This window comes from Bacillus sp. AK124, assembly GCF_053903085.1.
On record NZ_CP096378.1, the window covers coordinates 3,525,215 to 3,582,885 of the forward strand.

A 57,671-nucleotide genomic window follows, 5' to 3' on the forward strand; every position below is an offset into this window, starting at 1 on the left:
ATGGCTCGGATCAGGGATCAGCTTTTTAGGCGTCATGCTTATATCACTCGGCGTCGGAAACTTTGAAAACACGGCGGCTGGGGTGTTGTCCATTTTACTGGCCGCCATATGTGAAAGCATCTATTTCGTTTTTCAAGAGCGCTACATTCAAAAATACGGTTTTATCCCATTTGTTTCATATGCGATTTGGGGAGGAACGATCCCCATGCTGTTCTTTTTGCCCGGGCTATTAGAAGAGCTTTCTCATGCTTCCATTCAATCTACTGCAAGTGTTGTTTATTTAGGATTGCTCCCTACAGTTGTCCCATATTTTGCGCTTGCTTATATCACCTCGTACAGAGGATCTTCAGAGGCCGCGATTTCGCTTTATTTAACGCCAGCCGCAACACTTTTCATATCATGGGTATGGATAGGCGAAATTCCCGCTTTCCTATCACTTGCCGGGGGAATCATAACGATAGGCGGTGTACTGTTTACATACAGAGGAACGAAAAATAGCATTTACAAACTCGAATAATTTAATTCTGCTTATCTCCAAGAAAACTAGAAAGGATGTCCGGACCCGGGGGCATCCTTTTTCAATGGAATGGGCGCCGCTTGCGAAAACGAAAATTTCCCAATGGATGCTGCAATCTCGTTTTATTTTTTAATCGATCAGTTGTCAGGCAAAGAATGGTTTCACATTAGAAAAAAGCCTTTTTATATGGAAAAGGCTCTTAAACTTTATTTTTCTCATAAACTTGTTTAACCAAATCAACAATATATTCGATATGTTTTTCATCATCGATTTGAATTTCATAATCACCGTTCCCCCAGTGGCCGGTGTTTGCGACATCCCTAAATAAATCCATGGGATCATCTAACTCGCCTCTTTTGGCATTTATCCAAATTTTTAAGCCCTTTTTTAAGAGAAGAACGTCTACCATGTTACGCTTATGAACAGTAAATGCGATATATAGCTTTGTTGCTTTGACAGATATGTTGTCACCCACATTTAAAATCTCTTCTTTTAACTGCTGGTATAGATCAATCACCTCACCAGGCTTACGGACTAGATGATCTTCTTCTGTGAAAACTTTGATTTCCCTGCTCACTTGTTCAATTGCTTCACTTTGATTCGAAATTGTGTTTATCGACCCTGATGCCCCATTTGGTCTGATAGGATTCATTTGTAGCAGGTCATTTTCATACCTTTTGATTTCCCACAATTCCATCGGCAAATCTCTAAAATTAATGGATTCCTTTTGGTGTGTAGTAAACTCAGGCGAAATAAAGATGACCCTTGATTGCGACCAATCGACACTGTTCCTTTTTAAAAGCTTCTCTTGATTTTCATTATATTCAAGAATAAAGTCAGCTTTATTATTAAGCATGATGGACAGATAAGCATAGCCTTGATCTATTACACTTGAATATTTCTTGTTTTTATATTCAATAATAACAAACGATTGTGTCTGGTCATCAAATGCTAGCGTATCAATCCGAAATCCGGCGACTCGAAACTCAGAGGCAATGAACTTGAGGCCTAATAATTGCTTTAAATTTTTTTCACATAGGTGCTGTATGTCTTTTTCTTTCTCAAACGGTATTTCCCGGATTTCTTTCATATCTTGATGGTGTAATTGAAAGAGATTCATGGCTGCGCTCCTTACCTTCATTAAGAATGAACAACGTCATTTTCTAAAAGCATCCTCTTCAACAATCCACTCGGTTTATTCGCGCTGTCTGATAAACAATTCATATCACCCATGACAAGGAAGCTGTCCTTTGCCCTTGAAACCGCGACGTTTAGAAGGCTTTTATTGGCGTCTATAAAAAAGCAGCCGTCATTTTTCCCGTACACCGTCGACATGATGATGACCTTTCTTTCGCCGCCTTGAAAGGTATGGACCGTTCCTACGTCGATAAACGGTTTAACATCGGGTGATAGCGCACGCTTGATTATGCCGACTTGCATTTTAAAAGGGGTGATAATGCCAATGAGACTTTTTGGATCATCTTCATGATATGCATTTCGGATGTTGTAGAAATGCTCATTGATCCATGTGGCGATGGCCCTTGCCTCTATTTCATTATATCGGCTGCCCGCTTTTTTGCTTGACTGGTATGAGTCAACCTGCATATGACCAAGAGGTGGAATCGATAATTGAACAAGCGGATTTTTCTTATCCTCTGCCGCTTTGCCTCTCATTGGCTCAAGTTTTCCTCTATACACCAGATTGTTGCAGTATTCAATAATTTCATCATAACAGCGCCTATGTTCGCTCAAAAACAAACCGCGTTGCTGATGTTTTTCGTATTTACAGCTTTTGCACGCTACCCTCATCACACTAGATTCTGACGTATTCAAGCCGAGTTCGCGAAGCTTCTCAAACTGTTCGATCGAAGTAATAACATCATTTGAAAGAGCTAATGAAATATCCAATGTTTCGTTGATATTCCACACCGGTTCAATCTGATAAACATCTCCGACAACAACTGCCCGTTTCGCAAGCGAAAATGAACATGCCGCAATCTCAGGAGTCACCTGTCCTGCTTCATCTACGATTAGTAAATCAATATAATTGTAGAGAAAATGCTCCTTCCCATTGTTATAGGCCAGCAGCATTCGCGGAAGCTGATAAAAAGTCATCACAAAACAAGGGGTCAACATACTTAAATTTGTATAAAACTGATTTAACACATTATCGAAATTTGTGCCTCTTTGTTTTTCCGACAGTCTTTTCTCTAAAAGCCATCTGCACTCATAGTAATGAACTGCTAGCCAAAAAGAGGCGTATTTTATGGTTGTATCTAAAAATTCATTCGCCTTATCTAAAGAAGAAAATGAACCAGGATATTTCTCAAGAATGTTCAGTGATATAAGTTCCACCATTAATTGTTTATATTTTGTGTTCAATTTGCTGACTTGTTGGTATGTCGCATCGATCTGCTTTATTTTTTCTCTCGTCTCTTTTGCTTTTTCGCTATACAGAGAGAGAATTTTATCGAGATTCATTGACTCATCAATAAATTCTTCATCCGGCTGAATAAAATATCTGACACGACTGACTAATTTGCTCTTGAAGAACGGCAGAAACTTGAATAAGCGAACAAAGAACGGCAAGTTTGAAAAGTGCGTCTGCCACTCTTTTATTCTTTGTTGTATCGATTGAAACGTGCTTTCCCACTCGGTTTTTTCCTCGGTCAATTGCGTCATGTATGTATCTAAAGAAACGCCTTTGGGAGCTATTTGATCATATTCGGAGAATAAGGATAAAACTTTTTGTCTGATTTCTTCAAGCGCTGTTAACCGATTTGAAATCGTATGCTCACATTGCTTAATATCAGTATGGTTTGTTTCAAAATATCGACTGCATTCTTTGAGCATCTTTTCGGTTGATCGCTCAATGTTCTCGTTGCTTTCAACTTCGTCAAAAAAGTTTTCTCCCCGAGGGTTCGTATATTGAAATCCTTTTTCTTGCGCCTCTTTCTCCTTGCTGCCGGACGGAAAATAAACAGCAAAGCTGTCGACTCCTTCGATCCATCGCTGCTCTAAATGATTGTTTTCCCATTTTGGTTTAATCTTTCCGAATGATTCAATAATATTGGTTACTGCCTGATTGTTTGTTGATGAAGCGACAATGACAGGAGGATCTTCCTTTTTTAATGCTCGTTCGACATAAAGATTGGCAACGAGCGACTGCAATAACGTCGTTTTCCCCGTACCCGGCGGACCGTTGACTGCAAGAATTTCTCCATCTTCCATATTGTTGAAATGGTTCAGGCACTCCCTTTGCGATGGCGACAAAGGATATTCCCCGCCCATTTGTCCGACATGCTTCTGCATTTCTGACATCCGGTTTGGAATAAGCGGCGATAAAGAAGTGAATTTTTGGTTGATAAAATTTTGATAAAGCTGCAGATGATTCGGCTGGCTGGATAAAAGGTGATCATATAACTTTAATATATTTCTGGTTGCATTGATGGAATCATCCTTAAAGATATAAACATTTTTCTCTAATTCTATTTCTTTAACTGTATTTGAAGTTATTTCGGTTTCTGTAACTGACTCATACATATCTTTTGCAAACTCAAAATAGCTTTTCCAAGTGAGGTTGCTTTCCAACCTCTGATAATTGTTGCTCATATATTCATCAAAGTCATTGACATAGCCGATCGCAAGCTCTTCGTCAATGATTGGATGAAGATGCTCTCTCGGAATCCATGGATATTTGTCTTCTGAAGGCAACAACATACCATTGGCAGTCAAAACTGCCGGGATATAAAGAATGCCGGTCATATCTTCAATATTTGTCTCAACCCTTTGCTGCACGTCGAATTTCGTCTTGATCGTCTTTGCCACAACGATAACATCGAGTTTACCGGAGACATTTTTGTGGTCTGAAAGAACCGCGTAGTACTTACTGTCTATCTTTCCTTGTATAAGGCTATTCAAATCTGAAATCATAAAACGACTGTTTTTAAAGTTGATTTTTAGTTTCGCAGCGACACTATCGCGAAAATACTTGGTTACAGTTTGGGATGCCATCGCTTTTCCTCCTGATGTATGAAAAAAACATAATACTGGTAATAACATTAAGTAGTAACAATTATATCCTAAATGAATATATGGATAAATAACTGGCTTTACAAAAATATAGGAAAATAAAAAAGGATGTCACCATATAATATGAGACACCCTTCATAGGCAAATCTTTGATCAAACTCTAAATCGCTTCCGCTAAAATCATAAACCGGTACTGTGTGACATCAAAATAACCCTTTTCTTCAATCATTTTATGAATCGCGTACAATTCATCCGTGTATTGATCCACTTCAAAACCGGGCGCCTGCCAGGGAATGGCTTTTAAGTAATAGACCAGAGCTCCAATATCATAAAACCTTTGAGTCGGACACTCTTCCCTGCTTTTTAAAACCTTAAAATCATGTTTTTCTATTTCTTTTAACGCTTTTTCCAAGTTCCAGTCCTTAAATTCTTCATTTAGCGGTACACCAAGTTTTTCATTGATTTCTTCGCAATCATGCCCGCCGACTTGCTGAGTGAGAAACAGTCCTCCTTTTGAAAGGATTCTCCTCACCTCTTGTGCTGAATATGACTCGTGTTTATTGATGACCAGGTCAAATTGGCCGGATTCAAATGGAAGATCTTCATCATCATCAATTTGGACGACCTGAACCCCTAAAGGCGTCAATCGTTCCTTTGCAACTGGCACATTGGGCAAATAGCATTCAGTAGCGTATGCTGACGAAGGAAACGGCCCCAATTTCGATAAAAATTCTCCGCCGCCTGTCCCCATATCGAGCATGGATTTGGAATCTTGAATAAGAGACAGAGCCATGCTTCCGTATGACCATGAAAGCAGGTCGCTTTTCATTCTTCCCGTATCGTCAATGAAAGAAAAATCCCAGCCGCTGAAAGGCTTATCTGCGTGTTTTAAATATGAAAGAAATGTTTTGTCATTCATAGTATCCCCCTCCAATTTTAATGTTTAAATATGTTTTAAACGATTGGAGGGCCTCTCGCGAATTTGGAAGGTTTTTATATTTCATGCTCTTGTAGATTCACTGTAATCGCACCCCATTTCATGGCTTTAAAAAAGAAGCCTGTAAAAGGACTTCAGCAAATATTAACCTCCAACCGGCAGCTCAGCTGTTTGAACGCCGCCTGACGCCTGATTGTGGCTTTGGGATAAAGCAGCTCCGCCTAAGACCATAGCAGTTAACGATAAGCAAAGAATCAATTTTTTCATGACAATACCTCACTCCCTAATGATCTCATTTTGTTTTCGGCTTTCATGAATATTTTAACAAATTCCAGCGCTTCCTTGAAATCTCCTTTTTTCTCAAAATAGCTTGAGATGAGCAATGAAAGGTCACAGACACCGTCTAAATCATTCATCTCGTCCAAGGAATCGATGTCGTCTTTGATGCTTTTAACGTTTTCATGGCAATAAAGCTCATACATAATATTTATTTTCTTTTCATAATGCTTATTCCCGTTTTTCTTTAATTCCTCCTGTCCTTTTTTATAATAGAACAGGGCCGCTTCTGTTTCGCCGATTTTGAAAAACTCTCTGATCAGCATGTAAAGCGAGTTGATATAGTAGCTTGACTTGCACCATTCGGGGTTGCTCAACGCATGCTGGACGGCGAGAATGCATTCCTGAGACCGGCCGGAATTGGAATACAGAATGCTGATATTGTGGTGAAGCATCGCTTCTAAAAACGAATCGTCAATCTTTTTGGAAATTTCGATCGATTCTTCGAAATACTTCTCCGCATCTTTAAAGCGCTGCATCTGCATGTAATTTGTCCCCATCACAACCTGGGAAATCGCCAGCTTTTTTTCGTACCCGTCATGCATTTTGTAAATATTCATCGCGTCTCTCGCATAATTGAGAGAAATCGCATTTTGCCGGAGAGACATATACAGCCAGGACACTTTAAAATAAAACTCGGCCGCTTCGATCTGATCGGGCACCTTCGCCAGTTTTTTCTCGGCAACCTTGTACAGGCTGATCGCCCGCTCAACATTCTTGTTGTACGCTTCATGCATCGCCTCAAAAAAGTAGAAATAGTAATCGATCATATGATCTGTCTGCTCAATGCACTCGATTTGCGAATCATTAAAGTAAGACTCCCGCGGCAGCCGCTCTCCCCTCGTATCATAAAGCATCATCCGATACCGCTCCTCAAGAAGCGAAAAATAAGCCAGCACATTCTGATCCTCTTCCATCCCGGAAAACATCGACTTCGCCTCATCAAAAAGATGCTTTGCCTGCTCAATATCATGCTTTTTAATGGCCAAATGGAATTCGTTCAACACCCCCGCAACCACCTCTGAAGCGACCTTGCTCATGCCGAACCCCCTCTTTCTCTTTAAGATTGTTCTCTATCTGTAAAATGATCTTATCACATGTGTAAATTTTTGTAATGACCTTTTGTCAATTAATGATATGTTTTTGTCAACAATTGAAAAAGCCTTTTGTTGTCAATTTTAACTGTTGGTATAGATCAATCAACTCATCTTGCCTATAAACAGAAATGCTCCTTCTTTTTCAAAAACAAGAAACCACTCGCCTTCCACAAAGGCAAGTGGTTCTTCATTTATTTTAATTGCTGATAAGAAATCAATCGATGAATATGGACTCCCAAGTATGTTAGTTCATCGTTCGGAATGACGATTCCGTGTACCTGTTTGATATAATCTTTGATTTTGAAAGCTACATCCATTGCTTGCGGATATAAATTAGCAATTTGCTCAAACAATTCATTCTCCTGATCTGCCAGCAATTTATCAGCGTAAAATCTTTCAACAAAAAATTTAACGTGTGTGATAAATCGGCTGTAATGGATATTTTCTTGATCCCATTTCATATTTAATGTGTACCGGACAAGATTGACAATGCTCCCGATCATTTTTGCATACTTCATTCCATTTTTTGATTCTGTTTCTTCACCTAATGCATTAATTAAGTGGAACGCAATATTTGCCGCTTCCTCTTTCGGTAATTGGATCCCTAGTTTTTCATTGATGAGCTGCAGTGCATAATTCCCTGCCTCAAACTCTTCTGTATAGTAGTTTTTAATTTCCCAGTAGACGCGATTCGTAATATTGATGTTCTTTTTATAACGCTCTACTGCAAAATTTAAGTGATCCATTAATGTGAAGTAGACGCCGGAATTTAGCTTTGTTTTTAATTTTTCTTCTGCATAATGAACAATTTGCTGTGTCAATTCAATAAATTCTTGCGGTATTGAATCCAACAGTTGAAGAAATTCTTTTGCCTTCATATTGTCTACTGGCATAAACACTTGATCAGCTTGTTTTTCTTCAATCATATGCCCAGGTTTTCGTCCGTAACCGATGCCTCTGCCGCATAAAACCATCTCCTGTCGGTTCTGATCTTCAGCCAGTACCACACTCGAGTTTAAAACCTTTTTTATTTTAAACATCGCCATCACCTTTTCATGAATGCGGTTTTTTAGTCTAATACTTCTCCATTTGACTCGATCACTTTCTTATACCAGTAGAATGAATCTTTACGTGAGCGCTTCAATGTCCCGTTGCCATCGTCATCTTGATCAACATGGATAAATCCATATCGTTTGGACATTTGAGATGTTCCGGCACTAATAATGTCAATGGATCCCCAGCTGGTATATCCGAAGAGATCTACACCTTCTTCAATGGCTTCTTTCATCTGACGGAAATGTTCTCTGAAATAGTTAATACGATAATCATCATGGATCGATCCATCGCTTTCAACAACATCTTTCGCACCCATGCCGTTCTCCACAATAATGAGAGGTTTTTGATAGCGATCATACAATTCAATGAGCGAAATTTTTAAACCGACCGGATCGATTTGCCAACCCCAATCTGTTGAAGGCAAATAAGGGTTTTTCACACCGCGAATCGTATTGCCATCTGTTTTTTCCAGCCCTTCTTGTGCAGATTCTGTCAGGGACATATAGTAGCTAAATGAAACGAAGTCTACCGTATGTTCTTTCAAAATGGCAAGATCGTCCGCTTCCATCTTAATATTGATATTTTTTCGTTCCAGCATGCGTTTGATCAATGGCGGATATTCGCCAAACACTTGAACATCTGCATAGAAATAGTTATCAAGGTTTTGCTTCAGTGCGCGTTCGACATCATTCGGATGACAAGTGTGCGGGTAAGTCGTAAGTTTCGTTAGCATACATCCCACTTGACTTCCGGGAATGATGCGATGACAATCTGCAGTCACAAGAGCAGAAGCTACAAATTGATGGTGCAATGCTTGATAAACGGTTTCTTCTACCTTCCCCTCTGGACAGCGGTCAGGAATGATTCCCGCTGTAATGAAAGAATGGCGATGTATACTGTCAATTTCATTAAAGGTAAGCCAATATTTCACAACATCTTTATAGCGTTCAAAACACACATTGGCGAACTTCACAAAGAGGTCGATCACTTTTCTTTCAACCCATCCGTTGTATTTCACACTAAGTGCTAATGGCATTTCATAATGTGACAGCGTCACGATCGGTTCAATGTTATGTTTTTTCATTTCTTGGAACAGACGGTCATAAAACTGAAGGCCTTTCTCGTTCGGCTCAGCTTCTTCCCCTGTCGGGAAAATTCGGCTCCATGCAATCGATATACGCAATGTTTTAAAACCCATTTCTGCAAAGAGAGCCAAATCTTCTTTATAGTGATGATAGAAATCAATCCCTCTGCGCTTCGGATATTTTTTTACGTCCGGGTCTTTCATTGCGCGTTCAATGTTTTCAGAAGTAACAGCAAGGTGTCCTTCGTAATCTTCTACACTCAAATTCGAACGGTACATGGCAATATCTGCAACAGACGGTCCTTTTCCATCAACATTCCAAGCTCCTTCTGCTTGGTTTGCGGCAATCGCACCGCCCCATAAAAAATCTTTCGGAAATCCTTTTGTCGTTGTCATCATGATTACCCTCCTAATTGTGTGACAACCATCAATGTATCTTGACGATTGACCTGTTTTAAATGCGTTACTTTTATATCATATTGATCCGTATTCGTAATAACTGCTAGTGTAACTGGATCATAACCTGCTTCCTTAATTTTTTCCAGGTCAAATTGAATGAGCAAATCACCCGCTTTGACTTGATCCCCTGCTTGCACCCATGGTTTAAAGAACTTGCCCTCTAGCTGAACGGTGTCAATCCCAATATGGAAAAGAACCTCAACTCCGTTTGCTGTTTTCATGCCGAGCGCATGATTTGTTTCAAAGAGAAGTGAAATCTCGCCATCTACCGGTGCATATAGTTCACCCTTTGAAGGAATAATGGCAATTCCTTCTCCCATTACCTTTGAAGAAAATATGTCATCTTCTACATCAGATAGTGAAATCATTTGACCGATGACTGGACTTTTGAATGTCTCATCTGCGCCAAGTTTTTCAGCGAAAACACCTTGCTCTGCTTCTTTTTCCGTTTCTTCTGTCTTTCGATCTTTTCCTAAAATAAAGGCGGCAGCAAAAGCAACAACAAATGAGATGGCAAAACCGATAACTGCAAACATGAAGTTGCGTGGAAGCTCGTCAGATATGAACATCGACATACTTGCAAGACCAGGTCCAACAAGAACAAACGCTTGAAGTCCGACAAGTCCAATGAAGATGCCGCCGATGAAAGAACCGATCATGACACTGCTAAGCACACGTTTATTTTGCAGTGTCACCCCGTATAATGCCGGTTCGGTAATGCCAAAAAATGCTGAAATCCCTGCAGAAATGGCAGTTGAACGAAGCACTTTATCTTTTGTGCGAAGGGCAACTGCGAAACACGCCCCACTTTCAGCGATATTATGTGCAAGTGAAGCAGGCAAGTAAAGTGCTTCTTTTCCGAGATTGCCCATTGTTTTTACAGCGTACGGCACCATCGCTTTGTGCATCCCTGATGCGACCATAAATGGAAGGACTGCTGCCAGGATCGCAACCGCAACCCAGCCTACTTTATCAAACATAGCAAGGATAATTGCTGTGAAGCCTTGCCCAGCTGTAAAACCGATTGGTCCCAGCAACAGGAGAGTGATCGGAACTGTCATAACCAATGACATCATAGGTACGAAAAAGATACGAATTGGTTTTGGCGAAATACGAGTAAACCATTTTTCCATCTGTGCATACAACAGGACAGATAAAATCGCCGGAAACACTTGATAGGCATACGCAATATTTTTCACATCGAATGAAAATAATTGAGCGCCTTCTGTCAGCATCGCCGTCATGTTTGGCAGAATAAGAGCGCCGACTGCCGATAATGCAACAAGCGGATTCACTTTTAATTTATTGGCTGTCGTCACGGCTACCAGCAATGGCAGGAAGTAAAGCGGCGCATCGCCAACCATATTTAAAATCTGATACGTTTGCCCTTTGGCGTCCATTAATCCGAATAACGAGAAGAGGAGGAGAAACGATTTTAAAATCCCTCCGCCCGCAATGGCGGGAACAAGCGGTTGAAAAACACCAACAATGAAGTCTAATAGTACAGTCCCCGCTTTTCGCTTTTCCTTCGGCTGATGGGAAGACACACTTTGTTCAGAAGGTGATCCTCCGAGAAGGCCGGTCAATTTCTCATAGACTTCAATGACATCGTTTCCAATCACAACCTGGCATTGGCCCGACATACGGACAGCGATGACACCTGGTGTTTTCTCAAGTGCCGGCACATTCGCCTTGTTTTGATCAATCAATGTAAAACGGAGTCGTGTCGAACAATGCTCCAAGTGGGCAATATTCTCTTTACCGCCTACATGCTGCAATACGTCTCTTGCTGTTTGTGTATAATTCATTGTTTCTCCCCCTTTTCTGAAACATGAGACCTATATTTAGGCAATAAAAAAAGGACCTAAACCGACAAATTAAAAAATTTATCGGTTTTAGATCCTGCCTGCATGACCAGTCACATGTCTAATTTATCAATATTGGATTTGATTAAAGTATATATCGGTTTTATGAAAGCGTCAACATTTATTTTGTTTTTTCGAAAAGAGGCCAATATCCTGGCCAAATGGCCTACATTTTATTCTCAATGGCGATCATAAACATCTTCAAGTATCCGCAAATCGTGTGCCCAGGTTACAGGGTTACAAGACACATAAACTGCAAGCCTCGGCTTTATCTCAATCATCGTCCACAGCAAAACATCATCCGACATCACTCCTCAAGCAGCGAGAAGGAGATTCTAATTCTCTTCCATTTCGAAAAACATTGACTTCGCGTGTGCAATATTTATGCTTTTTAATTGCCAAAAGGAGTTCGTTTAACACCCCCGCAACCACTTCTAAACCGACCTTGCTCATGCCGAGCCACTCTTTCTCTTTAAGATTGTTATCTATTTTAAAATGATCTTATTATACGTGTGAATTTTTGTAATGGTCTTTTGTCAATTAGTGAAGTGGCACTATGATAGCGTATATTGGTTAAATAGCAAAAAGCCTTGGTACGCTTGCCCAAAGCTTTTAATCTGAATCTAAATATTCGATATTTCATATATTCGTTTAAGTTCTGAAAAGGTAATTTCAATTCCTATCTTTTTTAAGTGATCCTTCCGCTGATCATACAATTTTTTCAACAGTTTTTCTTTCTCCTCATCTTGACCATAATGAATCAGACGATGACAGTGTGGACATAGGCTTACCAAGTTTGCTAGTTGATCTAAGTCATATTTGAACTCCACTTGCTTAGCGATAGGGACAAGATGATGACATTCAACATAAGGCTTGTTGGTAGATTTAGAGATAAAAGTTTTGTGGGAATGATCAATTTCACAAGTGTAGTTCGAAAGCATCATAGATTTTGAGGCAAGACTTGCATTTCTTGTCCATTGCCTTTGACCACCTTGATTAATGATTGGTTGCGGACGTTCTCTCTTTTGACTGACTTCATATGCCACATTCGAATTCTCGGATATGATGAAGGTTTGAGCCGCTATCTGATACTCCTCTTCGTTAACCCGGTCTTCTAAAAATTGGCCGTCTTCCTGCAACAAAATAAAATCATTAAACTGTTCTATCGATCGATTTCCGATAAGACCTTCTATTTCTTTGTATGTAACTAATAGTGCTTGTAAATCGCTTATAATGTCTTCTGAACTCGGAAAATCGCTTATATCATAAAAACGACCACATACATGTCCTAACTCATATCCCCTCGCAAGATTACCTTCACCCTTTAAATTGATATTTGAAAGACTCATATTTTGAGGTATGGTATTTAGTTTTTCTCTAATAATAGAAGCTGTTTTTTGGATTTTGGCCCTACCTATCTTTGTACCATACTTCTCCTTGAAATATGTCCACCCCTGATACAAACTAACATAAACACCACTTCCATCTGCTCTAAATAAGTAAACAATATAGTAGCCTCTTGTCGCCGAAGTCGTTAAATTCTTTATAAAAATTGAAACCCAAGGAATCTCAGCCCAACGGCCTTTTCCAACTGAACCTGCTACATGATATATATTAGGATCTAAGTCAACAACTTTAAAAAGAGTATCCTTTATTTCATGACAAATAAGGTGTGACAAAAGGTGTCCCTTAAAATTCTCATTTTTTGCTTGTTGATATGTTGATAAAACGCGCTTCATTTGTTCACTAATCGTTAGTTGATTCGAGATTTTGTGTTCTATTTTGTTACACCTCTTTATTAAGTAGGACTTTATGCAAGAAATGGAACCTTCTTATAACATTATAAGCCTCTCCTGGGTTGGAGAGCTTATTTTTTCAAGCTTGTATTTATCTTTTTTAACAAGTACAGCCACAAATTCCACATGTGTTGAATACATTTCACAGTTATAATTTAATTTGGCAACTATACCTACTTCAGACTTAAATACATTATCTGAAAATTATTCCCCATGACATTTTTTGAATTTTTTCCCACTTCCACAAGGACACGGTTTGTTTCGACCAACTTTTTCACCTTGATAACTATCTTTGTATTTAGATAAAACTGCAAAGTCATAAGGATTTTCCTCTAATACATAATCTTTAAATGCTAAGTGGGGGTCGTCCTTATCAATAAGCGGTATCTCTCTTGGCACTTCTTTAAGCTTTTCCAATACTCCACCAACTGCAATAGGAGATTGTAAATACTCTAGAAGACCTTCCAGTGTTGGTTCTCCACTCCACAGTTTAGCCTCACTAATAACACTAGTTGTATTTAATTCTAACTTTATTTCTTCAATTTTAGGGTCTAAAAAGAACTTGATAAAAGAGGATACATCTGTAATATATACATCTTCTTCTATTCTGCCTGTAAACTCAAAGATATTAGTACAAACTATTTTTACTATATCGTCTGCTTTAGGAGGAGTTTTAGGTAAAGGAATATCTATATATTTTTGAACTTCCTCCCACTGACGGATTAATATATTCTCTCTTCTTTTAACCTGACTTACACCGTAAAGTATATCATCGTACCTCTGTTTAACTTCTTTTGGAGAAAAGGGATGATTTAGACATTTAAATTCTATCAATATTATTTTGCCGCCAAATGTAGCAATTAGATCATATTCAACATCCTTACCATCGTATGCTAAAAACTTAACCTGTGATCTATTAATAGAAAAATGGGATGAAAAACTTAATAAAGCTTTTATTTCATCCTCCAGTTCAGTCCCTTTACTTGCAATATCTACACCCCAACAAGATAAATGTTTACCAACAATTCTATTAATGTTCATCTGAATAACAATGTGGGGAGTAAATACTATTCTTTCATCCCCAATATAAACAAGAGGCTGAGAAAAAATATCTAGTAATGGTTTTGGTCTAAAAACAAATAAGTCAATTATATTATTAGCTTTTTCAATATTAATTCCAGATAACTTTGAAAAATGCCTTTTTATATCTTTCAATTCAAATATTGGTGATAAATAAGTAAAGTCCTTATCATCAAATTTTGAATGTGCATTTGTACGATATACATATGCTAAAGATAATAAATATTTTATTCCATCATATAGTTCGTTTAAATTTATATCCTTATCTTTCCCTATCTTTATACGGTCTACTAAAGAACCTAAATCGTCTTCCATTTGATCCCAAGCTACACTTATAGCACTTTCAGCTATTTTTTCCCCTAGAATAAATACATCTTTATCTAACTTAAAAACTGAAGAAGGAGAGGATAAAGAAAAAATTGATGCTCTTTCAAGTTCATTAATTGTTTCAGACATTTTTTTGTAATTTACTAGTTTTGAATAATTGATAAAGTCCCGATATTTATACCTTATGACGGCTACTCTCTCTTTTTTGTAATCGTCATCACTGGGAGGACAATAATAATGCACATGATTACTTTCATCTAATTTAAATCGTTTAAATTCCCAATTTTGATACTTGATCCTTGACCATAGTTCTTCTAAAAAACCTCTATGCAAAGCTAAATGCATTATCTCTTCAATACTAGGTATCCCAAAAGGAGATATGTCATTATAAGACTTAATTTCCTGATTATCAATTTTCCCATTTGCTTTATAGTGAAGTAACCGAACTAACGTGTCAAAAATTTCTAAATTCGCTTCCATTATATCAGCAACTGAAACTTCTTTTTCAGACACTGGCAACTCATGTTCCATTCCGGTTACATACCCTTGAGCTTGGATCCTCTTCCCCATATCTCTATTAGAATAAAAAGATTGACTTTCTATAAACGTACATAACATTTGAATTTGTTTTGTAAATGGATACTTTAAAAAGTCATTCTTAAATAACCTCGCTTCATTACTTTTTGAAGCCTTGTTGATATCCTTTATGGTGCAATATAATTTAGCTACCGTATTTTTAAACCCCTCTACATATTCACCTTCACTATCCTCAAAACATTTAAGCACTAATCCACATACCTTTAAAAAAAAGACTAATTCTTCTTCTTTAAAATTTCTGCTTAAAGGATCAGTTAAACAACCGCTCAACAATAAGTTTTTTCCAAATTTTTCTTCATCAAATATATACAGCCCTAGCATTGTTGTAGCAGCACTCTCTAAATCTGTATTTTTAATATCCTTCTTTAACTTTTCATAAGTTAACTCACTCATTTCCCTCACCTCTTTAAAATTAAATCTATATTAAAAACAGGATTATGATGATTTTATAAGTTTGGTTCAAGAAAAAATACAACAATTTGAGTTAGAACGAGCAGAAATAAAAAAAGAGATGGCAGAGAATGACGCAACAAGTAAAATCTCTACCATCATAGAACAATTAAAGGACTTTCTAAACTTCAACACCTTAACTTCTAAAATGTTATTACGTTTCGTTGATAAGATCGAAGTTAAGATTTGCTATAAGTTTACACAGGTTGAGGGGTTATAACTTTTGCCCTCAATCACCTTTTAAAACCAACTTCGCCACACACTCCACATGGCTAGTATGCGGAAACATATCAACAGGCTGCACTTCAAGCGTCTCATACCCGCCATCCTCAAGCACCCGCAAATCGCGCGCCAAGGTTCCCGGGTTGCAAGACACATAAACCACACGCTTCGGCTTCATCTCCAAAATCGTCCGCAGCAATGCCTCATCGCAGCCTTTGCGCGGCGGGTCAACCACAAGCGTATCAGCCTTGATACCTTCCTTATACCACTTCGGAATCACGACCTCAGCTTCGCCAACTTCAAACTCAGCGTTCTCAATACCGTTCAACTCGGCATTCCGCTTCGCGTCCTCAATCGCTTCCGGTACAATTTCGACGCCGTATACTTTTTTCGCCTGCTTCGCCAGAAACAGCGAGATCGTGCCGATGCCGCAGTAGGCGTCAATGACTGTTTCTTCGCCGTTCAATTCGGCGTATTCAAGCGCTTTGTCGTAGAGCACTTTCGTTTGCTGAGGGTTGACTTGGTAGAACGATCTGGCGGAGATGGCGAATTTGATGCCGCCGATGGTGTCGTAAATGTATTCTTCTCCCCAGATGACGGTTGTTTCGTCGCCGAAGATGACGTTTGTTTTTTTCGGGTTGATGTTTTGGACGATCGATTTGACGTGCGGGAATGCCGCGGTGATCTCCTCGACGATTTTCGCTTTGTGCGGGAAGTCGTTTGTCCTTGTGATGAAGACGACCATCATTTCGCCTGTGACGGCGCCGTATCTGACCATGATGTGTCTGAGCCAGCCTTTGTGGCGTTCTTCGTTGTACGCTTTGATGCCGTATTTGCCGCAGATCTCTTTAATCGCCTGAACGACGCGGTCGTTTTCCGACTGCTGGATCAGGCATTCGTTCATGTCGATGATTTCATGGCTGCGCTGCTGGTAGAAACCTGCGATCAGACCGCCTTCTCTTTCGCCGACAGGGACCTGCGCTTTGTTTCGGTAGTTCCACGGGTCTTCCATGCCGAGGGTCGGGTGGACGGTGATCCGGCTTAAATCGAGCTTGCCGATGCGCTCAAGCACGTCTTTGACTTGCTTCTGCTTGTAGAGAAGCTGGCCTTCATAGTTGATGTGCTGAAGCTGGCAGCCGCCGCACTGCTTGTAGATCGGGCACGGCGCGTCTGTACGAAAGCGGCTTTCTTCTTTCAAGTCGATGAGGCGGCCGAAGGCGAAGCCTTTTTTGACCCGGGTCACTTTGATCTGCGCCTTTTCGTCAGGGAGCGCGTTCGGCACGAAAATCGGGAAGCCGTCGACTTTGGCGACGCCGGCTCCTTCGTGTGTTAAATCTTCAAATACGACATTGTAATATTCATTTTTTTGAACGGGGGCTTTTTGTTTCATCTTTTTCACCTGCTATAAGAAAAACTTGGCCAGCTCTTTAGACCAAGTTCAATCATCCAATTTTCTCGCTTTTTCTTTTGACATGACGACATCGATATGGCGGTAGAGGTTTTCGAATTCGCCCGGCAGTTCGCCGCCGTATTCGCCGTCAAGGTTGAGGAGCATTTTGTCTTTGACCGTTACTTTGACGCGGTTCGCTTTCGTGTAGATGATATGCTCGTCATTGATATGTTCGCCGCGGAGGGCAAGTCCGACAAGTCTGATGAATTCGGCGAGGTTTGCCCGTTTTAAAATAACGAGGTCAAACATGCCATCGTTCAAGCTTGAGTCTGGAGCAAGCTTCTCAAAGCCGCCGACGGAGTTCGTCAGCATGACGAGAAACAGCATCACTTCTCCTTCAAACAGCTTGCCGTCGTATTCGATTTCGACCTCGGTCGGCCTTAGCGAAGGAAGGAGCATTTCCATTCCTTTTAAATAATAGGCAAGATGGCCGAGCATCGTCTTCAATTTGCTTGGTACGTCATATGTCAGTTCGGTGAGGCGTCCGCCGCCGGCAATATTGATGAAATATTGGCCGTTGACGCGGCCGATGTCAATCGGACGGGCTTCTCCCTCTAGTATTGTGTTTACCGCCTTTAAAATATCCTCGCGCGGAATGCCGAGCGCTCTCGCAAAGTCATTCGTCGTTCCGACCGGAATGACTCCGAGCTTGGGACGGTGTTCCAACGGCGCCAGTCCGTTGATGACTTCATTTAATGTGCCGTCTCCTCCGGCCGCAACAATCAAGTCAAATTCCCGCTCAGCGGCGTTTCTGGCGGCCTGTACGGCATCCCCTTCCCCTGTTGTCGCATGGCAAGACGTTTCATAGCCTGCCTGCTCGAACTTCTGCAGAACTTGGGCAAGGTTTTTTTTGAAAATTTCGCGTCCGGAAGTCGGATTGTATATGATTCGTGCACGTTTCATGTTTTCATCATCCTATTAGAGTATCCGTATCATTTCTTTACCAACAACCTTTAATTATACTAGTTGTTGAAAAAATCGCAACAAAATGGGTTTTATTATTTGTTTAATTTTAGATAAAATGCCCTAATTCATGGTAAAAAAGACTTCGGGATCTAATTGATGTAAAATAATTAATATTAAGAAAAAGGAGATGTTGCTGTGAAAAAGCCCGTTTATTTTAACCATGACGGAGGCGTCGATGATCTCGTCTCTTTATTTCTGCTATTGCAGATGGAAGATGTCAAATTGATCGGAGCATCCGTCATACCGGCGGATTGCTATTTGGAGCCGGCTCTCAGTGCCAGCCGAAAAATCATTGACCGCTTCGGTTCGTACCAGGTCGAGACTGCGGCATCCGATTCGAGAGGGGTGCATCCGTTCCCGAAGGAGTGGCGCATGCACGCTTTTTATGTCGACGCCCTGCCGCTTTTAAATGAAAAAGGCGAAGTCCGGACCCCTGTGTCAGACCTGCCCGCTCACCTCCATCTCATTGAATGCGTCAAACAGAGCCCGGAACCGGTGACGCTGCTGTTCACCGGCCCGCTGACAGACTTGGCGAGGGCGCTTGAGGAAGAGCCTGAGATCATCAAGCATATTGCAAAGCTTGTCTGGATGGGCGGCACCTTCCTTGAGAAAGGAAATGTGGAAGAGCCTGAGCACGACGGGACGGCGGAATGGAACGCCTTTTGGGACCCTTACAGCGTCAAGACGGTGTTCGAACGCGATATTCAGATCGAAATGGTCGCGCTTGAAAGCACGAACCAGGTGCCATTGACAAATGATATCCGCTCCCATTGGGCGAGCCTCAGAAAGCATGTCGGGATCGATTTTATCGGCCAGTGCTATGCGATGTGTCCGCCGCTTGTCCATAACGAGACGAATTCGACATACTACCTTTGGGATGTGCTGACGACGCTGACACTCGGCACAGTCGATATGACACGCTCGCGCAGCGTCAAGGCGGTTGTCCATACGGAAAGCCCGCGCCAAGGAACGACAGAAGAGCATCCTCACGGCAGAATGGTCGAAGTCGTCGATCAAGTCGACAGGGATCAATTTTTTGCGTATTTTGAAGAGTTGATGAAAAAAGCCGACCGCATTCCATCTTTATAAAAGGAGACTTTCCATGATCAAAAAAGGGACAAACATTTACATCAGGCCGCTCACGGCTGAAGACGCCGAGGCTTGCCTTGACTTGCAGAACGCAAACCGCCCGTTTTTTGAACAGTTTTCAATGGAGCGGAACGAAGAGTTTTATACAATCGAAGGACAACAGAAGAGGCTTCAAAGTTTATATGAAAATATGCAGAACGATGTAGATTATTATTTTGGCATCTTTGATCCTGCAAACGATACGCTGATCGGAACGATCAACCTTTTCCAGGTACTGCGCGGCTCCTTGCAAAGCGCCTTCATCGGCTATTTTTTGGATCAGAAACACAACGGCAAAGGCTACACGACAGAAGCCGTCAAGCTGATGGTCGAGTTCGCCTTTCAAGATCTCAAGCTCCATCGCATCGAAGCCGGCGTCATGCCCCGTAATCTTGCCTCGATCCGGGTGCTGAAGAAGGCGGGCTTTCACAAAGAAGGCATCGCCCGGAAAAACGTTAAGATCAACGGAAAATGGGAAGACCATCAGCTGCTGGCGGTAATCAATCCGAATGATTAACTGCTTCTTTGCGGGGCTGGAAAACGAAATCAGCAGCATTAAAAAAGCTTGTCGATGAAGATCATTTCAACCTTTATCGACAAGCTCATAACATGCTTTCATCTGCTTTTTGTCTCTTTCATGATGCTGAAAATGACTAAGGCGATAACACCTGCACATACAATATAAAATAAAACATCAGTCACAGGATTTCTTATATTTTTCAAGAGAAAAATGACTCCGATCAACACGATCGGTATGATCCAGGTGAGCCGCTTTACGGCTTTGGGGCTTGGTTCGTTGTTTCCTTTCGATTCCATTCACTGCCTCCTCTGTTGCCTTTTCTAAACAAAGCATAACACAGGATATATTTGTTAAACACCGACGATCGTCTCATCAAAGAAAAAACCCCTTGGAAAGGACCATTCCAAGGGGTTTTTGTTTTATCGACTTACTCTTCTTTCATACCCGGTTTTTTCCGGCGGAATTTCGCCAGTACTTCGTATACGATCGGTACGATCAGAAGGGTAAGGAGCGTCGAACTGATCAAACCGCCGATAACGGTGACGCCGAGTCCTTTTGAAATGACCTGGCTGCCGCCTTCAAATCCGAGCGCCAATGGAATCAGGGCGCCGATTGTGGCGATGGCTGTCATCAGGATCGGACGGAGCCTTGTAGAGCCGGCTTCAAGGAGCGCTTCTCTCGTTGAGAGCCCTTCCGCTTCCTTATGGATGACGCGGTCGATTAAGACAATCGCGTTTGTGACGACGATTCCGATCAGCATCAGCATTCCGATCATTGCGTTCAGGCTGATCGTTTCTCCTGATACGTATAGTCCCACCAAGGCGCCGATAATCGTAAACGGCAGCGAGAACAGGATCGCAAATGGCGCCAGTGCTCCGCCGAATGTAATCACAAGCACAAGGTAGACGATCGCGACCGCCGCAAGCATCGCGAGTCCGAGTTTTGTAAAGGAATCTTCGATATCAGCGGATACGCCGCCTGTATCGATTGTGACGTTGTCAGGCAGCTCGATCTTGTCGATGTTTTTCTGTACGTCGACTGATACGGCTGTGACGTTTTCAGATGTGACTTCCGCCGTGACATCGGCATAGATTTTGCCGTCGCGTTTTGAAATCGTGTCAGATGTCGTGCCTTCTTTCACTTTCGCGACATCGCCGATTTTTACTTCCTGGCCGGTCGGAGTTGTGATTTTCTTGTTTTCTAAATCTTTGACGCTTTTATATGTTTCTTCTTCTGTTTTAATCGTGACATCAAGATCTTTTCCGTCTTTTTTCACGGTTGTAAGCGGCGCCTGCGATGTTTCTTTCATGAGCGCCTGAGAAATCTGTGATGCCGTTAACCCAAGTTTACTTAGCTTCTCCTGGTCAGCGACAAAAGTAAATTCGTCATATGTGCTGGACAGGCCTGAGTTTACGTTCTTCAGGTCTTTTTGGTCTTTCATAATCTTTTCGATCTCTTTTACAGTGCCTTTAATCTCTTTTTCTGAATCTCCGTACACATAATAGGTTAACTGATTGTTATTGCCTGAAGAGCTGAAATCCTGGGTTTTCCATTCTCCGCGTTTGGATTGCTTCTGAATGTCTTTTAGGACGTTGTCTTTTTCCTTATCAAAATCAGGTGTGTCTTCCTCATATTTGATATAGAACAACGCGCCGTTTGAGCTTCCGCCCATCAGCGGATTTCCCGCTCCTAACGTATATTGAACCGTATCGACGTGTTTGCGGTCCAATAGTACTTTTTCAGCTTTTTGCGCTTCTTTTTCCGCTTCTTTTTTCGTTTCTCCCGGTTCAGGAGTGTATGTGATTTGCACCATTTTATCTTTTGTAGCAGGCAAGTAGCTCGCTCCGATTAGCGGCACGAGGAACAAGCTTCCGACCAGCATCAGAACCGCGATGATCGAAGTGATCCATTTATGGCTGAGCGACCAATTCAACACTTTTTTGTAGAAGTTGGCCAGTACCCCAGGCTTGTGTTCTTTCGCCTTCACCGGCGCACCTGTCAACGACTTTTTGAAGAGGGTGTGCGCAAGCATCGGCACGAGCGTGATCGCGATCAGCAGGGATGCGGCAAGCGCGAATACAATCGTTAAGGCAAACGGCAGGAACAATTCGCCGATTTGACCGCCGACGAGTGCGAGCGGCAGGAATACCGCGATCGTCACGATCGTTGATGACATGATCGGCATGAACATTTCCTTCGTCGCTTCGCGCACGAGCGCTTTTCCGCGCAGCGGCTCATCTTTCAGCCTCATGCGGCGGTAAATGTTTTCAATGACGACGATCGAGTCGTCGACAACCCGTCCGATGGCGACCGTCATGGCACCGAGCGTCATGATATTGAGCGTGATATCAAGCTGGTTCAAGACGAGCAGTGCGATTAACAATGACAATGGAATCGAAATGACCGAGATTAATGTTGATTTAATATCCCTTAGGAATAAGAGAATGATCACAACCGCAAAGATCGCTCCGAAAATCGCTTTGCTCAGCATCGTCTCGACCGACTCGGTGATCGGTTCGGCTTGATCGTATGTCGAGCTGTATTTGAAGCCTTTGTGGTCTTTTTTGAATTGTTCGAGTTCAGCTTTTACGTTGTCGGCTACCTCGACGGTATTGGCGTCGTTTGCTTTAATGACGCTGATGCCAATGCTGTCTTTACCATTGGTTCGTGAAATGGATTCGGCTTTTTTGACATCTTTAATCGTTGCGATGTCAGACAGCTTAACCGTCGGGATTCCCGCGCTTTGCTGAGCTTGTCCGGCGCTCTGTGCTCCGGCTTGAGCCTGCGCGCCCTGGGCCGCTTGCGCACTTTGCGCTCCGGCTTGCGCGCTTGCGCCTCCGGCAGACGCCGCTGGAATTCTCATATTTTTCAAGTCTTTAATTGTTTCGATATCGCCGCTCACGACGACCGATTTTTCTTCTTTCCCGAATGTGTACAACCCAAGCGGAGTCGTCACATCAGATCCTTGAATCACTTGCTTGACTGTATCCTCGTCAAGCCCATATTGCTTCAATTTGTCTTTTTTAAATGAAAATTCGACTTCTTCAACCTGCTGTCCGGAAAGCTGAACGGAAGCTACGCCTTCAAGGCCTTCAAGCTTCGTCAGGAGGCTGTCTTCCACTTTTTTCGTCAAGCTTTGAAGATCGTCTTTATCACTGGACACGCTGAGCGCGAGGATCGGGAAGGAATTCATGCTGTAGCGCGAAATGCTCGGCTCTTTCGCATTGTCCGGCAGATCGAGATTCGCCAATGCTTCAGCGGCTTCCGTCTTCGCTTTGTCCATATCCTTTTCATAATCGTATTCAATCATCACCGATGATGCGTTTTCATACGAAGTGGACGTCACAACGCTGACGCCGTCCAGGTTTTGCACGGCTTGTTCAACAGGCTTTGTGACTTCATCAGCTACCTGGCTCGGAGTGGCTCCGGGGTATGTCGTGCTGACGGTCAAATAAGGCATGTTCACATCAGGAATTGATTCCTGCTTCATATTTAAACCCGCATAAATGCCGGCAACCGTAACAATAATCGTCATCAGCCACACAGCGAACTTGTTCTTTAGTACAAAATTAATGATAGAATTCATTACGACCTCCATTGTGTATATCATTTTCAGAATACAGATTGACTGACTGGTCATTCTATACAATAATAAACTTCAAAAGTAAACAGCGTCAACTTATATATGTTAAAATTTATTCAATTTTAAAGAAGTGTTAAAGGGGTACATTCATGACAGAAAAAGAAGAAAAAATCATTAAAGCAGGTCTGCACCTGTTCGCGAAAAACGGGTTTGCTTCCACAACGATTCAGGACATCGCCAATGAATGCAACATCTCAAAAGGAGCTTTCTACCTGCATTTCAAGTCGAAAGAAGCGCTTTTGCTTGCAATCATTAAGTATTATATCGATCGAACGATGGAAAATATGAAGATCATTCAGCAAAAGAATTTTCCTCCGAAGGAAACGTTCAAGGAGCAGATTGCTTATCAATTCAGTGAGAGCAAGGAGCACCGCGACTTTATTCTCGTGATGATCAGCGAACACAGCATCCCGGAAAACAGCAAGATCGAAGAATATTTTAAAAATGTCAGCCAAAAATTCCACGAGACGTATAAAAACGCGCTGTCAGCAGCCTACGGGGACATTGTGAAGCCCTATCTGTCAGACTTGTCCGTGATCGTTCAAGGCATCGTGCAGTCTTATCAAAATTTGTTTATCTTTAATGAACTGGATATCGATTTTTACGAACTTGCGGATTTTATTATGAGAAGAATCGATGACATGATTGATGGCATGGTTCAAAACGGGGAGCAGCCGATCCTGGCCGGACGGACGTACAGCTATTACCGGAACGCCGGCAGTACGGCCGATAAACATACGATTTTGCGGGAGCTTGAAGATGCCAAACGTCAGCCGGCGCTGCCGGAAGACATTCTCATTACACTGGATGTGATCGAGGAAGAGCTGAGAAAAGATTCGCCCCGCATCCCCGTGCTCCAGGGCATGCTGACAAATTTGGAGCATCAGGACAATGTCCAGCATCTCTATGGAATGATCACCCGTTTCCTTCATTCATAAAACAGCCTGATGGCTGTTTTTTTATTTCCCTACAATACGACGATCTGACCATGAATATTTTGGAAACAGCATGTATAATAAGATCGCTTAAGACAATCTAGATTTTTAGGGGGTTTTACCTTAGTGAAAAAAAGCATCGTTTGCTCTATCTTCGCGCTGCTCCTTGCTTTTGCCGTTTCGCAGCCGAGCTACGCACACACCGTTTCTCCGGTGAATCCGAATGCCCAGCCGACGACGAAAGCGGTGATGAACTGGCTTGCCCACCTGCCCAATCGGACGGAAAACCGAGTGATGTCCGGGGCATTCGGAGGATACAGCCTCGACACATTTTCGCTGACTGAAGCCGACCGGATCAAACAGGCAACAGGACAGCTGCCAGCCATATACGGCTGCGATTATGCAAGGGGATGGCTGGAGCCGGAAGAGATCGCCGATACGATTGACTACAGCTGCAACAGCGACTTGATCGCATACTGGAAAAGCGGAGGCATTCCGCAAATCAGCCTGCACCTCGCAAACCCCGCGTTTACTTCGGGTCATTATAAAACTCAGATTTCAAACAGCCAGTATGAGAGAATTTTAGATTCTTCCACGCCCGAAGGAAAACGGCTTGAGGCGATGCTGAGCAAAATCGCCGATGGCCTTCAGGAGCTTGAAAATGAAGGCGTACCCGTTCTATTCAGACCCCTTCATGAAATGAACGGCGAATGGTTCTGGTGGGGGCTGACGCAATATAATCAAAAAGACAGCGCGAGAATCTCCTTATACAAACGGCTCTATGTGAAAATCTATGACTATATGACAAAGACAAGAGGCTTGGATCATCTGTTGTGGGTGTATGCGCCTGACGCCAACAGAGACTTTAAAACAGACTTTTATCCGGGCGCATCATATGTTGACATCGTCGGGCTTGACGCTTATTTTGATGACCCGCACGCCATTGATGGCTACGATCAGCTCACATCTCTGAACAAGCCGTTTGCCTTTACAGAGGTCGGGCCACAGACGACAAACGGCGGGCTGGATTACGCGCGGTTTATCCATGCAATCAAAGAGAAATACCCGAATACGACGTACTTCCTGGCGTGGAACGATGGGTGGAGCCCTGCTGTGAATAAGGGAGCGGGCGCCCTCTATCTTCATCCATGGACGCTGAATAAAGGAGACATCTGGGACGGCGGTTCTTTGACGCCTGTTGTGGAATAACGAAAAAACCTTGGAGAATTATTCTCCAAGGTTTTTTAAGCAGCTTGTTCTGTCCTTTTGAGGCTGGTCCTGTTATTTAATATCCATGGCTTTCATAACTCTCATTTCTCTTTCCTGCTTTTTTTTCAAAGCTTCTCTGCCTTTAATCCATTCCCCCAGCAATAAAGCCAGTCCGCCAATAAGAGGAAGATAAAATGATGCGAAAGATTTTCCTTCATGAATGGATAATGCAACGAGAAAAATGATATAAGCTGTTGGCAGTATAGCTCCCCAAAAAGTACGATTTCTGGTCGATAAAAAATATTGAATTCCCAGTATTGCAAATCCGATCAGTAGTATATATATAGTATTCATTTATGAACACCCCGCTCTTTTTTATATTTCTCAATGATTAACTTTGCATTTTCCAGACTTATCTGATCATCGATAGCTAACTGTTTAATAAAATGAACAAAAGTCTCATTTTCCAATTCATCAATGAGTTGAATTTTTTGTATTAATCGATCCAACCTAACCCTAACTGTTGGATAGGATACTTGATAACTCTTTGCAATTTCTTTTAACGAACCAGATTTCAGCATAAAATTTTTAATAAATTCTACATCCTCTTCTTCTAAAGCCAATATCCATTCGGGTACATCTTTTCTTTCCATAGACAGCCCCTCTTATCAATAAATTTAAAAACAAAACTTAAATTAATGATAATATATATCTAAATAAAGTTCAAATAAATTTTAATTTTATTTATTTACATCTTTACACAAATAAAAAAAGGTCCCCAATATGAGGACCTCCATTTAAGTAGCATAAGTCTGTTTTTTTATCGTTTATTAATCTCTTCAAGAAGAAGCTTGTTGACCATCGGCGGGTTCGCTTGTCCTTTTGAGGCTTTCATGATTTGGCCGACAAGGAAGCCGATCGCACGGTCTTTTCCGTTTTTAAAGTCTTCGATCGATTGCGGATTGTTGTCGAGCGCTTCTGTGACAAGCTTTCTGAGCGTCGCTTCGTCAGAAATTTGCACAAGGCCTTTTTCTTTGACGATTTTTTCTGCGTCTCCGCCTTTTTCGATCAATTCTTTGAAGACTTTTTTCGCGATTTTCGATGAAATCGTGCCTTTTTCGATCAGCTTGACCAATCCGGCAAGGCCTTCAGGCGTGAGCGCAACATCCGCAAGCTCTTGTTGCTGAGCGTTCAAGTAAGCCGACACTTCACCCATCAGCCAGTTCGACGCCAGCTTCGCGTCTGCGCCTTTTTCGACAGCTGCTTCGAAGAAGTCGGACATTTCTTTTGTCAAAGTGAGCACTTTCGCGTCATAGGCAGGCAGGCCAAGCTCTTCGATGTAGCGCTTGCGGCGCTCGTCCGGAAGCTCAGGAATGCTGTCTTTCACGCGCTGTTTCCACTCATCGTCAATGTAAAGCTCGACAAGATCAGGCTCAGGGAAGTAGCGGTAGTCGTCAGATCCCTCTTTGACCCTCATTAAAATCGTCGTTTTGGACGCTTCATCATAGCGGCGCGTCTCCTGCTGAATGACACCGCCTGACAAAAGAACTTGCGCCTGGCGTTTTTCTTCGTGCTCAAGGCCTTTTTGAACAAAGGCGAATGAGTTCAGGTTTTTCAGCTCTGTCTTTGTGCCGAACTCCTCTTGTCCGATCGGACGGAGCGAGATGTTGGCGTCGCAGCGGAGCGAGCCCTCTTCCATCTTACAATCGGAAACGCCTGTATACTGAATGATTGATTTCAGTTTTTCAAGGTAGGCGTAAGCTTCTTCAGGCGTTCTGATATCGGGCTCGGAGACGATTTCAACGAGCGGTGTTCCCTGGCGGTTATAGTCGACAAGGGAGTAGCCGTCGCCTGTATGCGTCAGTTTTCCCGCATCCTCTTCCAAATGAAGGCGGGTGATGCCGATGCGCTTCGTTTTTCCGCCGACTTCGATTTCGATCCAGCCGTTTTCGCCGATCGGTTTATCAAATTGAGAAATTTGATAAGCTTTCGGGTTGTCGGGGTAGAAATAGTTTTTCCGGTCGAATTTCGTTTCTGTCGCAATTTCACAGTTGAGCGCCATCGCGGCTTTCATCGCGAAATTAACGGCTTCTTTGTTCAACACAGGCAGTACACCCGGATAGCCTAAGTCGATAACGCTTGTCTGCGTGTTGGCCGCCGCGCCGAATGGCGTTGGAGAACTGGAGAAAATTTTCGATTTTGTTTTGAGCTCCACGTGGACTTCAAGTCCGATTACCGTTTCAAAGTTCATGTTTTTTCACCCCTTACAGTTCAGGTTTTGCTTTATGGTGGTCTGTCGCCTGTTCGAATGCATGGGCGACGCGGTATACTGTGCTTTCGTCAAAGTGTTTGCCGATGATTTGCAGGCCGAGCGGCAAGCCGTTCGCCAAGCCGCACGGTACGCTGATTCCCGGTACGCCCGCAAGGTTGACAGGAATCGTCAGAATGTCATTGGCGTACATGGTCAGCGGATCGCTCGTTTTTTCGCCGATTTTAAATGCCGGCGTCGGCGTTGTTGGTCCGATGATAACGTCATAGTTTGCAAATACGTCTTCAAAGTCCTTTTTGATCAGCGTTCTGACTTTTTGCGCTTTTTTATAGTACGCATCATAGTAGCCTGAGCTGAGCGCGAACGTGCCGAGCATGATGCGGCGTTTCACTTCGTTTCCGAATCCTTCGGAACGCGTTTGTTTGTACAGGTCGATCAGGTTGTCGGCATTGTCCGTGCGGTAGCCGTAGCGGATGCCGTCGAAGCGCGCCAGGTTTGCCGATGCTTCAGATGAAGAAAGCAGGTAGTAAGTCGCCAGCGCGTATTTGCTGTGCGGAAGCGATACTTCTTCCCATGTCGCGCCAAGGCTTTCGAGCACTTTCAGCGCTTCAAGCACGGAATTTCTCGCTTCTTCTCCCACTCCTTCGCCGAGGTATTCTTTCGGCACGGCGATTTTAAGTCCTTTAATGTCGCCGGTTAACGCTGACAGATAGTCGGGCACGTCCACATTGGCGCTCGTCGAATCCATTTTGTCGACGCCTGAAATCGCCTGAAGAAGGTAGGCGTTGTCTTCGACAGATCTTGTGATCGGGCCGATTTGATCCAATGAAGAAGCAAATGCGACAAGGCCGTATCTGGAAACGCGTCCATATGTAGGCTTTAAGCCGACGACGCCGCAGAAAGATGCCGGCTGGCGAATCGATCCGCCCGTGTCAGATCCAAGTGAAAACGGCACTTCCCCGGCCGCAACCGCAGCCGCAGAGCCTCCGCTTGATCCACCCGGAACAGTTTCGAGATTCCACGGGTTTTTTGTCTTTTTAAAGCCTGAGTTTTCTGTGGAAGAGCCCATCGCGAATTCATCCATGTTCAGCTTTCCGATGGTGACCGCTTCAGCTTCGTGAAGACGCTCAACAACGGTTGCATCATAGATCGGGTCAAAGTTCTCGAGAATTTTGCTTGCGCACGTTGTCCGCAGATCCTTTGTTACGATATTGTCCTTAATACCGATCGGCATCCCGAAAAGAAGGCCGTGCTCATCACGGGTATCAAGCGCTTCGTCCAATTCTTTGGCGTATGCGCGGGCTTTTTCTTCATCAAGCTGCAAAAAGGCTTGTACCTTTCCGTCAACTTCGTGAATCCGTTTGTAAGATTCATCGACTAAATCTGATATGCTGATCTCTTTATTATGTATGAGACGTTTTAATTCAGATATTTTATGGTCAAACAGTGACATGTTTTCTCGCTCCCTCCTTTATTCAGTCCAAGATTGACGGCACGCGGATGTAGCCGTCTTTATGATCAGGCGCGTTTTTGACAACGTCCTCAACCGGAAGTCCTTTATCAGGGACATCTTCCCTCATGATATTCTTCATTTGCAATACGTGCGTTGTTGGTTTAACATTCTCTGTATCGACTTCGTTCAGCTCTTCTGCAAATGAAATAATGCTGTCAAGCTGTTCGGTAAACATCGCCGCTTCTTCGTCCGTAATCGCCAGTCTGGCAAGATGGGCGACATGCTTTACTTCTTCTATAGAAATACGCGACATACTAAAAACACCTCCAAGGTTATTCTCGCTTAGTCATAATACTGATCATATCAAATTTTAGCCTTCTAAATCAACAAAACCACGATCTTCGCCCCATTAGGCGGCTTTTATTTTATCGCACATGAAAAATTCAGTAAAATAGCACGTACTAATATTCAGAATATTTTTACTTTATATAATATTTGTAAGCGTTTTCATTATGATGCTTATCAGAACCATCACGCTCTTTTTCAATAAAATCGGATGTTTTTCACGGTTGATTGATGGGGAATAGTTTGATAGGTTAGGTAACTAAGTACGATCTAACCGGCAGCGCCTTAATTCCAATACTTGATTTTTTAAAGAGGGGGCCCTGCAATTTTCTTCGTACCGCAAGTCAGTATTGTCGAAAATTTTAAAGAGGTGATGCCACATTATTTTTAAAGAGGAGAGATATGAAACGTGAGTGTTGAAATATTTATTTCGTTAGGGATTTATTTTGCCGCGATGCTCTTAATCGGCTGGTATTCCTACAGAAAGACATCCAATTTGAATGACTACATGCTCGGCGGCAGAGGTCTTGGGCCTGCTGTTACGGCTTTATCGGCCGGCGCGTCGGACATGAGCGGATGGATGCTGATGGGACTGCCCGGAGCCATGTATGTGACAGGACTTTCGAGCGCCTGGCTTGCCGTCGGTTTAACAATCGGAGCTTATGTGAACTACTTGGTTGTCGCTCCCCGGCTGCGCACATATACAGAAGTAGCAAACGATGCGATTACAATTCCGGATTTTTTCGAAAATCGGTTTAATGATACGACGAGAATCTTGCGCCTGGCATCAGCCATCGTCATTATGGTGTTTTTCACACTGTACACGTCGGCGGGTATGGTGTCCGGAGGAAGACTGTTTGAAACGGCGTTCGGCCTCGATTATAAAATGGGTCTTTTCTTAACGGCAGCAGTCGTGATTGCTTATACGCTGTTCGGAGGGTTTTTGGCCGTCAGTCTGACTGACTTTGTGCAAGGTTTGATTATGTTTATCGCTTTAGTGCTCGTGCCGATCGTTGCCTTTACTCAATTAGGCGGAATTACGCCGACTTTCAATGTGATCGAAGAAATCAATCCAAGCTTGCTCGATTTCTTCAAAGGAACGACCGTCATTAGCATTATTTCATTTCTCGCCTGGGGACTGGGCTATTTCGGTCAGCCGCATATTATCGTCCGCTTTATGGCGATTTCATCCGTAAAAGAGCTGAAGCCTGCGCGCCGCATCGCAATGGGCTGGATGATCATCTCCGTAATCGGCGCACTGCTTGTCGGACTGATCGGTGTGGCGTATGTCCATGAAACGGGTACAGCGCTTAAAGATCCGGAAACGATTTTTATCGTGTTCTCAAAGGTATTATTCCATCCGCTGATTACCGGATTTTTGCTTTCCGCTTTGCTCGCGGCGATTATGAGTACGGTGTCTTCCCAGCTGCTTGTCACATCAAGCGCCATGACGGAAGATTTTTACCGGACGTTTTTCCGGCGCAAAGCTTCGGATAAGGAACTCGTTCTTGTCGGACGTCTGAGCGTTCTGCTTGTCGCCGTCATCGCGATCCTTCTGTCTCTGACACCGAACAACACGATCCTTGATTTGGTCGGCTATGCGTGGGCCGGGTTTGGTTCCGCATTCGGACCCGCCATCCTTCTCAGCTTGTACTGGAAGCGGATGAACCAGTGGGGCGCATTGGCCGGTATGATCACAGGAGCCGTGACCGTGCTGATTTGCATTCTGACCGGTCTGCAGGAGAAGACGGGAATCTATGAAATGATCCCTGGTTTCTTCCTGAGCTTGATTGTCGTTTACGCTGTCAGCATGATCACGAACAAGCCGGCAAAAGAAGCAAGAGATATGTTTGAAGAAATGGAACAGACGCATGAGGAAGAACATTCTTAAATGATCAGGCAATGAAAGCCGCCGGGCGATATCCGGCGGCTTTTTTGCTCAGACGGAATTCTTTTGATGCCACACCGGCAATATAATGGTAGGAGTATTGGGCTTTCTTGCTGATGAATGGTTCCGCGACATCCCCTTCAAAAACAGTTGTCGATCCATAGCGTCTGTGAGAAAATCATATCAATCATATAAGATATTGTCGGAAAGGAGATCATGGGCATGGATTGGCATATTGAAACAGAAACACTGTTGAAGCTTGGCATCGCAACATTAATCGGAATGGTCATCGGTCTCGAAAGGGAGCTGAAAAACAAGCCGCTCGGCTTAAAAACGTGCATCGTGATTGCGATCAGTTCCTGTGTTCTGACAATGATCAGCATTGATGCGGCATACCATTTTCCAAAGTCGAACAGAATTATGATGGACCCTTTGCGGCTTCCCGCACAAATCATATCGGGGATCGGCTTCATCGGAGCGGGCGTGATCTTACGCAAAAGCAACGACGTCATTTCCGGCCTGACCACTTCAGCGATGATCTGGGGAGCAGCCGGCCTCGGCGTCGCCATCGGAGCGGGCTTTTATAAAGAAGCATTTGTCAGTCTCATTTTCATTTTAATCAGCGTCGAGTTTTTGCCGTGGATCGTCGGCAAAATCGGCCCGAACCGATTGCAGGAAAAAGAAATCCGCGTCCGCATGTCTCTGAATGACAAGGATAAACTGACGGATATCCTCAAGGAAATGAAAGCGAAAAAAATCCGGATTCATTCCGTCCGGATCGATGATATGCGCGATAATGAATTTCCGGTCATGGAAACGAAAATCATGGTTCATAAGAAACGGTATGTCACCGATGTCTATTACGATATCAAAGCGATCGACGGCGTCGTCGGCGTAAAATGCGATACGCTTTAAAAAAAGCAGCCCTTTGGCTGCTTTTTTTGTGGATCATAAATATGGACAGTCGGTTCTATAGGATGATGGCTTTCTCTCGCCTAGAGGAGTTATTCATTTTCCTCCATTCTCCCCTTTTCAACTGTTCGAGTAAACAATATGAGACAAGCAAAACCTGTATATGTAAGTCCTTATCAGCAGGGTGGAAATTTGCTATATTCAGTCGTTTTTTACTGTTTGATCGCTAGGAGATCTCTTGAAATTTTTAAACTTCATCAACCGATGTCTGTTATTGAATTTTATTTAAGGCCGCATCATCTGCCATCACAATCACATCATTATGTTTCCTTAAAATTGAAGCAGGGAACTCTTGGGAGACACGGGTGCTGTTTAGCAGCCGTGCCAATGCTTCAGATTTTTCATTTCCAGACACGAGCAGAAGGATCCGCTTACTTTCCATTATTGTTTCAATTCCCATGGTCAATGCCTTTGTCGGTACTTCTTCCAAGGAACGAAAGAACCGAGAATTTGCCTGCCGGGTTGATTTATCCAAATCAACGATATGGGTTCTGCTTTTAAAGCTTGTCCCCGGTTCATTAAAACCGATATGACCATTCAATCCCATCCCCAATATTTGTATGTCAATTGCTTTTTCGGAAACAAGTCTATCGTAACTGATGCATTCTTGTTCCAAATCTTCCGCCATCCCATTTGGGATATTGATATTCCTTTGCCTAATATCCAGATGTTTGAATAATATTTCATTCATATAATAATGGTAGCTGTTTTTATTTTCTTTAGCCAGTCCAACGTACTCGTCTAAATTAAAAGCAGTAACATTCTTAAATGATATTTCCTTTTGCCGATACTTTTTGATCAGGCATTTATACAAACCTAGCGGTGTCGAACCTGTTGCAAAACCGATAACAGGATTTTTTGAATTGTTAATGAGCTCAGTCATTAAATCAGCTGATTTTTCACTCATTTCTTCATAACCTGATACATGAATAATTTTCACGTCGTTCTCCTTTCCGCAAAATAACATGTCCAAGACGGACTACTGTATTAAACTGCACTTCAAAAAGACAAGGCATCTTCGCTACACCTCAGTAAGACAATCCATTATTCAAGAACTCCGATATTCCGCTGATAACGATCATTTACTCGATTACATTTCCTTTAGAATCAAATACACCGATAAGTTCAGGATCTTCAGAAACGTTTTTTAAGATTGCAATATGCGCATTTGTGACAAAGACTTGTGTACGAAAAGCAAATATTGCCGTATCGCCGACTTTTGCTTCAACTGTGTTTAATGCGCCATAATAATCAATATGATCAGGTGTCATTTCAATAGCTTGAACCTTCTTAAGATGATTTTTATTTGTTCCAACCAGCGCCGCTTTCATATGTGAACGCGGATAGAATCCACCGCCGAAAACATAAGCATGATGATTAGATATGTGGGATACTTCAGTTAGATATACCATTGCAGGTCTTTCCGCGAGTTTTTTCGTTGCATGAATGGGTGTCGTTCCAATTAAAGCATGACCGGGTTCGCCTTGAGTTGCACCATTTTCCTTCAACAATTTGATTGTTCCACAAGATGTTGCACTTGGCATATTCATCTCAAGCCTTTTATACCCTCTCTCCATTAAAAAAGATTTTACGGTTTGCATGGATGTTACATTCGGAGTAACTGTTGGAAGGCCGTCTTTAATCAATATACAAGGAAAGCTTGTTAAACCTGCAATTTCAATTCCTTCTAACTGTTCAATCGATTCGATATCCTTAACGATTTGTTCAAAAGTGAACCCTCCCTCTTGACCTTTATATATATAATCCTCTTTGTTTGCGATACGTAAAAACACTTTTTGTTTTCTTCCCATTTCCTTAGCTGCTCTACTAATGTTTCGAGCATTTGCAAGACTGAAAACCGTAACATAGTCAGGATGAAGCTTTAATATAGCCGGAATCATATGAATAGGTATTTGAACAAGATGTCCGACATGCCCAATCTTGATTCCATTTTGGCTGAGTGTGATTGCCTCCCACGGGTCTACAGCAACCGCTTTGTCAATTCCGCTTTCGGCGATAGCTTGTGCTACCAACGGATTACGGCCAAACTGCTTTGTCATAAAAAACAGTTCAATATCCTGTTTTTTGGCTTTTCTACTTAAAACTTTTGCATTTTTCTTGACAGTGTCCAAATCTAATACATAAGTGTTAGGTGAAATGATTCCCCGCTGATGAAAATCCAATGCAGCTTCTATTAATTTTTTATTATATTTTAATGTAGATTCCAAAAACATCAGTCTGTCTCCTCTTTTCCTTTTTGCATTAAATGAAGGAATGAACTGCCGTTTTCAGTATCGCGAAGCCCTAGATAATCAGCAGAAGTTGCAGCAATGTCGGATAGCGTTTTTCTTTCCCCGATATTTACGGGGGATAACTTTTTGTGATAAGCCAGCAAATACGTTTTTTCCCGTGTGTGTTGGTTATGGCCGATCGTAGGGTCATTCCCGTGATCTGCACTAATCATCAGCAGATCCTGATCTGTCATTTTCCGGAGAATTTCCGGCAAATATTGATCTACCATTTCAATCCGATTCGCATAACGCACAGGATTCTGTGCATGTCCGGCTAAATCGGTTTCTTGTACTGTGGCAGCAATCACGCCTTTTTTGACACGGTCCATCTCCTGTATAATATCCTTCATAACTTGTTCCGTATCTACACCCGGAAACCTATTTGCACCTTTACAATAAATAATGTCCTGCATTTTTCCGATAAGAGAAACTTCCATTCCCCCATTTTTCGCCAATGTTGGCAACTGCTTCTCGGGAGAGATACCAAAACCTAAGTGACGGACTTGATACCCCTGCTTGTATACATTAGATTTAGGCGAATTCACTCCTACTAATCCGTCTTCTCTTCTTTCAACTGACCTCTGCAAGTGTTCGGGTGTTACATTTTCTCCTCCAAGAACAATCACACGATTTACTTTAACATGATGACGGACGCATCTTCCTATTTTCAACACTTCATCAAACGGAATATCATCCAGCGGAGCGCTTACATTATAAATTTGCCCGTAATCTGTTTCGATATTATCGGCCACGACTACTAAATCGTTTACTAATAGATACGGCAAATCTGAATTTGGTATGTTAACTTTATAACCCTGATCTTCCAAAGCGAGTTTAACATGATTGATATGTTCTGCAAAAGGAGCTAAATATGTCTTTTTTGGCTTTGTCCCCATGATTTCATTATGCCCTTCAAAACTGTCTGCTCCTTGATGCATCAGGTTCAAAACACCATAGCTGGCAATATGGTCTACATTTTTCAATTTAGGATGGTGCAAGATTTTGTTTATACCCAATTTTTCGAGATTTGGAATGTTTAAAGAAGGCACCGTATCAAGTATGTGATAGAAAGTATTAGCGCCAACGTCTAAAGGGTGATAATCGCTTGCATCTTCCATATAACCGACACCTAAGCTGTCTAATATTATGATAATGACTCTTTTATTCATTTATATCATCCCCTATTGAAGGATTTACACTAAGATTTTCTGTTGCTCGGTGAACGGATATGTTTAGAATTCTTAAAATGGTCTCAGGACCGCTTCTTAATGGATTAATGCGGATCATTTTTTTGGCCAGTGATGGATCTGCAGATAAAAAAGTGCCAGACACTCTATAAAACATTGGTGCAAACTCGTATTTTGATTCAGCACCTACCGGATGGGGTGCCGCTCCCAATTCATTAGCATGATGGAGCACTTTTTCGGCAATTGGTTTAACAAACTCTACAAGTAAGACTTTTGATTGTGCATTTGCCAAATAAGCCTTTTTAACACCTTTAATGGCTCCATTATTAAGCGAGTGAACTAACTGATCATTGACACTTGCTTGAATTGCCAGCATAACCGGCGCATATATCAGACCCCTTAAAGCTTCTAAAGCTTCATAACCTTGAACTTGGCTTCCACCTGAATAGTTTAAATTTTCTATTCTTTGTATTAAATCATTTTTGCCTAAAATGACTCCAATACCTTCCGGACCTAGTAGCTTGAACAATGAAAAGGTGGACAAATCGGCTTTGACTTGCGCTCCAATCTTTTCTGCTTTCATTGCAGCATAGTTGTCATCCGTAATAATGACTAGACTAGAATGAATGGAACGTATTTTTTTTATTGTTTCAGCCAAATCGTAATGGTCATCTATTTTTTGCCTCGTATGCTGAATCAATACACCTTTTAACTTCGGGTGTTTGAGGATGGCTTCTTTTATTTGTTCAGAATCGTGAAAATCCGCGTATATTGGCAAGACCCCCATCGACTCTAACGTTGTTTTACTTGTTGGATATATAGGTGCGTCATGGACTAGGATCTCGTCACCTGGCTTTAAAAAACTCATAAAACCAAATCTCAATGCCCCTGTTCCTGCACCACGAACTAACATTGCTTTCTCTGTGCCAAAGAAATCGGCTAGTGTCTCTTCTATTTTTTTTGTGAACCGCGGTTTATTCATTCCTTTTACAACGCCTAAATCGCCAAGTGAAAGCAATTCTTCTCCTCGAAAATGTCTTGTGATGACATCCACCAACTTAAATTGTCTATGCATGGCTTCTTCAATAGATAGACTATATAGAGGATAAGTTTCCATGCTCATTCACTCTCCCCTTTCATAAAAGCGCGAGGATTTTTAATCAACATCTTATCAATTGATTCACCAGTTATTCCATAGGTTTGCAAGAGAGGGATAAACGTGTCTATCAAATATGAATAGCCCACCCCGCCTTTATATACCAAATGTGATTTTCTGGTGATGTCCATAGACAGCAAAACCTTGTCTATATACCCTTTAGCCTGTATCTTTTTCAACATTTCTGCCCGAACACGATCAGACATATAATTTTCTTTACCTATTGTATCGAATTCTACATACACACCTTCTCTCAGCATTTTCAATATATAATCGGCATCTCCTGATAAATCAACATGCCCTATCACCACTCGGTTTAAATCAACTTCATGTTTTTTGAAAAATTCTACTTGTTCATGCCCTAATGTTCCTATGGAAGTATGGGTTGATATTGGTTTTTTTGTTTTCTTATGCGCCACAACAACCGCTTCAAATACTTTTTGTTCGGTTTCCGTCCATTTATTGTAACTTGTTCCAATTTCACCGATCAGCTCGGCTTTAGCATCTGTTCCTCTAATTCCTTCAACAATCTCCATTACCATTCTTTCTGCCAACTTTTCTTTTGGTTCGCGAAACACATGGATCGGGTAAAAAGTATCTTGGTAGAAACCAGTTGAAAAGACAATATTAATGCCTGTTTCTTCTGCTACTTTTTGAACGTATGTAATATTTCTCCCCATTCCAATATTCGTGACATCCACAATATTGCGTACGCCCTTTTCGTATAAACTTTTAAATTCTCTAACGGTTTCAGAAAATACATCCAACTTACAATCCTCATTGTTTTTTACTTCGGAAAGGTCTATCGTTGTATGTTCATGCATATAGGTCATTCCGTCTTTCAACATTCGGAAACTTCCCCTCTTTCGATGATTTAGCCAACCTGCCATAAACCGACTGCATAGAGAAGATTGGCAACAATCCCCAACAATATAACTGCAATAGGGCCGACAGCCAATTCAACAAGTGGTTTTGATGCAATTCGGTTTATTAAATAAAATCCAATCACCCAGAAGAAGCCAATACCGGGAGCAATTTTTTCCCCTGCCATCGCACTGCCAATTAATATAGCCATTCCTAGAACATCTGACAGCGAAGTGCGAATATGCTCCCCCATCTCCCTTACACCAGGCAGTTTGTCCATACTTTTTGATACTGCGGATAATGATACGACCTCTAAATACATGACTAAAAAGCCCAACAGAAATGCTAAAATCGGTATATCCCTGAAAATAAGACCGATTGCAAATACCAAAGTGGTACCAGCTAAACCATAAACTCCTGTTACGATCGCAGTTGAAAAAACTAAAGGGATGAAGCCAATTCCACGTGCAAATGTAGCGATTGCCGCCTCTGTGTAAAGCTCTTTATTAATCAATGCTTGAGGCATTGCATCCACTGCTAAAATCAGCATGGATGATGTTAAAGAAACAAGTCCTCCCATAAGAGCTAATAACCAGCGGTTTTTTTTAATTCGATTTACACGCTCATTAAATATATTCACTAAATTTGCATTAGTAGATTCATCTCCGCCTCTAATTCTCGCTGCATAATAAATCATCATTAACATTCCTGCTAATAAAGCCATTCCTTCAGGACTGAGCGAAATTTTATATCCTGCAGCTTGAAATGTTCCAAACTTCTCGAATAAGAGATAAGAAGCCAAAGTGACGATTGCAGTGACGGCGGCTTTTTTTAAACCGTGCTGATATCCAACCGCTACAGCTGGAAATACTGTAAATGCAATAATAATAGGCTGACCAATAAGACTTAAAGAATCTATAAAATTTACGGGAAACATGCCAAATAAATCTACTACAAATTGCAGTCCTAAAACGATTCCAATACTATAAACGGCTCCAATAACCCCTGCAGTTACCATGCCTATTTTGTTTTCCGGAGTCCAAATGCCAATAATGTCACAGGCCAATAAAATGCTGTGTCCAATAATGATTGTTGCTCCTATTGAAAGCGGAATACCAAACCCTATGATTAAGCCAAAACTTAATGCAAAACTTGTTGCAGCAAGCTCCCCTCTTGTCATTCTCCCCTCAAGGTATTCAGGCATAATCGGTCGCAAACCATCATTAAACACTGCTACTCCGCGATTTACTAGTATAGAACCTAATGCACCAACAGCCGCTATGACAAGACATTGAATTAAAGAAAGGTCCATTCATTATTCACCTCTATGATTTTTCTCATCTTCTGTACATCATGTCATCCGTGCTTCTTAAATCATCCAGGAAAGCGCTTTCTTTAACTGAAAAAAATGTATACAGTTGAAGCCGGTGTAACAAAATATAAAGAAAAAAATTCATTTATTTTAATAAATAAGGAATTAAAATGTTTAATATATTTTGTGAAGACGAAGCTGTAAAACCAAAGGCAATTTTGCCGCTTTCTACTTCCTTCTCGATCTCTTCCTTGTTTTTTATGGTACTTGGCGAAGCCAAGGTGACGCATTTATCTTTGCCTAATAATGCAATTGCCATTGCAAGCGCACCACCGGATCCTGTTTCACAGGCGCCAATATAATAATCTACCTTATTGTTTTTCACAGCCATAACAGCGTCCAAATCACCTTTAACCAAAACTTCTACATTGCTTCCCCCAATTTCTTTAACAAGTTTTTCAATCGCTTGTTTTTTCAACTGTCCGCCTATTACGATTCTCACCATAATAAAACCCTCCTATTCATTAGATTCTATGACTTTATGAAGATGAAGATAAAAATAGACACGCTCACCTTCTGGAAGTTCTAAACCTGCCAGTGAATGTATAAAATCTATCACTTCTTCTATAGCATTTTTATATGGTGTTTCGTACACTTCATTGATGATGGCAATTGCAGGACTTTCTTCGCTTTCTCCCCTCTCAATTCTAGTTAAAGCCATCGCCATGTGCGTCCAAAACATTTCAGAGTCTTTGATCACCTCCTTTTTCAGCTTTTTTGATAAGAAAACAAATGTGTTCAAAGTTGTGTTGAAAGCATTTTTTGTAATCACTCGACTCGTTAGTAAAATAGACAACTTTTCTTCCAGCTGTATTTGGTTCACGCCAGTTCCTCCAATATACTGTATTTAGTATTTTAAATTTCAAATGCTGACCCATCGCCTCATGTATTGAATGACAAGTCGGATGGGCCGGCATTTTAGTAGCGCGGTATTTTCTCTCCTTTTTCTACACTTTTTTGAGTGTCTAATATTTGTTTCTCATTAACCAAATGCCACTTTTCTGCTATTTCTTTTTCTCTGTCTCCTTCAATAACAATAACGGCTTCAGTTGTATCCTTGGAAATTTTCTTGGCTTTCGGTGAAAAAAAATCGATTGCTTTAAACGTTTGAATCATTCTTTTGTCATCGGCATTCCAAACTGCTGCATCAATTTGTTTTGAAAGAAGCATATCGAAAAGCTGCATATAATTCACATTGACAAACTCAGCGTTTTTATTTTCAAATTCAGCCAATGTTAATTGTTTCTGATCTAGGGACTCCAAATCAACACCTACTCTTATGACATCCTTACCTATTTCCTCATCTGGATGAGCTAAGAAGATTTTATGGGAAGATACATAACTGCTTTCCCCGAATTTCTTAAAAATTTTCAAATTTGGATATTCTGCTATGATATGATCTGCCGTCATCTTAGAAACAATTGCAAAATCACTTCTTTTTGTTCGGACTGCTTCGATTCGATTCACTCCGCCACGCATATAGATCAAGTTAACTGTTTTTCCGGTTGATTCAAACCCTTCCACAATCCCTGTTGCCAGCCCTTCATATTTCCTTGAATACGGAAGTGGCATTGAGCCGATTAATGGTGCAATACCTGCAATCTCAAGTAATAAATTGTTATCCTTACTTACCAAAAACGTTCCTAAATGGCCTCTAGCCTCCAAATGAATCGCTTTCATATCAACCAATAAATTCAGCGCACTTTGGACAGTCCCCCTGCCGATGGATAACTTATGACAGTAGTCTGAGATGCGGGGAATTTTTTCACCTGCTTTGATATTCATCAATTCTTTAGCAATATTTTTAGCAGCCAAACCATTTTTAGAGTAAAATTTTTCCCACATAATTCATCTTCCTCAAAACAATATACTATATTCTGTATAATCAATTATAAGAGTTGTATCCTAATTTTGCAATAGTATTATTCAGAACACTATAAAAAATATGTTGTTGGCGCACCGTGAATGAATGATAGGTCTCCTTATTCCTTTTTCCGCGTGACAAAAAGAAGCAGCCGAGAAGGCTGCTTCTTTTTTATGAATCATAAATATGGACGGTCGGTTCCTTGTCTCCCGGCTTTTTCAGGATAACGGCTTCCTGCCCGGCTGACGAATTAATGTTGATCTCAACGTTCAGTCCGCTTTTGCCGTAGTAATCCATCACTTCACCGGTCAAGAACTGGGTAAAGGCGATGACTTCGCTTTTGCCGTAAAACTGCATCGGGATGTTGATTTTCATGTCCTGCATTTGGTCGTCTTTATAGAGAGCCGTGCCGACAACCCCTGTGTAGTTTGGAAAATACGTGTCGACTTTGTTTTTAAAGCGTTTGAAGAGCTCCGCGTCATCCGGATGTTTCTCTGAACCTTCTGTTGAAGGGAAGAACGTGTACTCTTCATTGATTTTATCCCAGCCGCCGAGCTCGCTTGTCCCTGATTTCACATCGGTTTTGGCGATAAAGTTTCCAGGGACGATCGATGACTTAGGCGCCTGCTTGTAGAGCATGATGGTCAGCGGAATGTTTTTCAAATCATCCATGTTTCTGATCCGTTTCGCGACTTCCTCGGCGATTTTTTCGCCTTCCTGCCTCAGCTTTTTGTCGCTGATGGTCACTTCTTTTTGCGGGTCGCCGACATTTTCGCGGTAGTAGTAGACAGAGTTCAGCGCAAGGCCGATTACGACGCCGCCGAGCTCAATCGTATCCTTGTCTTTGCGGACGAGGTAGTCATGCTCAAGCATATGGGCGAGGTATACCGGGCTTTCTTCGTTTTGCTTCTCTGTTGACCCGCTCCCGGAAAGGGCGGGGTTCAGTCCGAGGTTTTTGAAGTTTTTATCGTCTTTCTCCGCTTTTTTCAGGTCGTCTCCCGTTTTTTTGCGGGCGAGCCAGCTCGTAACTGTATCCTCATCCAGATATTGTCCTTCTTGAAAAAGGTAATCGTCAGTAGAAAATGAATCTTGCGCAAGGCGCATCATGCCTGTCTCAAATTCATCGATATCCAGCCGCGTATTCAGGCGTTCGGTCGTCAAGCCGCGGGCTTTCCCCGCCTTGAAAGGAAGAACCATTTTATAATAAGAATCGGAGATGTTGTATTTCGGAATGATGGCTTTTTCTTTCGACTTATCCGTTTTCTGCACCATCTCCTGCTCTTCTTCTCCCCCAAAATTCGGCGCACAGGCCGAGAGCATGAGCATACCCGCAGCAGCCGCCAAACATAATATCTTTTTCAATAGAAAACACTCCTCTTATTTCTTTAGCTCACTGATCAGTCTTGCTTCATCCCATACTTCGATGTTCAGCTCTTCAGCTTTCGCCAGTTTGCTGCCTGCCGCTTCGCCGGCAATGACGAGATCGGTTTTTTTGCTTACACTGCCTGTGATTTTTCCGCCGAGCGCTTCGATTTCCACTTTCGCGTCGTTCCGCGACATTTCGTTGAGCTTCCCGGTCAGGACGATCGTTTTCCCCGCAAAATACGAATCGCTCGCTTCAGCGGCCGCTTTTTTCGGGCCCTTATACTCGGTGTTCACCCCGAGTTCTTCAAGCTCGTCCAACAGCTTTAAAATCTCTTCTTTTTCAAAATAAGTGACGAGGGCGTCCGCCATCTTCTCGCCGATTTCATCGACTTCGACCAATTCTTCTTTTGTCGCTTTTTTGAGCCTGTCAAGCGTTTCAAAATGCATCGCCAGTGTCTTGGCCGCTTTGGCGCCGATGAAGCGGATGCCGAGTCCGAAGAGAAGCCGTTCCAATGAATTCTCCTTCGATTTTTCAATCGACTTCAATAAGTTGTCGGTCGATTTTTCCCCCATCCGCTCGAGATTGATCAGCTGCTCGCGCGTCAGCTTATACAGATCGGCGACATTGTGGACGAGGTCTTCGCGGAACAGCTGGGTGATGACGCGCTCGCCAAGACCGTCTATATTCATCGCGTTCCGGGAAACGAAATGGATCAGGCCTTCCCTGATCTGAGCCGGGCACTCCGGATTGATGCAGCGAAGCGCGACTTCTCCTTCAATTCTGACAAGCTCGCTTCCGCATTCCGGGCATTCCTTCGGCATGTTGAATTCTTTCTCTTCTCCCGTCCTCTGTTCGACGAGCACGTTGACAACCTCGGGAATGATGTCTCCTGCTTTTTTAATGACGACTTTGTCCAGCAGTCTGATATCCTTCTCTTTAATCAAATCTTCGTTGTGGAGAGAAGCTCTTTGGACGGTCGTTCCCGCCACTTTTACAGGTTCGAGAATCGCAGTCGGGGTTACTGCACCCGTCCGGCCGACGCTTAATTCAATGTCCAAAAGCGTTGTGACAACCTCTTCGGCAGGAAACTTGTAGGCGATTGCCCAGCGCGGGCTTTTTGCCGTAAAGCCGAGTTCTTCCTGCTGATCAAGGGAGTTGACTTTAATGACAATCCCGTCGATTTCATACGGGAGGTCGGCGCGTTTTGTCTTGAGCTCTTCGACGATCTCAATGACTTCTTCGATCGTGCTGCATTTTTTTCTTTCATGATTGGTTTTAAAGCCGAGTTCGTCGAGGAAATCAAGTCCCTGGCTTTGCGTTTCAACGCCCATTTCGTCAAGCTCCGCTATACTGTAGACGAAGATGTCGAGATTTCGTTTCGCGGCGATTTTGGGATCGAGCTGCCTTAATGAGCCGGCAGCAGCGTTCCGCGGGTTGGCGAACGGCTCTTCATCCCGTTCGAGCCGCGCTTTGTTCAGCAATTCAAAGGAGCGCTTCGGCATAAAAGCCTCGCCGCGCACTTCAATTGAAAGATCGCGCTTCATTCGGAGGGGAATGTTTCTGATGGTCTTCAAATTTTCTGTAATATCCTCGCCCGTTGTTCCGTCGCCTCTTGTCGCACCTCTGACAAATACGCCGTTTTCATAGCGCAGTGAAACAGCAAGACCGTCTATTTTAAATTCGACGTTGTACTCAACATCTCCGACCGCCTGGCGGACGCGGCGGTCAAAGTCGCGCAGATCTTCTTCATTAAACGCGTTGCCGAGGCTCAGCATCGGCGTTTTATGCTGCACTTTTTGAAAGGCGTCCAAAACGGCTCCGCCGACGCGCTGAGAAGGAGAGTCCGGCGTTTTCAGGTCGGGGTGCTCTTCTTCAAGAGCAATAAGTTCCTTCATCAGCTTGTCATATTCGGAATCAGGCACGCTTGGGTCGTCAAGGGTGTGATATTCGTAGTTGTATTTGTTAATCAATGCATGCAGTTGTTCCACACGGCGTTTAGCTGCTTCTTTTTCCATTGGTTTCGTCCTTTCATTTCAGGTCTTTTGCCATTTATTGCTTTTCAATAGGCGCAAAGGCCGCGAGAAGACGCTTCACTCCGGTCGGGCTCGGGAAGGCGATGTCAAGCTCAGTCGATTCGCCGGATCCTTTGACGCTGACAACGGTTCCGACGCCCCACTTTTTATGGGAGGCTTTGTCGCCGACTGCCCAATTGACACCGTCGCCGCCGGTTTTGCTGTACGATGCAGCCGGCCGGGTAACCGGGCCTCTCCGCTCCGGCTTTCTTCCAAACGGCGTTTTCAGATCTTTTTTCTTCTCGTTTAGATTGTCCAATAATTCTTCCGGTATTTCCGCAATGAACCTTGATTCCGGGTTCATATTCGTTCTCCCGAACAATGTCCGCATCCGCGCGTTAGTTAAATAAAGCTCTTCCTCAGCCCTCGTGATGCCGACGTATGCGAGTCTCCGCTCCTCTTCCATCTCCGCTTCCTCCATTAGGGAGCGGCTGTGCGGGAATACCCCTTCTTCAAGCCCCATCAGGAACACGATCGGGAATTCCAGTCCTTTTGCGGCATGAAGCGTCATCAAGATGACCGCGTCTTGATTTCCGGTCTCTTCTTCCTTCTGATCAAGCTGATCGATATCGGCGATAAGGGCCAAATCCGTCAAAAAGGCGACGAGCGATTTATCTTCGCTTTGCTGTTCAAAGTTTTTCGTTACGGAGAGAAACTCGTCGATATTTTCAAGACGGCTCTGCGCTTCCAGGGATTTTTCCGCTTTTAGCATTTCGCGGTATTCGGTTTTTTCAAGAATTTCTTCCGTAAGCTCTGTGACAGATAAGTATTCCTGCATGTTCGTCAGGTTTTCGATCGTCTGTCTGAACTCGTCAAGCGCGTTCGCCGCTCTTGCGCTGAGGCCGATAAAGTCAACCTGTCCGAGCGCTTCAAATAAAGACATTCCGTTCATATCGGCATAAGCCGCAATTTTATCGACTGAAGTCGCACCGACGCCGCGCTTCGGCACGTTTACGATCCGCGCAAAGCTGATATCGTCGTCAGGATTTGCGACGAGGCGCAAATACGCAAGGATGTCTTTGATCTCTTTCCTGTCATAGAACTTCGTGCCGCCGACAATGTTGTAGTTGATGTTCGCTTTCATCAGCGTTTCCTCGATGACACGCGATTGAGCGTTCGTCCGGTACAAAATCGCGATATCAGAGAAAGATCGTTTTCCCGAGCCGACGAGCTCCCTGATTTTGCCCGCGACAAATTGGCCTTCGCCAAATTCGTTGTCGCCTCTGAAGTAGGAGATTTTCGCTCCTTCGTCATTTTCGGTCCAGAGGTTTTTCGGCTTTCTGTTGGAGTTGTTCTGAATCACTTCATTGGCCGCGTTCAATATCCGCTTTGTCGACCTGTAGTTTTGTTCGAGTAGAATGACGCTTGCATTCGGATAGTCTTTTTCAAACGACAGAATGTTGGCAATGTCCGCGCCGCGCCATCTGTAGATCGACTGGTCGGAGTCCCCGACGACGCAGATGTTTTCGAAGCGCTGCGCCATTTTTTTGACGAGCAAATACTGCGCCCTGTTCGTATCCTGATACTCATCGACATGAATGTATTGGAATTTCCGCTGGTAGTATTCGAGCACTTCCGGCACCCGGTCAAACAGGATGATCGTCGTCATGATCAGATCGTCAAAATCGAGCGACTGGTTTTTCCGCAGTTTTTTCTGATAATCTTTGTAGACATCGCTGACGACTTGTTCAAAAAAACCGCCGGCTGTTTTCTCGTACTCTTCCGGGTCGATCAATTCGTTTTTCGCACTGCTGATCGATCCGAGTATGCTTCTGGGATCGAATTTTTTCGGATCGATGTTTCTTTCCTTTAAGATTCCTTTAATGACGGAAAGCTGATCTGACGTATCAAGAATCGAGAAATTCCGGTTGATGCCGATTCTGTCGATGTCTCTCCGCAAAATTCTCACACACATGCTGTGGAACGTCGAAATCCAGATGTCGTCCGCTCCCGGTCCGAGAATGCGTTCCACACGTTCTTTCATTTCTCTGGCCGCTTTGTTCGTAAATGTAATCGCCAAAATGTTCCACGGGGCAACGCGCTTCTCCGCCATTAAATACGCAATGCGGTGCGTCAATACCCGCGTCTTTCCGCTTCCTGCTCCGGCCATGATCAAAAGCGGACCGTCCGTCGTTTTGACCGCTTCCTGCTGCATCTTGTTTAATCCGCTTAATAATTGGTCGCTAATGTAATTCAATTCCGTTCACCGCCTATTCAAACATATGTTCTATTATAAACCAATCCGGTTCGTTGTGCTCATCCTTTTACGGCCTTTACCGTTTGCAGCGCATCTTCGAAATTCTCATAAATCGCGTTTCCGACGACGATCACATCGGCGTGCTCAGCCATTTTTACCGCCGTCTCCGCATCTTTGATGCCGCCGCCGTAAAACAGCGTCGTTTCCTGAAGCACCGCTTTTGTTTCCTTAACGGTCTCCGAATCCCCCAGCATGCCGCTGTATTCAAGATAAAAGACCGGGAGGCGGAAAAGATGTTCTGCCACGCGGGCGTATGCTTTAATATCCTCAATGTCAAGCTCGGTATCTGCGTTTGTCAAAGCGGCAGCCTTGCAGTCCTGATTCAAAATACAGTACCCTTCAACAACAATCTCATCAGGTGACATCAGCTCGCCGTATTCTTTCATCGCCTTTTTATGTAAGCCGGCAATCCAGTCGGTATCTCTGCTGTTGAGCACAGTCGGAATAAAATAGAGATCAAATCCCGGGACGATCGCGTCAATCGTCGACACTTCCAGGACGCACGGCACTAAAAAGCGGCGCACTTTTGACATCAGCCGAAGGACATCATCTTCTGTGACATGATCGCTTCCGCCGATCAAAACCGCGTCTGTTCCAGATTCGCACAGCTGTTCAAGCTGATCATCCGTAATATCTTTATTCGGATCGAGTTTAAAGACATGCTTCCACTCGGTAATATCGTACATGAAAAAAGCTCCTCCATTCGTTCTTACCATTTAAATATTATAACAAATTCAGCCCCTTTCGAAAAACGGATAACGAATAAACGATAAACGTGCAGAAAGCACAAAAAAACCGCCGGTGCTCAGTGCCCTGAGCCAGGCGGTTTCATGACATCATGAAGATGATTCAGATTGATTTGCTTTGACGCGGTCCAGCGCCATGATATAAGCGTCATTTCCGTAGTTCAGGCAGCGTTTCACCCTGGAAATGGTCGCGGTGCTCGCTCCGGTTTCCGTCTCAATTTTGTGATACGTGTTACCGTCGCGCAGCATTCTGGCTACTTCGAGCCGCTGAGCCAATGACTGAATTTCATTTATTGTGCATAAATCATCGAAAAAACGATAGCATTCTTCGAGATCTTTTAGTGATAGTATGGATTGAAAAAGCTGGTCCAGCTCTCTCCCGCGCAATTTATCGATCTGCATCTTTACACACCTTCTCCTTTGCTAATAGAAACCTTGCTGAGATCGGGAACGACATTGATCCACGTTTTTCCCGGCACAAACGGAACGGTCTTGCCGTCCGTCTTCGGTATGATCCGGCCGTTTTCGTTCTTCCAGCTGATCCGATGGACTTCCCCGTTTTGCAAAAGGAGTCCTTTTCCGCCTGAACGAAGGTCAATATCCCTTCTCCCGTACGCATCTTTCATATGATGTTCGGCTTCCGCTATTAGAATGTTTTGAAGAACAACCGGTTCTTCTGTTTCAAGGTCTGTTGTCAAAATACCGTCTGACTTTCTCACATAGCCTTCAACCTTTTTATCATAACCATATTCGACACGGTTTGTAACGGATTTTGTTCCGTAATCTAACCGTATAGAATAAAGCGCATCCGAAGGTTTGTCAGGGCTTGCTTTAAAAGTGAGCGGTTCTGTGCGGGTTTCGATGGCATATCCTTTGTCATCTGCTGCTTGCTTTACATTTTTATATGACGTGTACGAATTATGCGGCGCTTCCCGAAAATCGGCCCTCCAAAACAGGCTGCCGTCGTAATCCATCCCATTGATATGATCGGCGTCGCCGTTCAACAGGCGGCTTTTTGCACCCGGACTCCAGCCGTGATGCACCAAGAGGCTGTCAAAACCGAGAGCCAAATCAATGAAATACTCCCGGGCGCTGCGGACTGGGCCAACCGCTTCAGGCATGTCGCTTTGATAGATCGCCAACAATCGTGTGATCGGTCCTTCACTGAGAGCTTCAATGACAATGTCAGCCTTGCTTAATCCCGACTGCGGCCGTGCTTTTGAATGATTGTTCACCACAACGGCAATGGGCCGCTGCCGAATATCTCCGTCCGCCTTCAATCCTGTCAGCGGATGAATGTTCTTTTCCTTTTCCTGCTGTTCCTGCGACTGGCACGATGCAAGCAGTAAAAGAGAAGCAAAACAAAGCAGTACTCTTACATATCGATTCACCATAGATTAGCTCCCGCTCTTTTATATTTTAACGCATTATCGATGGAAAGAGTACAGTTTTTTTCATCACATCAAAGATCCCTTTCGGCGTCACCCTGATATAAGGCAGATGAGTGCTTTGCAAAAAGAGCAGGGTGTAGATCGGGTCGTCAAACGTATAGCCTCTTTCAAACAAAAGCTCTTTTAACGTCTTTTCCCTTTCAAGCACCTTTTCATACATCTCATTTGATGCGCCGCCGCTTAAATGAAGAGGAATTTCGTGCAGGATTTTTCCGTTTTCCGCTAATACGATACCTCCCCCGATTTCTTTCATCCGCTTGAAGGCCAAAAGCATGTCTTCCTTGTTTTTGCCGACCGCGATAATATCTCCCGTTGTCGAATAGGAGCTGACGAACCCTTGGACGCGGGTTGCAAAGCCCTTCAGCATCGTATTGACACGCCATTTTCCGTATTTGTCGAACAGCGAGAGATAGCTTTCATCATGGTCAAAAGAAAGCTGGTTGACAGAGTTGTCAATCTCAATCGTATAAGGCTCCATAATCACGGAATTCCTCATTTTTAAGCCGAGCGGCATGGAAAACTGCAAGTCATCCATCGTTAGATCATATGAAAGGTTCAGAGGGACAAGACCCCCTTTTTGCCAATCCGGAACTGAAAACGCATTCATATTTACGCCGCCTGATTTGATCAGCCGCCCTTTTGCCAAAACTGTCTCCGGATTCGGTTCATCAGGGCTATTCAAAATGTTGAGCGTTGCGTATCTGCCCGGTGCCACCACACCGAGGATATCCTCCATATGATAATACTTAGCGATATTAAACGAAGCCATATTATAGGCATCGATCAGCGGCACGCCCTCTTCGATGGCAATTTCAATCAGCTTGTTTGTCATGCCTTCTTTATAAAAGTTCGGCGTTGCACCGTCCGTTGTATAAAACATATGGTCATAATGGTGAAAGCCGTCTTCGTGCAGCTCGCGCAAAATCTTTCGCAAATCAGGACGGATGGAAGACTGCCTCAAGCCGACGTGGTATCCAAGTTCAAGCCGCTTCAGCACTTCCTTTCCAGTCATGGCTTCATGATCTGCATCAGCGCCGAAAAGCTTCATCTTCGTGAGCGTTTTTTCCGATGCCCCCGGAAAATGGCCCTCGATCCGCTTTCTCCTTCTTTTCGTGCACTGCATGCAATGAAGGAGCAGATCATCGCCGTCCAAGAGGCGCGGCCAGCCTGTCATTTCTCCTCCCTGGATGACGTCCGGGTGTTCTCCCCAACGTTTTCGGTAATCGATCGATAAAATTTGATCTTCATTCAACACTTCAGTCTGCAAGTCATACCTTGACCACCAATAGTAGTGGACAGGCTGTTTTTTCAGTTCTTCCAATATAGAAAACGCTTTCTTTTTTCCGCAATGCAAAAGCAGAAACAAGTTGTCATTTACGAATGTCGTCGTTCCAAACTGTGACACATATTCAGCCAAAGTTTGGGGATTATAAATTTGAAAAGGATGGACATGCGGCTCAATATACCCGGGTACAATGTATTTTCCTTCACAATCTATTGTAGTTTTAACAGCCGTCTTCGGCAAGTCACGGCCGACGTAAACGATTCTGTCATGATGAATCCATACGTTTGCCAGAATCCATTGCTTTACATACGGGTTCAGTACAGAGGCATTTCGTAAAAGGAGCGTTGGCTGCAGCCTTGAACTTACAACATCAACTTGCGATCTGATGTGTTTGTTTTTCCAAATTAAGGTGCGTTCGGACATTCACATACTCTCCTTTACATGTAATGATCCTATGTTAACACATTTACTATCGTCACGCATTACCAATCCGTTACAATTTTTCGAAAAAACACTTTATTTAATTATTTAAATAGGAGGAATGAAGCATGAAGCAAAACATCGGACTGTTTGACGCCGTTTTTCGCATTGCCTGCGGACTGACGATCCTGTCGGCGGCAGCGGCAAAGTTTACGAGAAAACCGTGGTGCAGAATGACGCTTTTCTGCATGTTTATGGGGGCGATGAAGGCCGCTTCCGGCATCTTGCGATTTTGTCCCATGACATATGTCTGCCAAACTTATATGAAGCAGCAGGGAGAAGCTGGCGAACAATCGTAAAAAGCACCTTTTATAGGTGATTTCAGACCGTTGACAAAATAGGTCGGATTTCTAAGGTCCTACCTATTTTTTGTCCAGTTTATTTTGTTTTTTCGATGAAAAGGACGGCGGTTAGGGCCTTTCCATGTCCATTCATGTCAGCGAAAACAAGCATCGCCTGCATGGACAATTTTTTCTTTCCCCACAGGGTTGTCCAGCGCAGGCCATGCCGCAAAAAACCCGTTCGATGGTTTCGCGCATGGAGCGATGCCCAAACACGTATTGAATCAGAACCATTTTGATCAATACAACGGGATCAATGCTTGGACGTCCTTTTGAAGAATAAAGAGGGGCAACTTTTTCATAAATAAATGAAAAATCCATGGCTTCTTCCATCTTCCTGACCAGATCATCTTCAAGGACAAGTTCACTTAAGGCAACGACTTCAAGCTGTTCACGCTGATCTTTTGAGTGCTTGGACAACATAGTAAAACCTCCAAAATCTAGATTCCACTCACATTTTTTTAAAAAAAGCTTGTCGATGAAGCCACTTTTTATGACTTTGTCGACAAGCTGAAACATCCTAAACCGGGATGCTTTTTTCTATTCGGTCAATTTTTCAATCTGGCCCATCACATCGCTGATCTGCTGAGCGCTTTGCACCAATTCTGACTGCTCCAGCTTCTCGACTGTTAATTTTCCTTCCTCAACACTTTTCAAAACATCCTCAGCGCTTTTTTGCAGTGTTTCATTATGCTTCTCGATGGTGTTATGAATCTCGGCTGCGGCATGGGGAGGGGTTAATTCATTAAAATCGGCTGCAGCCTGCTGGATAGACTCAAGCTGAGTTTCCAGCTTTTCTTTTGCACCCGTGTCGTTTACAGCCTGTTCAGCCAAGGAAGGCGCCTCCTCCGCAAATGTCTTCACTTCTTGGATATATCCGGCCGCTTCATTTGTATAGTTCAATCCGTCATTCACCTGATCAAGCATTCCGCATCCGCCTGCACCTAAAAGGCCCATTCCGGCAAGAACTATAAGAATTCTTTTCATTGTTTGCCTCCTTATCGTTTCTTTTTCATTTTTTCTTTCAAAATCGGAATTAATTTTTCTTTCGCCAAAGGCAGACCTTTCTTCACCAATTCACGCTTCAGCCATTTCCCGAGCTTAGACACGGTCAGTCTCCTTTCCCTTTTGATAAAAATGAAAAAACTCCACCGATTTGGTGAAGTGGATAAACAAAAAGACCTTCACCAAATCAGATTTGGCAAAGGTCTCGCTAACAATTAGATTGCCAGCAAAGCCGAGGATCTAGGACATCCCGTAATGACGACTTTACTGTGACAGCTACTCCCCTTTGGAGTATTCATTTTTATTACTTTCATTTTAAGGCACAAGGCTTATCCAGTCAAATTCCTGCTGGCCGGCTTATGAAAGAAATGCCCTGTCCGTAAAAAACACCTTCTTGGGAATGAAAGTGGCAGATTGTTGACGAAATCCTAAAACGGTTTAAAGTTTTAGGATTTCGTCATCTTTTATAGGGGCTTTTTTGATATTGAATGAGGTCATTTTTGCAAATGCTCTCTTATACAATCTTCACATAAAATCAAGCCGTTGCTCTCCAGAAACCTTTTGACATGGGTGATTCCTGATAATCCGACGGGCTTGTCTATGTAATAAAATGTCTCGTCTTTTGATATTTGTTTTTTACACCTTTTGCAGGTTACATGACTCATATGCTTTCTCCTTCCCTATCACTGTCTTAATAAAATGGTACTAAAGGTTAGGCGATTTTTCCACCAACAACAAAAAAGCACCACTTCAGGCGCTTTTAAAATTAGTATGGCGCCGTTTTCCCCGCTGACTTCACCCGCAGACGGAATTGTTTCAAGCCGTACATGCTGCTGTCCGCCATCGGCGCGATCGCAAGCTTTTCCATCGAGGAATACTGCTTCAGAAGCCCCTCAAGGGCAATCGTTGCTTCCAGCCTCGCGAGCGGAGCGCCTAAGCAGAAATGGATGCCGTGGCCAAATCCGATATGCGGGTTCGGATGACGGTGAATATCAAATTCGTGCGCCCTCTCAAATTTCGCTTCATCACGGTTGGCAGAAGCAAGAAAAGCGACGACGCCTTCTCCTTTTTTCAAACTTACTCCTCTGATCTCGGTATCCTGTTTAACGAAGCGCACGATCATCGGCGCGGGCGCCCGGAAACGGACGGCTTCCTCGACGGCCTGCGGAATCAGTTCAGGATGCCTGGCGAGCTCGTCATACGCACCCGGTGTTTCGAGAATGCTGTAGACCGCATTTGAAATCAAATTGGTCGTCGTTTCATTCCCCGCCATCAAGAGCAGGTTGCAAAACGGAACCAATTCATCAGGAGAAAGCTTGTCCCCTTCTTGTTCGGCTTTGATCAAGAGCGAAATCAAGTCATTGCCGAGGTTTTGTCTTTTCTCTTCGATCATCTTTTCAAAAAACGCGGTCAGCTCTTCTTCGCCTTGATCCCTGATATTTTTCCACTCGTTCACATCTTCTTGCCGGTCGCTCTTCGGCAGGCTGACCAACACGTCGGACCATTCTTTGAAATGGTGCTTATACATTGAAGGAACGCCGAGCAATTCCGAAATGACGATGACGGGCAACGGATATGAAAAATTCTGTACAAGGTCGATCTCTTCCCTGCCGCGGATTTGAACGAGCAGTTCATTCGTCAGTTCGCGAATGCGCGGCTCCCACTCATTCATGACACGCGGAGTAAAAGCCTTGTTGACGATCGATCTGATTCTCGTGTGTTTCGGCGGATCCATGCTGATCAACGTTTTCGCAAACGTATTGCCGGTTCCAAGCTGATGGAACTGATTTGAAAAAAAGTCTTTGTCGCTGATCACTCTTTTGACATCGTCATAACGGAACACACTCCACACCTTGCTGTCTTCATCATAGTGAATCGGTGATTCGGTGCGCATTTTTTCATACCATGGAAACGGATCATACGGGTCTTGTCTGTTCTTTCCGTTAAGCAGCGCTTTCTGAATAGGGTTCTGCTGTTTTGTTTGACTCATTCGCTTTCACTCCTTCGGTTCTTGTCAGCTGATTCATGAAGTTCAATATGTTAGTTTAAAATTAAAAGAACCCACCGGATCATTCAACCAACAAGTGGAAAAGAAGTGTCGAAAAAGTGTTTGAGGAGGCGGCTGAAGTGGCTGACAGCTATCGCGGGGACAAGCGGATTACAAAATCGAAAACAAATTTAAAAAAAGCCTTGTTTGAACTGCTGGCTGAAAAAGAATGGGGAAAAATCTCTGTACAGGATATTACGCAACGGGCAAACTTGAATCGAACGACATTTTATCAGCATTATCAAGATAAATACGATTTGCTTCATCAAAATATGAGAGACATGTTTGAAGCGATGAAAGAGGATATTTTTTCGCCGCTTGATATAGATTGCAGCGGGGAAAAGCCTGAAGCGTACTGGTATGTGCTGCGCTTTTATCAGCATTTACAACAGAACTGCGATGATTTTGCGATTATCATCAACAGAAGATATGAGCTGAACATTAAGGAGCTGCTCAATGACTTTTGGAATGACAGCTTTTTGACGGGAATCAAAAAAACGGCAGCTTCCGATACTAATCGCTCAGTGCCTCTTGATATCCAGCGGCGATTTGTGATTTCCGCCTTTGCGGGCACAGCCGCATGGTGGCTTGAAAATGGCATGCCTTATCCGCCCGAATTGATGGCTGAATCGTTGATCAAAATGATCCAAAAAAATTGACGGCAAAAAAAGAGACAAAACGGGTGCTCCCGCTCTGTCTCTTCACCGGTTATTTCTGCGCTGCCTTGAGCGCACGCGCGCCGATATCCGTCCGGTAAAACAGCCCCGGTTTTCTTACTCGTTCCACCGCTTGATAGGCTGCTTCCCTGGCCGCTTCAAACGTCTCGGCAAACGCCGTGACATTGGCGACGCGGCCGCCGTTTGTCACAAACTGACCGCCGCTTTTTTTCGTGCCTGCGTGAAAGACGACGGTCTGTTCCATATCAGGCTCAAGCGTGCTGATCGGCGTGCCTTTTTCATAGCTTTCCGGATAGCCGTCAGATGCTAGAACAACGGTGACTGCCGCCGTATCCTTCCACTTCAGCTCCACTTCTTTGTCGGCGAGGAGGTCAAGCAAGACTTGTACAAGGTCTGATTCAAGACGCGGCAGTACGACCTGGGTTTCCGGATCTCCGAATCTCGCGTTGAATTCGATCACTTTTGTTCCTTTTTCGGTTAGCATTAAGCCAGCATACAAGACTCCCGTAAACGAACGGCCTTCTTTAACCATCGCTTCGGCCGCCGGCTCCAAAATCGTTTTAACGGCGTCTTCAACGACCGCATCCGAAATCTGCGGCACCGGGGAATATGCGCCCATTCCCCCTGTATTCGGGCCTTTGTCTCCGTCAAATGCCCGCTTGTGATCTTGCGCGATCACCATCGGATACACTTTTTCACCTTTGACAAAAGCCATCAGCGAAAATTCTTCACCGCTCAAAAATTCCTCGATAACGACAGAGGCGCTTGCATCGCCGAACTTTTCATCTTCTAAAAAGTCATGCAGACACTGAACCGCATCTTCGGCTGTCATCGCGACTGTGACGCCTTTTCCAGCGGCAAGCCCGTCAGCTTTGATGACGATCGGCGCGCCTTTTTCCTCAACATACGCCTTTGCTTTTTCAAAAGATGTAAACGTTTCGTATTCTGCTGTCGGTATTTGATATTTTTTCATCAGATCTTTGGCAAACTGCTTGCTTCCTTCAATCACCGCTGCTTTTTTCGACGGACCGAACACCGGAAGGCCCGCTTCTTCAAATGCATCCACAAGCCCTTCGATTAGAGGGACCTCAGGACCGACAATCGTCAGTCCGATATTGTTTTCTTTTGCGAAAGCGAGAAGCCCTTCGTGATTGCCTTCGTCAAGATCAACGAGTACGGCGGTCCCGGCCATTCCGTCATTGCCGGGCGCCGCATATACAGTGCCGACAAGAGGGCTTTGCGCCGCTTTCCAGGCGAGCGTGTGCTCCCTGCCGCCTCTGCCGATAATCAATACGTTCACGCTGGTCACTCCCTTAATGTTTGAAATGGCGGATTCCGGTGAACACCATCGCGATCCCGTATTCATCCGCTTTTTGAATCGAATCTTCATCACGAACCGATCCGCCCGGCTGAATGATCGCCGTCACACCGGCTTTAGCCGCTTCTTCGACCGTATCAGGCATCGGGAAGAACGCATCTGATCCGAGCGCGCTTCCTTTCGCTTTCCCGCCGGCTTGCTCAATTGCGATTTTCGCGGAGCCGACTCGGTTCATTTGTCCAGCGCCGACGCCGATCGTCATATCGTCTTTTGCCAGGACAATCGCATTCGATTTGACATGCTTCACAACTTTCCAAGCGAGCTTCAAGTCAGCCCATTCCTGTTCGGTCGGCTCTCTTTTCGTCGGAATTGTGATGTCGGCGTCGTCAAAACCGTGCATATCCAGATCCTGAATCAAAAGCCCGCCTTGAACAGATGTCAGCTGCTTTTCGTTTTTCACAGGCTGATTGACATCAAGGGTCAAGAGGCGAAGGTTTTTCTTGGATGTTAAAATATCAAGCGCTTCTTGGCTGAATGCTGGCGCGATGATGATTTCCAAAAAGATGTTGTGAAGCGTTTCAGCCGTCGCTTTATCCACTTCCCGGTTCAAAGCGATGATGCCGCCGAAAATTGACGTTTCGTCAGCGGCGTATGCTTTGTTAAACGCCTCTTCGATCGTGTTGCCCGTCCCGACGCCGCAAGGGTTCATATGCTTGACGGCAACCGCAGCCGGCTCCGTGAACTCGCGGACGATTTGAAGTGCTGCATCCGCGTCTTTGATATTGTTGTAAGAAAGCTCTTTTCCGTGCAGCTGTTCAGCTGAAGCAATTGACCCTTTGACAGGGAGCGCACTTTGATAAAAGACTGCTTCCTGATGCGGATTTTCGCCGTAGCGGAGCGATTGCTTTTTCTCAAAGGTGACGGTGAACTGTTCAGGCTCTTTTTCGCCGGTTACCTTTGTTAAATAGTCAGCGATCAACGCGTCATACGCTGCCGTGTGGCGGAACACCTTCGCTGCCAACTCGCGTTTTTTCTCAAGAGAGACGCTGCCGTTTTCTTTCAAGTCGTTCAGTACAGGGGTGTAGTCGCGGGGATCGACGATGACCGCCACGTCCTGGTGGTTTTTCGCTGCTGCGCGAAGCATGCCTGGACCGCCGATGTCGATATTCTCAATCGCTTCTTCGAATGTGACGTCTTCTTTAGAAACCGTTTCTTTAAACGGATATAAATTAACAACGACAAGGTCGATCGGCTGAATT

48 protein-coding genes and 1 pseudogene (2 of these 49 running past the window's edge) are annotated in these 57,671 nt (G+C 43.5%); 9 read left to right on the forward strand and 40 right to left on the reverse strand.

The window, feature by feature from the left end:
- A protein-coding gene (locus M1E06_RS17770; RefSeq protein ID WP_043054559.1) for a DMT family transporter crosses the window boundary here: on the forward strand, window positions 1-517 show its 3' portion. The gene continues 371 nt to the left of window position 1, outside the view; 517 of the gene's 888 nt are visible here — the last part of the coding sequence; its start codon lies off the left edge, out of view; the stop codon is at window positions 515-517.
- Between the two features lie 199 nt (window positions 518-716).
- On the opposite strand, the gene M1E06_RS17775 is transcribed toward M1E06_RS17770, so the two are convergent.
- From M1E06_RS17775 to M1E06_RS17830, 12 genes are all read right to left on the reverse strand, one after another.
- Window positions 717-1,637 (reverse strand): DUF5655 domain-containing protein, encoded by a 921-nt coding sequence (locus M1E06_RS17775; RefSeq protein WP_043054558.1) that lies wholly within the window; start codon window positions 1,635-1,637, stop codon window positions 717-719.
- 20 nt (window positions 1,638-1,657) lie between these two features.
- Window positions 1,658-4,531, reverse strand: a complete 2,874-nt coding sequence (locus tag M1E06_RS17780; RefSeq protein ID WP_020450487.1) for an AAA domain-containing protein — start codon at window positions 4,529-4,531, stop codon at window positions 1,658-1,660.
- 178 nt (window positions 4,532-4,709) lie between these two features.
- On the reverse strand, window positions 4,710-5,468 hold the full coding sequence (locus tag M1E06_RS17785; RefSeq protein WP_020450486.1) for a class I SAM-dependent methyltransferase: 759 nt from the start codon (window positions 5,466-5,468) through the stop codon (window positions 4,710-4,712).
- 162 nt (window positions 5,469-5,630) lie between these two features.
- Complete coding sequence (locus M1E06_RS17790) at window positions 5,631-5,753, reverse strand: PhrK family phosphatase-inhibitory pheromone (protein WP_011197633.1); 123 nt, start codon at window positions 5,751-5,753, stop codon at window positions 5,631-5,633.
- Window positions 5,750-6,862 (reverse strand): Rap family tetratricopeptide repeat protein, encoded by a 1,113-nt coding sequence (locus tag M1E06_RS17795; protein ID WP_096747948.1) that lies wholly within the window; start codon window positions 6,860-6,862, stop codon window positions 5,750-5,752. The genes M1E06_RS17790 and M1E06_RS17795 overlap by 4 nt, the downstream gene beginning before the upstream one ends.
- Window positions 6,863-7,110: 248 nt before the next feature.
- Window positions 7,111-7,959 carry a PRD domain-containing protein gene (locus M1E06_RS17800; RefSeq protein WP_095292935.1) on the reverse strand — a complete coding sequence of 283 codons (849 nt, stop codon included), beginning with the start codon at window positions 7,957-7,959 and terminating at the stop codon, window positions 7,111-7,113.
- A gap of 29 nt (window positions 7,960-7,988) precedes the next feature.
- The gene (locus M1E06_RS17805) at window positions 7,989-9,455 is read right to left on the reverse strand and encodes a glycoside hydrolase family 1 protein (protein WP_096748448.1); all 1,467 of its coding nucleotides are present in this window, start codon (window positions 9,453-9,455) and stop codon (window positions 7,989-7,991) included.
- Between the two features lie 5 nt (window positions 9,456-9,460).
- Window positions 9,461-11,326: a beta-glucoside-specific PTS transporter subunit IIABC gene (locus M1E06_RS17810; RefSeq protein WP_456270544.1), complete on the reverse strand. Its 1,866-nt coding sequence runs from the start codon at window positions 11,324-11,326 to the stop codon at window positions 9,461-9,463.
- Window positions 11,327-12,006: 680 nt separating this feature from the next.
- The gene (locus M1E06_RS17815) at window positions 12,007-13,122 is read right to left on the reverse strand and encodes an MrcB family domain-containing protein (RefSeq protein WP_075213472.1); all 1,116 of its coding nucleotides are present in this window, start codon (window positions 13,120-13,122) and stop codon (window positions 12,007-12,009) included.
- 261 nt (window positions 13,123-13,383) lie between these two features.
- A complete protein-coding gene (locus tag M1E06_RS17820; protein ID WP_043054163.1) occupies window positions 13,384-15,576 on the reverse strand; it encodes a YecA family protein in 2,193 nt (730 codons plus the stop codon).
- 286 nt (window positions 15,577-15,862) lie between these two features.
- The gene (gene rlmD / locus M1E06_RS17825; protein ID WP_043054161.1) at window positions 15,863-17,245 is read right to left on the reverse strand and encodes a 23S rRNA (uracil(1939)-C(5))-methyltransferase RlmD; all 1,383 of its coding nucleotides are present in this window, start codon (window positions 17,243-17,245) and stop codon (window positions 15,863-15,865) included.
- 48 nt (window positions 17,246-17,293) lie between these two features.
- A complete protein-coding gene (locus M1E06_RS17830; protein WP_023855610.1) occupies window positions 17,294-18,208 on the reverse strand; it encodes a diacylglycerol kinase in 915 nt (304 codons plus the stop codon).
- Between the two features lie 198 nt (window positions 18,209-18,406).
- On the opposite strand from M1E06_RS17830, the gene M1E06_RS17835 reads away from it, so the two are divergent.
- Both M1E06_RS17835 and M1E06_RS17840 read left to right on the forward strand, forming a co-directional pair.
- The gene (locus M1E06_RS17835) at window positions 18,407-19,360 is read left to right on the forward strand and encodes a nucleoside hydrolase (protein WP_043054160.1); all 954 of its coding nucleotides are present in this window, start codon (window positions 18,407-18,409) and stop codon (window positions 19,358-19,360) included.
- A gap of 13 nt (window positions 19,361-19,373) precedes the next feature.
- Window positions 19,374-19,916: a GNAT family N-acetyltransferase gene (locus tag M1E06_RS17840; RefSeq protein WP_123032496.1), complete on the forward strand. Its 543-nt coding sequence runs from the start codon at window positions 19,374-19,376 to the stop codon at window positions 19,914-19,916.
- A 98-nt stretch (window positions 19,917-20,014) separates the two neighbouring features.
- Here the strand turns inward: M1E06_RS17840 and M1E06_RS17845 are convergent, their stop codons facing one another.
- Window positions 20,015-20,215, reverse strand: coding sequence for a hypothetical protein (locus tag M1E06_RS17845; RefSeq protein ID WP_020450473.1), 201 nt, complete (start codon window positions 20,213-20,215; stop codon window positions 20,015-20,017).
- Window positions 20,216-20,346: 131 nt separating this feature from the next.
- Window positions 20,347-23,505 (reverse strand): efflux RND transporter permease subunit, encoded by a 3,159-nt coding sequence (locus M1E06_RS17850; RefSeq protein ID WP_123032497.1) that lies wholly within the window; start codon window positions 23,503-23,505, stop codon window positions 20,347-20,349.
- 146 nt (window positions 23,506-23,651) lie between these two features.
- Here M1E06_RS17850 and M1E06_RS17855 point away from each other — a divergent pair, with 146 nt between their 5' ends.
- Window positions 23,652-24,500 (forward strand): TetR/AcrR family transcriptional regulator, encoded by an 849-nt coding sequence (locus M1E06_RS17855; RefSeq protein WP_025810344.1) that lies wholly within the window; start codon window positions 23,652-23,654, stop codon window positions 24,498-24,500.
- 123 nt (window positions 24,501-24,623) lie between these two features.
- A complete protein-coding gene (locus M1E06_RS17860) occupies window positions 24,624-25,706 on the forward strand; it encodes a glycoside hydrolase family 26 protein (RefSeq protein ID WP_048350347.1) in 1,083 nt (360 codons plus the stop codon).
- Window positions 25,707-25,778: 72 nt separating this feature from the next.
- Here the strand turns inward: M1E06_RS17860 and M1E06_RS17865 are convergent, their stop codons facing one another.
- The 5 genes from M1E06_RS17865 to gatC all read right to left on the reverse strand — a co-directional run bounded on the left by M1E06_RS17865 (window position 25,779) and on the right by gatC (window position 29,741).
- The gene (locus M1E06_RS17865; protein WP_020450469.1) at window positions 25,779-26,060 is read right to left on the reverse strand and encodes a hypothetical protein; all 282 of its coding nucleotides are present in this window, start codon (window positions 26,058-26,060) and stop codon (window positions 25,779-25,781) included.
- A complete protein-coding gene (locus tag M1E06_RS17870; protein ID WP_025810340.1) occupies window positions 26,057-26,359 on the reverse strand; it encodes a DUF2089 family protein in 303 nt (100 codons plus the stop codon). The genes M1E06_RS17865 and M1E06_RS17870 overlap by 4 nt, the downstream gene beginning before the upstream one ends.
- Before the next feature lie 167 nt (window positions 26,360-26,526).
- On the reverse strand, window positions 26,527-27,957 hold the full coding sequence (gene gatB, locus M1E06_RS17875) for an Asp-tRNA(Asn)/Glu-tRNA(Gln) amidotransferase subunit GatB (protein ID WP_020450467.1): 1,431 nt from the start codon (window positions 27,955-27,957) through the stop codon (window positions 26,527-26,529).
- A gap of 13 nt (window positions 27,958-27,970) precedes the next feature.
- Window positions 27,971-29,428 carry an Asp-tRNA(Asn)/Glu-tRNA(Gln) amidotransferase subunit GatA gene (gene gatA / locus M1E06_RS17880; RefSeq protein WP_023855604.1) on the reverse strand — a complete coding sequence of 486 codons (1,458 nt, stop codon included), beginning with the start codon at window positions 29,426-29,428 and terminating at the stop codon, window positions 27,971-27,973.
- A 22-nt stretch (window positions 29,429-29,450) separates the two neighbouring features.
- Complete coding sequence (gene gatC, locus M1E06_RS17885; RefSeq protein WP_003179590.1) at window positions 29,451-29,741, reverse strand: Asp-tRNA(Asn)/Glu-tRNA(Gln) amidotransferase subunit GatC; 291 nt, start codon at window positions 29,739-29,741, stop codon at window positions 29,451-29,453.
- Between the two features lie 441 nt (window positions 29,742-30,182).
- Between gatC and putP the strand changes: the two genes are divergently transcribed.
- Together putP and M1E06_RS17895 are read left to right on the forward strand one after the other, a co-directional pair.
- Entirely contained in the window at window positions 30,183-31,664 is a 1,482-nt protein-coding gene (gene putP, locus M1E06_RS17890; protein WP_020450465.1) for a sodium/proline symporter PutP, read from the forward strand.
- A gap of 219 nt (window positions 31,665-31,883) precedes the next feature.
- Complete coding sequence (locus M1E06_RS17895) at window positions 31,884-32,576, forward strand: MgtC/SapB family protein (RefSeq protein ID WP_020450464.1); 693 nt, start codon at window positions 31,884-31,886, stop codon at window positions 32,574-32,576.
- A 268-nt stretch (window positions 32,577-32,844) separates the two neighbouring features.
- On the opposite strand, the gene nagB is transcribed toward M1E06_RS17895, so the two are convergent.
- The 16 genes from nagB to M1E06_RS17975 all read right to left on the reverse strand — a co-directional run bounded on the left by nagB (window position 32,845) and on the right by M1E06_RS17975 (window position 50,967).
- Window positions 32,845-33,573, reverse strand: coding sequence for a glucosamine-6-phosphate deaminase (nagB, locus tag M1E06_RS17900; protein ID WP_039073300.1), 729 nt, complete (start codon window positions 33,571-33,573; stop codon window positions 32,845-32,847).
- Between the two features lie 142 nt (window positions 33,574-33,715).
- Window positions 33,716-34,867, reverse strand: a complete 1,152-nt coding sequence (locus M1E06_RS17905) for a YhfX family PLP-dependent enzyme (RefSeq protein WP_048350658.1) — start codon at window positions 34,865-34,867, stop codon at window positions 33,716-33,718.
- Complete coding sequence (locus tag M1E06_RS17910; protein WP_048350657.1) at window positions 34,867-36,093, reverse strand: phosphopentomutase; 1,227 nt, start codon at window positions 36,091-36,093, stop codon at window positions 34,867-34,869. The genes M1E06_RS17905 and M1E06_RS17910 overlap by 1 nt, the downstream gene beginning before the upstream one ends.
- Window positions 36,086-37,234, reverse strand: coding sequence for an aminotransferase class V-fold PLP-dependent enzyme (locus tag M1E06_RS17915; protein ID WP_048350656.1), 1,149 nt, complete (start codon window positions 37,232-37,234; stop codon window positions 36,086-36,088). Before M1E06_RS17915 ends, M1E06_RS17910 begins: the two co-directional genes overlap by 8 nt.
- Window positions 37,231-38,115 carry a phosphotriesterase family protein gene (locus tag M1E06_RS17920; RefSeq protein WP_048350655.1) on the reverse strand — a complete coding sequence of 295 codons (885 nt, stop codon included), beginning with the start codon at window positions 38,113-38,115 and terminating at the stop codon, window positions 37,231-37,233. Before M1E06_RS17920 ends, M1E06_RS17915 begins: the two co-directional genes overlap by 4 nt.
- A gap of 26 nt (window positions 38,116-38,141) precedes the next feature.
- A complete protein-coding gene (locus M1E06_RS17925) occupies window positions 38,142-39,443 on the reverse strand; it encodes a YhfT family protein (protein ID WP_025810329.1) in 1,302 nt (433 codons plus the stop codon).
- A 145-nt stretch (window positions 39,444-39,588) separates the two neighbouring features.
- Window positions 39,589-39,948, reverse strand: coding sequence for a DUF2620 domain-containing protein (locus tag M1E06_RS17930; protein WP_020450457.1), 360 nt, complete (start codon window positions 39,946-39,948; stop codon window positions 39,589-39,591).
- A gap of 12 nt (window positions 39,949-39,960) precedes the next feature.
- Window positions 39,961-40,326 (reverse strand): PRD domain-containing protein, encoded by a 366-nt coding sequence (locus tag M1E06_RS17935; protein ID WP_020450456.1) that lies wholly within the window; start codon window positions 40,324-40,326, stop codon window positions 39,961-39,963.
- Between the two features lie 95 nt (window positions 40,327-40,421).
- Entirely contained in the window at window positions 40,422-41,348 is a 927-nt protein-coding gene (yhfZ, locus tag M1E06_RS17940) for a GntR family transcriptional regulator YhfZ (protein WP_048350654.1), read from the reverse strand.
- Window positions 41,349-41,538: 190 nt separating this feature from the next.
- Window positions 41,539-42,729 (reverse strand): CamS family sex pheromone protein, encoded by a 1,191-nt coding sequence (locus M1E06_RS17945; protein WP_023855598.1) that lies wholly within the window; start codon window positions 42,727-42,729, stop codon window positions 41,539-41,541.
- Window positions 42,730-42,744: 15 nt separating this feature from the next.
- Window positions 42,745-44,748, reverse strand: a complete 2,004-nt coding sequence (gene ligA, locus M1E06_RS17950) for an NAD-dependent DNA ligase LigA (protein WP_095323736.1) — start codon at window positions 44,746-44,748, stop codon at window positions 42,745-42,747.
- Between the two features lie 34 nt (window positions 44,749-44,782).
- On the reverse strand, window positions 44,783-47,002 hold the full coding sequence (gene pcrA / locus M1E06_RS17955; RefSeq protein WP_020450452.1) for a DNA helicase PcrA: 2,220 nt from the start codon (window positions 47,000-47,002) through the stop codon (window positions 44,783-44,785).
- Between the two features lie 59 nt (window positions 47,003-47,061).
- Window positions 47,062-47,748 carry a heptaprenylglyceryl phosphate synthase gene (gene pcrB / locus M1E06_RS17960; RefSeq protein WP_020450451.1) on the reverse strand — a complete coding sequence of 229 codons (687 nt, stop codon included), beginning with the start codon at window positions 47,746-47,748 and terminating at the stop codon, window positions 47,062-47,064.
- A gap of 150 nt (window positions 47,749-47,898) precedes the next feature.
- Window positions 47,899-48,210 (reverse strand): YerC/YecD family TrpR-related protein, encoded by a 312-nt coding sequence (locus M1E06_RS17965; RefSeq protein ID WP_003179568.1) that lies wholly within the window; start codon window positions 48,208-48,210, stop codon window positions 47,899-47,901.
- A 2-nt stretch (window positions 48,211-48,212) separates the two neighbouring features.
- Window positions 48,213-49,199 (reverse strand): DUF3048 domain-containing protein, encoded by a 987-nt coding sequence (locus tag M1E06_RS17970; RefSeq protein WP_025810323.1) that lies wholly within the window; start codon window positions 49,197-49,199, stop codon window positions 48,213-48,215.
- A gap of 28 nt (window positions 49,200-49,227) precedes the next feature.
- Complete coding sequence (locus M1E06_RS17975) at window positions 49,228-50,967, reverse strand: adenine deaminase C-terminal domain-containing protein (protein WP_020450449.1); 1,740 nt, start codon at window positions 50,965-50,967, stop codon at window positions 49,228-49,230.
- A gap of 125 nt (window positions 50,968-51,092) precedes the next feature.
- Between M1E06_RS17975 and M1E06_RS17980 the strand changes: the two genes are divergently transcribed.
- Complete coding sequence (locus M1E06_RS17980) at window positions 51,093-51,323, forward strand: YgaP family membrane protein (RefSeq protein ID WP_020450448.1); 231 nt, start codon at window positions 51,093-51,095, stop codon at window positions 51,321-51,323.
- A gap of 201 nt (window positions 51,324-51,524) precedes the next feature.
- Here the strand turns inward: M1E06_RS17980 and M1E06_RS17985 are convergent.
- The 3 genes and pseudogenes from M1E06_RS17985 to M1E06_RS17995 form a co-directional block, all read right to left on the reverse strand.
- Window positions 51,525-51,788: pseudogene (locus tag M1E06_RS17985) on the reverse strand (transposase); the annotation flags it as partial.
- A 117-nt stretch (window positions 51,789-51,905) separates the two neighbouring features.
- Window positions 51,906-52,352, reverse strand: a complete 447-nt coding sequence (locus M1E06_RS17990) for a DUF6376 family protein (RefSeq protein WP_050820904.1) — start codon at window positions 52,350-52,352, stop codon at window positions 51,906-51,908.
- A gap of 784 nt (window positions 52,353-53,136) precedes the next feature.
- Entirely contained in the window at window positions 53,137-54,360 is a 1,224-nt protein-coding gene (locus tag M1E06_RS17995; protein ID WP_035337035.1) for a cytochrome P450, read from the reverse strand.
- A gap of 137 nt (window positions 54,361-54,497) precedes the next feature.
- Between M1E06_RS17995 and M1E06_RS18000 the strand changes: the two genes are divergently transcribed.
- Window positions 54,498-55,076 (forward strand): TetR/AcrR family transcriptional regulator, encoded by a 579-nt coding sequence (locus M1E06_RS18000; RefSeq protein WP_035337038.1) that lies wholly within the window; start codon window positions 54,498-54,500, stop codon window positions 55,074-55,076.
- Between the two features lie 49 nt (window positions 55,077-55,125).
- On the opposite strand, the gene purD is transcribed toward M1E06_RS18000, so the two are convergent.
- Both purD and purH read right to left on the reverse strand, forming a co-directional pair.
- The gene (purD, locus tag M1E06_RS18005; RefSeq protein ID WP_035337040.1) at window positions 55,126-56,394 is read right to left on the reverse strand and encodes a phosphoribosylamine--glycine ligase; all 1,269 of its coding nucleotides are present in this window, start codon (window positions 56,392-56,394) and stop codon (window positions 55,126-55,128) included.
- Between the two features lie 13 nt (window positions 56,395-56,407).
- Window positions 56,408-57,671, reverse strand: partial view of a bifunctional phosphoribosylaminoimidazolecarboxamide formyltransferase/IMP cyclohydrolase gene (gene purH, locus M1E06_RS18010; RefSeq protein ID WP_216904492.1) — the 3' portion only. Its footprint extends 275 nt past the window's final position; 1,264 of the gene's 1,539 nt are visible here — the last part of the coding sequence; its start codon lies beyond the right edge, outside the window; its stop codon occupies window positions 56,408-56,410.

Coding starts and splice junctions, on each gene's coding strand:
- M1E06_RS17865 (WP_020450469.1), bottom strand. CDS start 26,060: ATGAATACTATATATATACTACTGATCGGATTTGCAATACTGGGAATT.
- M1E06_RS17910 (WP_048350657.1), bottom strand. CDS start 36,093: ATGAATAAAAGAGTCATTATCATAATATTAGACAGCTTAGGTGTCGGT.
- M1E06_RS17785 (WP_020450486.1), bottom strand. CDS start 5,468: ATGAATGACAAAACATTTCTTTCATATTTAAAACACGCAGATAAGCCT.
- M1E06_RS17915 (WP_048350656.1), bottom strand. CDS start 37,234: ATGAGCATGGAAACTTATCCTCTATATAGTCTATCTATTGAAGAAGCC.
- gatC (WP_003179590.1), bottom strand. CDS start 29,741: ATGTCGCGTATTTCTATAGAAGAAGTAAAGCATGTCGCCCATCTTGCC.
- M1E06_RS17780 (WP_020450487.1), bottom strand. CDS start 4,531: ATGGCATCCCAAACTGTAACCAAGTATTTTCGCGATAGTGTCGCTGCG.
- yhfZ (WP_048350654.1), bottom strand. CDS start 41,348: ATGTGGGAAAAATTTTACTCTAAAAATGGTTTGGCTGCTAAAAATATT.
- M1E06_RS17820 (WP_043054163.1), bottom strand. CDS start 15,576: ATGAGTGAGTTAACTTATGAAAAGTTAAAGAAGGATATTAAAAATACA.
- gatB (WP_020450467.1), bottom strand. CDS start 27,957: ATGAACTTTGAAACGGTAATCGGACTTGAAGTCCACGTGGAGCTCAAA.
- M1E06_RS17990 (WP_050820904.1), bottom strand. CDS start 52,352: ATGAAAAGAATTCTTATAGTTCTTGCCGGAATGGGCCTTTTAGGTGCA.
- M1E06_RS17995 (WP_035337035.1), bottom strand. CDS start 54,360: ATGAGTCAAACAAAACAGCAGAACCCTATTCAGAAAGCGCTGCTTAAC.
- M1E06_RS17895 (WP_020450464.1), top strand. CDS start 31,884: ATGGATTGGCATATTGAAACAGAAACACTGTTGAAGCTTGGCATCGCA.
- ligA (WP_095323736.1), bottom strand. CDS start 44,748: ATGGAAAAAGAAGCAGCTAAACGCCGTGTGGAACAACTGCATGCATTG.
- pcrB (WP_020450451.1), bottom strand. CDS start 47,748: ATGTACGATATTACCGAGTGGAAGCATGTCTTTAAACTCGATCCGAAT.
- M1E06_RS17855 (WP_025810344.1), top strand. CDS start 23,652: ATGACAGAAAAAGAAGAAAAAATCATTAAAGCAGGTCTGCACCTGTTC.
- M1E06_RS17840 (WP_123032496.1), top strand. CDS start 19,374: ATGATCAAAAAAGGGACAAACATTTACATCAGGCCGCTCACGGCTGAA.
- M1E06_RS17775 (WP_043054558.1), bottom strand. CDS start 1,637: ATGAATCTCTTTCAATTACACCATCAAGATATGAAAGAAATCCGGGAA.
- M1E06_RS17870 (WP_025810340.1), bottom strand. CDS start 26,359: ATGGAAAGAAAAGATGTACCCGAATGGATATTGGCTTTAGAAGAAGAG.
- M1E06_RS17805 (WP_096748448.1), bottom strand. CDS start 9,455: ATGACAACGACAAAAGGATTTCCGAAAGATTTTTTATGGGGCGGTGCG.
- M1E06_RS17795 (WP_096747948.1), bottom strand. CDS start 6,862: ATGAGCAAGGTCGCTTCAGAGGTGGTTGCGGGGGTGTTGAACGAATTC.
- M1E06_RS17930 (WP_020450457.1), bottom strand. CDS start 39,948: ATGGTGAGAATCGTAATAGGCGGACAGTTGAAAAAACAAGCGATTGAA.
- M1E06_RS17965 (WP_003179568.1), bottom strand. CDS start 48,210: ATGCAGATCGATAAATTGCGCGGGAGAGAGCTGGACCAGCTTTTTCAA.
- M1E06_RS17810 (WP_456270544.1), bottom strand. CDS start 11,326: ATGAATTATACACAAACAGCAAGAGACGTATTGCAGCATGTAGGCGGT.
- M1E06_RS17850 (WP_123032497.1), bottom strand. CDS start 23,505: ATGAATTCTATCATTAATTTTGTACTAAAGAACAAGTTCGCTGTGTGG.
- M1E06_RS17845 (WP_020450473.1), bottom strand. CDS start 20,215: ATGGAATCGAAAGGAAACAACGAACCAAGCCCCAAAGCCGTAAAGCGG.
- M1E06_RS17790 (WP_011197633.1), bottom strand. CDS start 5,753: ATGAAAAAATTGATTCTTTGCTTATCGTTAACTGCTATGGTCTTAGGC.
- M1E06_RS17905 (WP_048350658.1), bottom strand. CDS start 34,867: ATGTTTTTGGAATCTACATTAAAATATAATAAAAAATTAATAGAAGCT.
- M1E06_RS17975 (WP_020450449.1), bottom strand. CDS start 50,967: ATGTCCGAACGCACCTTAATTTGGAAAAACAAACACATCAGATCGCAA.
- M1E06_RS17925 (WP_025810329.1), bottom strand. CDS start 39,443: ATGGACCTTTCTTTAATTCAATGTCTTGTCATAGCGGCTGTTGGTGCA.
- M1E06_RS17830 (WP_023855610.1), bottom strand. CDS start 18,208: ATGAAACGTGCACGAATCATATACAATCCGACTTCCGGACGCGAAATT.
- M1E06_RS17980 (WP_020450448.1), top strand. CDS start 51,093: ATGAAGCAAAACATCGGACTGTTTGACGCCGTTTTTCGCATTGCCTGC.
- gatA (WP_023855604.1), bottom strand. CDS start 29,428: ATGTCACTGTTTGACCATAAAATATCTGAATTAAAACGTCTCATACAT.
- M1E06_RS17800 (WP_095292935.1), bottom strand. CDS start 7,959: ATGTTTAAAATAAAAAAGGTTTTAAACTCGAGTGTGGTACTGGCTGAA.
- M1E06_RS17920 (WP_048350655.1), bottom strand. CDS start 38,115: ATGTTGAAAGACGGAATGACCTATATGCATGAACATACAACGATAGAC.
- M1E06_RS17815 (WP_075213472.1), bottom strand. CDS start 13,122: ATGAAGCGCGTTTTATCAACATATCAACAAGCAAAAAATGAGAATTTT.
- rlmD (WP_043054161.1), bottom strand. CDS start 17,245: ATGAAACAAAAAGCCCCCGTTCAAAAAAATGAATATTACAATGTCGTA.